Origin of the sequence: Flavobacterium erciyesense (assembly GCF_018069925.1) — a bacterium.
Classification (GTDB): Bacteria; Bacteroidota; Bacteroidia; order Flavobacteriales; family Flavobacteriaceae; genus Flavobacterium; species Flavobacterium erciyesense.
In genome coordinates this window covers 115344-173014 of record NZ_JAGPXB010000001.1, presented here as the reverse complement: position 1 = coordinate 173014, position 57671 = coordinate 115344, and the positions used below count along the sequence as shown (strand labels likewise).

The window sequence follows — 57671 nt, the reverse complement described above, 5'->3', positions numbered from 1 at the left end:
AAATTCAGGAAAAATTTATTTTAACTTAGGTGAAATTTCTGAGGATATTCTAAAGGACGGTCGTAAGCAATATGAGAACGGTTTAGGTACTGATCAACTTTTAGTAAACCCGAGACCAATTTGGGGAGACGTACCAGCATCACAATCTTTAATTTATGCTTTTGATACCAATACAGCCAATAGAAGGATTCAAGATATTGGTTTAGACGGTCTCTCAAATGATTTAGAAGCCCAAGTGTACACCAGTTTTGCCTCTGAGCTTGATCCTGCTGCTGATGATTATCGTTTTTATTTGAATGCTAACGGTGGCATTATTGATCGCTACAAACAATACAACGGTACTGATGGCAACTCTGCCGTAGATATCAACGATGCTAACCGTGGTGCTACAGCAGCTCCTGATGTTGAAGATATTAATCGAGACAATACAATGAATACCATAAATGCCTATTATGAGTACAGTATAGATGTACAACCGGGCATGCAGATTGGTCAAAATTACATTACAGATATTCGTAACACGCAAGAAACCTTACCAAACGGATCTACAACCGTGGCGCGATGGATACAGTTTAAAATTCCGGTTTCGCAGCCAGAAAATACAATTGGAAGTATTTCTGATTTTAGATCAATACGTTTTATGAGAATGTTCATGACGGGTTTTAATGAAGAAGTTACCGTTCGTTTTGGAGCGCTAGATTTAGTTCGAGGAGAATGGAGAAGGTACACTAATACACTTGATTTTAATGATACCAATCTTGCTGACGATAATACCATTTTAGACGTTTTGGCGGTAAATGTCCAAGAAAATAACGAGAGATGCCCAATTAATTATGTAGTTCCACCGGGAGTGCAAAGGGAGCAATTGTTTAATAACAATACCATAATCAATCAAAACGAACAATCGCTGGCATTAAGAGTTTCGGGGAATGGATTAGAGCCACAAGATTCAAGAGCGGTTTTTAAAAACGTAAGTATTGACATGCGTCAGTTTAATAAACTTAAAATGTTTTTACACGCTGAGTCTTTACCGGGTGAGATCAGTTTGCAAGATGGCCAAATGAGTGGTTTCATTCGTTTTGGAAATGATTTTAATCAGAACTTTTATCAAGTAGAGATCCCTTTAAAAGTTACACTTCCAAATGGGGTATCTAATTCTGATTGTACACCTTTAAATGCAGAGGCTGTTTGGCCTACAGAAAATGAAATCGACTTACCACTAGATTTATTGACTAAGTTGAAAATTCTGGCCATGAGTATTGATCCTACAACTTTACCACTTGATGGGGTTTATTATCCTGACTTAGATCCTTCAAAACCTGATGGTGATGGTAGCGCTAATTTGCGAATTGGTATTAAAGGGAATCCAAATTTTGGTTTAGTACGCACCTTAATGGTAGGGGTTAAAAACAATGATTTACGAAACGATATTCAAGGCGAAGTTTGGTTTAATGAATTGCGTCTGGCTGATATGGATAACAAAGGCGGTATGGCAGCGGTCCTTAATATAGATACTAATTTTGCTGATTTTGCAACTGTTTCGGCTAGCGGACGAAAAAGTACAATTGGCTTTGGTACTTTAGAGCAAGGACCTAACGAACGTAGTCGTGAAGATGTGCAGCAGTACAATATCGTTACTAATGTAAATATGGGTAAATTGCTTCCGCAAAAATGGGGAGTGAATTTACCATTTAATTATGCGGTTGGCGAAGAAACTATTACGCCAGAATACGATCCTTTTAACCAAGATATCAGATTAAAACAACTGATTGCCGAAACGCCAGAACAAAACAAAAAAGATAACATTCGCAACCGTGCAATTGATTATACCAAACGTACTAGTATCAATTTTATTGGAGTTCGAAAAGAGCGTCAAGCTGAGCAAAAACAACATGTATATGATATCGAAAATTTTACTTTTTCGCAATCGTATAATGAAGTAGAGCGTCATGATTTTGAAATAGAAGAGTATGTTGATCAGCAGGCTAATTCATCCATTGATTATTCTTATGCGTTCAAATCAAAACCTGTTGAGCCTTTCAAGAAAAATAAAATGATGCAAAAAAGCAATTATTGGAAAATGTTGAGTGATTTCAATTTCAATTACTTGCCTTCTACAATAAACTTTAATACTAATATAAACAGGCAATACAACCGTCAACAATTTAGACAAGTAGAAGTAGAGGGTATCGGTCTAGACCCATTGTACCGACGAAATTTTGCTTTCAATTATCAATACGGTTTTAATTATAATTTGACTAAGGCATTAAAACTAAACTACACCGCATCGTCAAGTAATATTGTCAAAAATTATCTTAATGAAAATAACGAACCTATTGACAGTTTCACGATCTGGGATAGTTATTGGGATATGGGTGATCCTAATCAGCACTTGCAACAGTTGGTTTTAAATTATGAAATACCAATTAACAAAATACCACTTTTTGGTTTTGTAAAAGCGAATTATACTTATACTGGTGATTACAGTTGGCAGCGTACCTCAAATGCATTGTCACAAATTAGTATTGACGGACAGGATTTCAATTTAGGAAACACGATTCAAAATGCAGCCTCTCATAATATCAACGGAACGTTCAATATGGAGACGCTTTATAAGTATTTGGGTTTATCTGAAACAGTCAAAAAACCAGTTGCTAAACCTAAAACTGCTATTCCTAAACCTGGAGAAAAAATAGTTAATACAGCTCCAAATGTTGCCGATAAAAAGAGTCCATTTGTAGATGGTTTACTAGGGATTTTAACCAGTGTGAAAAATATTCAAGTAAATTATACGCACAATAGCGGAACTGTTTTACCAGGGTACACACCAGGAGTTGGGTTTTTGGGTTCGTCTAGACCATCACTTGGGTTTATTTTTGGAAGCCAAGATGATGTTCGTTTTGAGGCAGCTAAGAATGGTTGGTTAACCACATACCAAGATTTTAATCAAAATTATAGCCAAGTTACTAATAAGGTTTTAAAGGCTACAGCCAATGTTGATTTGTTTCCAGATTTTAAAATTGATTTAACATTAGACAGGTCTTATTCGGATAATTTCTCGGAGCAATATGATGTTTCTAATGGAATATATAATGCAAGATCTCCATACAATACAGGAATTTTCTCAATTTCTACAGTATTAATAAAAACTTCTTTTGCAACTAGCGATCAAAATAATTCTAGTGCGTTTGATGATTTTAGAGCCAATAGGTTAACAGTCGCGAATCGTTTGGCTACGGAGCGAGGCATCGATATTAATAATCCAATTAATATTGATTCAGAAGGGTTTCCTAGAGGGTTTGGTAAAAATAATCAAGCAGTGTTATTGCCGGCATTCTTGGCAGCTTATAGTGGTGGCAATGCGACTGATGTTTCTTTGGGGATTTTTAGAAGTTTTCCAATACCAAACTGGGCTATTAAGTACAACGGATTGATGCGCTACGAAACATTCAAGAAAGCTTTTAAACGTTTTTCATTGCAACACAATTACCGCGCATCGTATACAATTAATGCTTTCCGTTCTAATTTTGAGTTTGATAAGGATCCTGCCGGTGTGGATGCTAGCGGTAACTTTTATAACAAAACCATCATGTCTAATATCAACTTGGTGGAGCAGTTTAATCCGTTAGTTCGTATGGATTTTGAGTTGAAAAGTTCGTTAAAAATTCTAACTGAAATTAAAAAAGATCGCGCTTTGTCAATGAGTTTTGACAACAATTTATTGACTGAAGTTAAAGGTGTAGAGTATGTAGTAGGGCTTGGATATCGTTTTAAAGATGTAATATTCTCATCACGCTTAGCTGATAATCCAACAGGAATCATCAAAAGCGATATCAATTTAACCGCCGATGTAACTTATAGAAACAATGAAACATTGGTGCGCTACTTGGATTACGACAACAATCAATTAGCAGGAGGGCAAAATATTTGGACAATCAAGCTTAAAGCGGATTATGCATTTAGTAAAAACCTAACAGCTATTTTCTATTACGATCACTCGTTTTCTAAAGCGGTAATTTCAACTGCATTTCCATTGACAAACATTAGATCTGGATTTACACTCCGATATAATTTTGGAAATTAATTTTTGAAATCTGAGCAAAATTTCTGTAGAAGATTGTTACATTTGTCTCATAAAAAATCAATTACTAATAACTATTTATCAATTACAAAGTAGATGAACATACCAGCAAATTTAAAGTATACAAAAGATCACGAGTGGATTAGTATCGAAGGCGATATCGCAACAGTAGGAATCACTGATTTTGCACAAAAAGAATTAGGAGATATTGTATACGTTGAGGTAGAAACTTTAGATCAAACACTTGAAAAAGACGAAGTTTTTGGAACTGTTGAGGCGGTAAAAACGGTATCGGATTTATTTTTACCTATAGCAGGTGAGATTATCGAATTTAACGATGCGCTTGAGAGTACTCCAGAAAGTGTAAATTCAGATCCTTACGGTGCAGGTTGGATGATTAAAGTGAAAATTGCAAACCTTGACGAAGTAGCTACTTTGCTTTCGGATGCAGATTACAAAGCATTAATTGGTGCTTAAAAACATTTATCTTTTCAGCACAATAATTTGGGCTGTAATTATATCTGTGTTTTGCTTAGTCCAGTTTAATAGTGTTCCATTAGGAACAGTATCGCATTTGGATAAAGTTGTTCATGCATTCTTTTATTTTGTACTTACATTTTTGCTGCAATTATATCTGAAAGAAGTCAAAGCTCATTGGTCAAAGAAGGCTTTGAAAAGATATTCTTTTGTAAGTGCTATTTTGTTTGGAATAGTGATTGAGTTAATTCAAGAGACTTGCACAGCAACAAGGCATGCCGATGTATTGGATGTATTGGCAAATACTACAGGAGCATTACTTTCCATAGGAGTATTTTCGATGTATGAACGTATCAAATTAAAACATAAGTACTAGTTACGAATTGAAATCCCGCTTCGGCGGGATTTTTTGTTTTGTGCTATTTTTTAAGTAAATAAAATTCATTGTTTTTTTATCCTTTGCATTGATTATTACAGCTCGACGCTAACCTTATGTAAAGATAAAATGTATTTTTGTAGAACTAAGCACTGCTTCCAAAAAACCAAAATAAATGGACATCAAGAATTATTTAGACAGCACCTATTTAAAAACTGCTTTGCAAGCAGGTGTATCCGAAGAGCAAAATGATCTTTTGATAGTAAACTGTATTCAAGAAGCAATCGATGAGCAATTCAAGCTCGTTATGATTCGTCCAGAAAAAGTTTCATTGGCATACCGCATGCGAGCAGACCAAGACTCTCAAATAAAAATAGGAACTGTAATTGATTTCCCAGAGGGTAAAGCAAGCATTGACGAAAAATTAGATGAAGCCAAAGAGGCTATTGCTGCAGGTGCTGATGATTTAGATTTTGTATGCAATTACCAAGAGTTTAAAAATGGACAAGTAGATCTTCTAAAACATGAAATACTCCTTGGTACACAATTGGGTTTAACGCATCACAAAGTTGTCAAATGGATTATTGAAGTAGCGGAACTCACAGACAAAGAGATTATTCAGATTTGTAGTTTGATTAAAAATGTAGTTGTAAAACATTTTAATCAAGAACAATTGGCAAGTGTTTTTGTTAAATCGTCAACAGGTTTTTTCAAAACACAAGATAATTTGCCAAATGGAGCAACTGTGGATACCATAAAAATGATGCTAGAAAATGCAGCACCTTTGCCTGTTAAAGCGGCAGGTGGCGTAAGGACTTATCAAGAAGCGGTAGCTATGATTGACCTTGGGGTGAAGCGTATAGGGACTTCGGGAGCTAAAGAAATTGCCTCAGGTCAAAGAACTAAAGATGAATATTAAAGATATAAATACCACCCGCATGAATAAAATTTTAGTAGTAATAGCTCTTTTGGGTACTATTTTCTTTGCTTCGGCACAAGAATCTAGCCGCGTAAATCCACAAGAAGATGCAACTGCAGACCGCTTTCCTGTTTTTATTAATTGTCAAAATTTACAGGGTGAACAATTAAAAAAATGTTTTTACGATCAAGTGCAAGATTTTGTGAATGCTAATTTTGTGATTCCACAAGACTTAATTCAAAACAATTTTAATGGTAATGTAAAAGTGTTGTTTGAAGTGAATTCTGATGGTGTTTTCAAAGTTATTTATACTGATGCTGCTAATGAGCAGTTATTACAAGAAACCAAGCGCGTGTTTTCGTCTATGCCAAAAGTCTCGCCTGCTACTTACAATGGTAAGCCTACTTATTCGAGGTTTACAATGACAATTCCGATTCCACTTCAATCTAGAACTGAAACAGTAGCAAGTACGAGAGCTGTGTTAGCTAATGTGGTAAAAAAAGATGTTGTGCTTACTGAATTGGATAGTATTGTCTATAAAAAATTCGATAGCCCTGAATTTGAAAGCAATCTTAATATTCCCTTTTCTCATAGTTATTACGCGCAGTTTGATGCAGCGATGAACCAAATGGGTAGTAATAATCACACTGCCTCTAAGCCATTTACCTATGCCCAAGTAGCTAAATATTATGATTTTAAATCGGTAAATCAATCTTTGCAAAAGAATACAAAAAGTTGGTGGGCAAAGAAATTGTGGAACGAAAATTTAGTAGAGATAAAAGGCGAAGATTACTGGTTTACGTTGAATCCGATACTAGATTTGCAAGTTGGTAGCGCTTCAGATAACAAGTCATCCTATACTTACACCAATACACGAGGAATCAATTTTAGAGGAGGTTTGGGAAAAAATCTTCATTTCACCACTACGGTTTTTGAAAGCCAAGGTCGTTTTGCTGATTATTACAACAATTACGCTATTTCTATTCGTCCTGACGGTGGAAATCCAGCAATCATTCCGGGAATAGGAATTGCTAAAGAATTCAAGACTGATGCTTTTGACTTCCCTTCGGCAGATGCTAATTTGACTTTTACGCCAAGTAAATACCTAGACATGCAGTTGGGCTATAGCAGAAATTTTATCGGTGATGGATATAGATCTTTGTTAGAAAGTGACGGCGCTAGTCCTTATCCTTATTTTAAATTAAATACTAATTTCTGGAAAATAAAATATACCAATACCTATATGTGGTTGAAAGACGTGCGACCTGAGGTGACTACTGAGAGGACTTACGCAACAAAATTCATGGCCAATCATTATTTAAGTTGGAATGTCTCCAACCGTCTGAATTTAGGTTTTTTCGAATCGGTAGTATGGACCAATACTAACGATCGTGGGTTTGATGTGAACTTTGTAAACCCAATAATTTTCTATCGTTCTGTTGAGTTTACTTCATCTGCGCGAAGCGGAAACGCGATTTTAGGGCTTACTTTTAAATACAAATGGAACAATGCCATTAATTTTTATGGGCAGTTTATCTTAGATGAATTCTCGCTTGGCGATGTGAAAGAAGGGAATAATAGCTGGAAAAATAAGTATGGCTACCAAATAGGAGCCAAATATTATAATGCTTTTGGGGTTAAAAATTTATTAGCTCAAGTTGAGTATAATCACGTAAGGCCTTATGTGTATTCGCATAGTGCTGTGATTACAAATTATGGTCACAACAATCAAAGTTTGGGTCATCAATGGGGCGGTAATTTTAGGGAGCTAATCGGAATTGCTCGTTACCATCAAGGTAGGCTGTTTGCTGATGCAAAAGTTATTTTAGGTACTCGTGGATTTGATTTTAATACACCATCTGACTCTTTTAATTACGGAGGAAATATTTATAAAAATTACGACAATCAAAGACCTTTTGATTCTGGTGTAAAAGTTGGTCAAGGAAACAAAACAACAGTTTTTATCGCTGACCTTCAAGCGGGCTATTTAATTAATCCCTCAACTAATTTAAAGCTATTTGGTAGTTTGATTTATCGAAGTTTTAATCCTGATGTTGATACTGTTACCACCTTCAAACAAAATACAACTTGGTTTAGTATGGGGGTTAGAGCGGATATTTTCAATTGGTATTTTGATTATTAATCGCTACCGTATTGATTTTTATACTTTTTTGTGAATTGTTTTTTGTCAAATCCCTTTTGTTAGTCTACTTTTGCAAAAGTTTTTAGAAACAAAATATTACTAGCTTTGAGCGCAACATCCAGTACACTTTCATTAAAATCTGTTTATATCGATTTCAGAGAAATCACTAAAGCTCGTCTAGCTGTAAGTGTGGTTTTTTCGTCAATAGCTGGTTTTATATTGGGTATTTACGATTGGAATTCACTTAGTTGGATGGTTTTGTTAAAGTTGGCTATTGGTGGCTACTGTATGGTAGGTGCTTCTAATGCATTTAATCAAGTTATAGAAAAAGATCTTGATGCTTTGATGGATAGGACAAAAGATCGTCCGGTTCCGGCAGGTAGAATGACTGTTACTTCAGCATTGATAATTGCTAGTTTACTAACTGTGATTGGTTTAGTTTTGTTGTATACCATCAACGAAAAAACCGCCATGTTTGGTGCGATTTCGATCTTTTTGTACACCAGTGTGTATACGCCTCTAAAAACAATGACCTCTTTATCAGTTTTTGTTGGTGCTTTTCCAGGTGCAATTCCGTTCATGTTAGGTTGGGTTGCTGCTACTGGTGAATTTGGTATCGAAGCAGGGACTTTATTTTTGATTCAATTTTTCTGGCAGTTCCCACATTTTTGGGCTATAGGTTGGTTCTTGTATGAAGATTACGAAAAGGCAGGATTTTTTATGTTGCCTACAGGTAAAAAAGATAAGGGAACTGCTCTACAAGTAATATTGTATACCGTTTGGCTAATTTTGGCCTCATTATTACCTGTTTTTGGTTATACTGGCCGTTTGTATATTACGCCTGTCACAGCAGTGATTGTCTTTTTATTAGGATTATGGATGTTGTTCTATGCTGTAAAATTGTATAAAGAGCGTACAGCAAAAGCAGCACGAACCTTAATGTTGGTAAGTGTTTCTTATATTACTTTGTTGCAATTAGTATATATTATTGATAAATTTTTAAGATAGATATGAATATGACAATGACCGCAGAGGAGCAAAAAGCACGTAGCAATAGATCGTACAAACTGATCTTATTGTTTGCTATGGTGAGTATGACCATGATGTTTGCTGGACTTACTAGTGCGTTTGTAGTGAGTAAATCAAGAGCAGATTGGTTGAAAGATTTTGAATTACCGAGTGCGTTTTATTACAGTACAGTTGTAATTATTGCTTGTAGTGTTACCTTTCATTTGGCTAAAAAAGCAATTCAACGAAACAATCAAAGTGCTACAACAGGTTTTCTTTGGGGAACCTTAGCATTGGGGCTTTTATTTGTATTTTTACAATTCGAAGGCTTTGATCAAATCGTACAAAGTGGCTATTATTTCACTGGTAGCGGAAGTTCAATTACAACAACATTTTTGTATGTTGTAACTGTTGTACACTTGTTACACCTTGCTGGTGGTGTGATTTCGCTGTTAATTATAATTTATAATCATTTTAAACAAAAATACAATTCATCTCAAACCCTTGGTATAGAACTCGGTGCAATGTATTGGCACTTTTTAGACTTATTGTGGGTTTATTTGTTTTTGTTTTTATATTTCTTTAAATAAGAAAAAAACGTAAATTTGGGAACTTTTTAACGAATAACTTTTATGGAAGCGACAGTTACTACTGCAAATAGTGAAGAAAAAACTTGGGGAGGCGGCAATGAGCCAATGGGAGCAAGTTATGGTAAATTAATGATGTGGTTTTTTATCGTATCAGATGCCTTAACGTTCTCTGGATTTCTAGCGGCTTACGGTTTTTCTAGATTTAAATTTATTGAAACTTGGCCAGTGGCTGATGAGGTGTTTACACACTTTCCGTTCTTACACGGAGTTTCAGCGCCTATGTATTATGTGGCGTTGATGACGTTTATTTTGATTTTCTCGTCTGTAACAATGGTATTGGCTGTTGATGCAGGTCATCAAATGAAAAAAGACAAAGTAGTTTTGTACATGTTCTTAACAATTATTGGTGGTTTAATTTTCGTAGGTTCTCAAGCTTGGGAGTGGAAAAACTTCATCAAAGGAGAATATGGCGCTGTTGAAACTAAAGGTGGTAGTTTACTGCAGTTTGTGGATAAAGACGGTAAAAGAGTTGCTTTAGCAGAATTTGCGGCTACTCTTCCTGAAGAGAGAGAACAACTAACTCGTAACAAAGCTAAGTGGTTCATGGATGAGCCTACTTTACCTTCTTATTCAGTTGCTGAAGTTCAAGCTGGTTTCAAATCGCATCCAGATGTCTTAATTCGTACTGAGGTATTGAATGAGAAAAAACAAAAGACAGTTCTTTCGAGAAAAGAGTCAGAGGCTAGATTAGCTGATGCACAATATGTTGTGGAAGGTGCTAACTTGATAAGAAACGAGTACGGAAGTAAATTGTTTGCTGACTTCTTTTTCTTTATTACAGGTTTCCACGGTTTCCACGTTTTCTCTGGAGTGATTATTAACATCATCATCTTCTTTAATGTGTTATTAGGAACTTACGAGAAAAGAAAAAGTTATGAAATGGTAGAAAAAGTTGGATTATATTGGCACTTTGTCGATTTAGTTTGGGTTTTCGTATTTACAGTTTTCTATCTAGTTTAATTTCAAAAATTAATTATCATGTCACACGATCACGTATCAAATACTGGTAGAATCTGGAAAGTTTTCGGAATCTTGTCCGCAGTAACCATTTTTGAAGTTATCTTGGGTATTTTGAAGCCCGAGTCTCTTTACATGAACAGTTTAATGGGTATGAACTTGCTAAACTGGATTTTTTACGCTCTTACTTTGTACAAAGCGTATTATATTGTTTGGGCATTTATGCACATGGAAGGCGAAAAAAGTTCTTTGAGAGCATCAGTAGTTTATCCAGTTATCTTTTTAGTATTATACCTTCTTTTTATTCTTTTAACAGAAGGCGATTATATTTATGAGGTTTTTAAAAATTCAACAATTAAATGGAATTTTTAACAAGATATTAATTCATGAAAAGGGTACGCATTGCGTACCTTTTTTTATTTTTGTACTCTAATAAAAGTATCTCATTCAATGAAAAAAAATATAGTTCTTTTTGTTCTTTTTATCCTTCCTATTGTAGCTTATTTGTTTTTCGCTTCGGGTGTAAACGGATACACGAAATTGCCGACAATAACTCCAAATACTGCTGATTTTGGAAAATGGGAGACTTTAGATGGTAAACCTATTACGCTAACTGGTAAAGTAACTATTTTAGGTTTCTCAGGTTTTGAATTGTTAAAAAACAGAGGAAATCTTTTTAATTTAAATCAGAAGATCTACCAACGTTATCATGAATTCAAAGATGTTCAGTTTGTTGTTTTGTGTCCGAAAGGAACAGAGCAAGATGCTAAAAAGGTGATTACTGCGCTGGGTGCATTTACTGATGTGGCACAATGGCGTTTTGTTTTTGCTACTCCAGAAGAGATTTCTAAATATTATGCTCAGTTAAACTTAGTTGAAAAACTTGATGATAAATTTGGCACACCAAAAGTATATATCGTTGACAAAAAACGAAATTTACGTGGTCGTAAATTGGTAAAAGATGAGATGGAAGGTTACAATACATTTCATCCAGCTGAATTGAGTAATGAAATGTTAGATGATTTTAAAGTCATTTTGTATGAATACAGAGCAGCTTTGAAAAAGAATAACAATGCGTCACGCAAAATTTAAAATTCTTCTTTTATGTTTAAAAATAAATCGTACATAGGTATTTCATTTATTGTTTTGATTTTTGGGATTTATGCTATTCCGAAAATTGTACAGCGTATTAAAACTGATAAGGTGGTTCAAGGTGATCGTTTAGATCGTGTAAATCCTGTTACTGCTGATGATGATAAGTTGATTAAAATAGGGCCGGCACCTCGATTTGAATTAACGAATCAAGATAATAAAAAGATAAACAATGACACGTATAAAGGGAAGGTCTATGTTTTAGAATTCTTTTTTGTGAGTTGTCCTACTATTTGCCCAAAGATGAATGAGAGTATGTTGCTCATTGAAAAAAAGTTTTTTGGAAATCCTAACTTTGGTATATCATCGATCACTATTGATCCCGATCATGATACTGCTGAAGTTTTAAAAGATCATTCTAAATTACTTGGTGTTCGCTCTTCAAATTGGCATTTTTTAACGGGTAAAAAAGACTATATTTTCAACTTAGCCAACAAAGGATTTAATTTATATGCTGGTCAGAATAACAAAGTAGCAGGCGGTTTTGAGCATTCTGGTCTTTTTGCTTTAATTGATAAAAACGGAAATATCCGTTGCAGAAATGATGAGTTCGGTAATCCCATATTGTATTACGATGGACTTGATAAAATGGGAGTAAGAAACATTCAGCAGGATATAAATATTTTATTAAAAGAGTAAAATGGAAAATAGAACTTTAGAACAAAAATACAATAAGTGGATTATCATAGTGTCAATTGTTATTCCTGTAGTGGTAGCAATTTTATTTGGCGTTAAATTGAAAGATTTTGGGTATAATGTGGAGCCTTTGTCTTTCTTGCCACCTATTTACGCTACAACTAATGGTTTAACGGCTATCTTGCTTGTTGCTGCTGTTATGGCTATAAAAAACGGAAATAGAAAATTGCACCAAAGTTTGATGACGGCAGCTATCGCATTATCTTTAGCTTTTTTGGTGATGTATGTTGCTTACCATATGACAGCAGATTCAACTAAATTCAGAGGCGAAGGGGTAATTAAAGCAATTTATTTCTTTATCCTAATTACGCATATTGTTTTATCTATTGCTATAATCCCAATGGTATTGATTACTTATGTACGTGCGTTATCTCAAAGATTTGATGCGCACAAAAAAATTGCGAAAATAACTTTTCCTATTTGGTTGTATGTAGCGGTTACAGGCGTAATTGTTTATTTAATGATCTCTCCTTATTATGCACATTAATTCTCAAAAAGCAGAAAATAGCGTAGCTGTAAAAGGGTGGCGCTCTAGTACACTATTAATAGCATTTCTACTCTTTTTGTCGTCTAATATTGTTTCTGCTCAATGCGCAATGTGTAGAGCCGCATTAACTAGTGATGATAATACTACTCAAGCAGCAGCCGTTAACGACGGTATTGTTTATTTAATGATAATACCTTATTTGTTAGTTGCTGTGATTGGATTTATGATTTACAAAATGAAAAAGAGAAAGGCGTAGTTAAATATAAGTTTTTTGGGGTACTTATTCAAATCCATCAACGGTTATTTGTACGTTACCATCTAATTTTAAGTAAGCCAAAATTGCTTGATTGGTAAGTGCTACCTTTTTAAAGTCTATGTCTTGCATTTTTCCGTTGATAAAAACTCCCGGCATTGGTGAATAATTCATCAAATAGTTTTTGATGTTTTGTTGCGCTTCGTCTAAATTCGGCTTTATTGAATACCTACAACTCTGCTCGATTTTTTTCAAAATCAATCCTTGAGCAAGCCAGTTGGCAGTGCGTGTAAGTTTGTTTTTAGTGTCTAGCGCGTAATCTAAATTTTCAAAATAAATTTCTTTTTTCTGTTCATTATAAGCGGGGATTCCGGCTAAATATAATGTACCATTTACAGTGCCTTGTACTTCTAGAGCAATAATCATTTTGCCGTTTTTGTGCCAAATATCTACCTTGTTTACTTTTACTTTTTTGTTACCAGATCCAAATTCTTGACCATTAAAATTTTTAGTCATTAATCGTGATGCTTCTTGGTATCCTGAAATGGCAACAATGTTAGCTGATAGTTGTTGAGGAATTTTCGGGACAGTTTTTAGTGCGATTCTGTTGGCATTGAATTTAGAATCGGGCTTTTTGCCAATTATTGTCTCCATATTGCATTTTAAACCCATATCTAGTAAAATGGTACCGTTTTTTAGTTTTGCGGTTGTTGTATATAATTCCAGTGGTGCAATTTGTAGCCAACTTTCATAAGTTTCACTCAACTGAAAAGGTTGGCAAATTTTCTCTAGGGCAGCTAAAACATTTGGTTTAAAATCAAGTGATTTAGCAATTGCATCATCAATTTTCTTTTCGATTTTTGATTTAAAAAGTTGAACTGTTGGGTTGATTAAATAGGTAACTGGCACGTTTTTACCTAAAATAACCATGCTCGGACTTTCGGTCCAATCTAATGATTTTAATGCAGTTTTGGTGTTTAGTTTCCAGTTTACTAGTTGGACATCACTTTCTAATGTTACGATTCCATTCAGGTTAAATTCACGCGTATCATAAAGTTCAATCCCCATTTTTTTAGTTCCAAGTCGGTACTTGATGTTTGCTTTTAGTGGTAAAATGGTTTTTATTTTTCCAAGTGCATCTGTAATTTGAATTGGAGCTTGTTTCCACACTTTCATTTCAATATCGTCATCATCGATTACATTGTCTTCATAGATCAGTCCATTTAAGCTTGAATTAGTTTGCTTTTCGATATCTCTCAGTTGTACCGAAATAGGTAAATTGATGTACGAAATTTGGCTTTCGTATTGCAATGGAGCCGCATCATCAGGTTCTGGTTTGAGTGTGTTTATTTTTGAAGTACTCGAGCAGGACGCAACAAAAAGAGCTGCTATTATAACGAAAAATGAGCTTGGAAATGTTTTCATAAATGGGAGTTATTGTAGCAAAATTAAGCAATCTATTCTTTTTTTAATTTTTTTTGTAACAAATGCTTACTTGCCAAGTCTAATTGAAGAATTACAGTTGTAGTGTTGCATATTGTTAAGCATTGATTTCGCACAAGAACTAAAATGTTAAATTTTTTTTGCAGTTGTCCTGCAATTTCATTCGAATTATATGAAAAATAAAAGTTGTATCGGTTTCATTTGTATGGCGTTACTCAGTTTGTCAGCTCATGCGCAAACTAAGAAATGGACCTTACAAGAATGTGTTAATTATGCCATTCAAAATAACATTTCTATCAAACAATCGGAGTTAGATGCTAAAACTGCTTTGATTGATAAGCGAGGTGCCATTGGCAGTTTTTTACCATCAATTAATGCAAGTACTTCGCACTCCTGGAATATTGGTTTGAACCAAGATATTACAACTGGTTTGCTTCAAAATCAGACCACACAATTTACTTCTGCGGGGGTGAATGTCGGAATTGATATTTACAAAGGTTTACAAAATCAAAACCGATTACGTAGATCCAATTTATCTCTTGTAGCTGCAAAGTATCAATTGGTCAAAATGCAAGAGGATATTGCTTTAAACGTAGCCAATGCTTTTTTACAAGTGCTTTTTAACAAAGAAAATTTGAAAGTGCAAAAAGAACAATTAGATATTAATGAAAAACAATTCTCTCGTTCAGAAGCTTTGGTAAAAGCTGGTTCGATACCAAGAGGTGATTTGTTAGATATTAAAGCTACTGTTGCTACTAACAATCAAAACATCATTGCAGCTGAAAATGCATTATTGATTTCTAAATTGAGTTTGTCTCAATTATTACAACTTAAGGAATTTGAAAGTTTTGATATTGTTGATGATACAGATGTAAAGGATGAAAATAATATCATGATGCAAAGTCCCAATGCAATTTACAGTAAAGCTCTTGAAGGTAGAACAGAATTAAAAATTGCAAAAACCAATTTAGAACTTGCGGAAAAGGACGTTGTTATTGCAAAAGGAGCCTACCAGCCAACTATTCAAGGTTTTTATAGCTTTAATTCTAGGGTTGCATATAGTGATAGAGTTGTAGGCGTGGTACCTAATTCATCAAATCCTACTTCGCAAATTGGTTTTGTTGAAGGAACAAATCAAAATGTTTTAGCTCCTAATTTTACAAGAGTTTTAGGAAAACCTGCTCCATTTTTTGATCAGTTTAGTGACAATAAAGGTCATTCTTTTGGAGTGCAATTGTCAATTCCAATCTTGAATGGATTATCTGTTAAAAATAATGTTGATCGTTCAAAAATTAATGTTGAGCGATCTAAGATTGCTGTTGAGCAACAAGATTTAGATTTGCAACGTAATGTTTATACCGCTTTCGCAGATGCAAAAGGAGCTTTAAAATCATACGAGTCTGCCATTACGGCTTTAGAGGCTAGACAAAATGCGGTTGATTTTGCCAAAGAGCGTTTCAATGTGGGTTTAATGAACTCTTTTGATTTTAATCAAGCTCAAACATTACTAGCCAATGCGCAATCAGAAGTATTGAGAACTAAATACGATTATATATTTAAAATTAAAATTTTAGAATTCTACTTTGGAATTCCTCTTATCAAAAACTAATTATTATGTCAAAGAAAACAGTTTATATTTTAATAGGTGGAGCAGTAGTTGTTATTGCTAGTTTGGTTATACTTTCTAAAACAGGTGTAATCGGTAAGAAAGATGTAGGGACCGAAGTGGAGATTGCACAAGTAAATCCGTTAACAATCACTGAAACCGTTTCGGCAACAGGTAAAATTCAGCCTGAAATTGAGGTAAAAATTTCTTCTGAAGTATCTGGAGAGATTATTGCACTTAATGTAAAAGAAGGTCAAGTTGTAAAAAAAGGAGATTTATTGGTTAAAATTAATCCTGATTTATATACTTCCGGATACAATAGGTCTGTTTCTAACTTATCAGGAACAAAAGCGAATTTGAACCAAGCTGATGCTTCTTACAAAGAGGCAAAAGCCAATTATGATCGTAATAAAACTTTATTCGACAAAGGAATTATTTCTAAATCAGATTGGGATAAAGCTATAGCTTCTTTCGAAGTGGCAAAAGCAAGCAAACAAAATGCGTATTACAATGTTCAAAGTGCCTCAGCAACTGTAAATGAAGCCAAAGACAATTTAGGTCGTACGACTATCTACGCGCCAGCAGATGGAACAATTTCGATGTTAAATGTTGAGCTAGGTGAGCGTGTATTAGGTACGCAGCAAATGACGGGTACTGAAATATTACGAGTAGCAAACTTGAATAATATGGAGGTTGAAGTTGATGTAAATGAAAATGATATTGTAAAAATAAAAGTAGGAGATGAGGCTAATGTTGAAGTTGATGCTTATTTGAAAAAACAGTTCAAAGGAATTGTAACTAGTATTTCTAATTCGGCAAGTTCAGCACTTACAGCAGATCAGGTTACTAATTTTAAAGTAAAAGTGCGTATCTTAAAAGAGTCTTACGAAGATTTATTAGAAGGTAAGCCTGATACCTATTCCCCTTTTAGACCAGGAATGACCGCTACAGTTGACATTATCACAGAGCGTAAAGCGAACGTACTTTCAGTGCCAATTAGCGCAGTAGTTGTAAAGTCAGATACAACAGCAGTAAAGGATATCGTGGTAGCTGACGTTGACGAGGAGCAAAATGAAAAAGCTCCTAAAAGTGATAAGAAGCTAGAATGCGTATTTGTAAAAGTAGGGGATAAGGCTAAAATTAGAATTGTTAAAACCGGAATTCAAGACGATACCAACATCGAAGTTATATCAGGTTTGAAAAAAGGTGACGTTGTAATTACGGGGCCTTACGCAACTGTTACCAAAGAATTAAATTCAGGTGACAAAGTTGCATTGATGACAGACAAAGAGAAAAAAGGCGATAGCAAAAAATAAAGCAGTTGTTTTAAACTAGCATTTTGAAATCACAATCATAAAATCTAATTTTGTGATTGTGATTTTTAATTTAATAAACACCCAACTTTGAGCTACATTCTAAATATTGAGACCGCTACTAAAAATTGTTCTGTTTCTCTTTCAAATAATGGGCAGACCATTGCATGCAGAGAGATCGCTGAAGAAGGATATTCACATGCTGAACGGTTACACGTTTTTATAGAGGAATTGATAGTTGAAGCTGGTATTCGTTTTAAAGATTTAGTGGCAGTGGCAGTAAGTCAAGGTCCGGGTTCTTATACCGGTTTACGAATTGGAGTTTCGGCAGCAAAAGGATTGTGTTTTTCTTTAAATATTCCCTTAATTGCGGTAGATACCTTGCAGATATTAGCCTCGCAAGTATCGCAAACTGATGGCTACATAATTCCTATGCTAGACGCGCGCAGAATGGAAGTGTACAGTGCGGTTTATAACACTAACAAACAATTAACGAGGGCTATAAAGGCCGAAATAATTGAGGAAACTTCTTTTGAAGAATTACAAGGAACCGTTTATTTCGTGGGCGATTGTGCGGAGAAATGCAAGACGGTTTTGACTAAAAGTAATTTCGTTTTTATAGACGAAGTAAAGTTTCCCTCTGCCAAAGACATGAGTGCCTTTAGTTTTGAAAAATTTCAAAAACACGATACCGTAGATGTAGCCTATTTTGAGCCTTACTATTTGAAAGATTTTATGGTTACTACGCCAAAAATTAAATAATTGATTAGCTTTACCTGGTTTAGTTTTGCAGCGAAGCCTCTTTAACATAAGGTTGAATTACAATACCTGCAGTGTCGAACTTTTCTTTACATTCTTGTAAAACTTCTGCAGTCATATCGCCAAAATCTTCATTTAATGCCCAAGGACGAACTGCCAATTGGATAGAGTTGTCTGTTAGGTTTTTGACGCTTACATTGGGAGCAGGATTTTTCAATACTTTTGAATTGTTTTGAAGTACTTTCTCGATAATTTCAATCGCAGTTTTAATATTCGTTTCGTACGAAATGGCAATTGTCAAATCGGCACGGCGTGTTTTTTCAATTGAATAGTTTATAATATTTCCGTTTGAAAGAGAACCGTTGGGTACAAAAATAGTTTGATTATTTGCCGTAATTAACTTAGTGACAAAAATCTGAATGTCGGTCACTGTACCGGTTACGCCCTGTGCCTCAATGGTATCATTTACTCGAAACGGCTTGAATAAAATAATAAGCATTCCGCCCGCAAAATTGGATAAACTTCCTTGTAATGAAAGACCAACAGCCAGACCCATGGCTCCTAGAATTGCCACAAATGAAGAAGTTTCAATACCTAATTTGGATATAAAAGAAACAAAAAGAATAACGCGCAAAACCCAAATTAAAATATCTGATAAAAATCGAGTCAGCGTAGGATCGAGTTCGCGACTTACCATGATTTTATTGATAAAGCGGTTGATCAATCGAATCAAATACAAACCCACAAAAAGGATGATAAACGCCGAAATCAATTTGGGAGAATAATCTACCAAGACGGTTATGAAATTTTCTAAATACGAACTAAGTTTATTGGTATCTACTATCATTATTAAGCTAAAAAAAACCTTCTCAATGTTGAGAAGGTAGGTTGTTTGCAAAAATACAAATTAATTTAGAGTATCAAAACAAGTCTTTCTTTGTGTAGCTGCACCGATTTCAGCATGGTTTGATTTTTTTTAACCAATTTACAGTTCTTCGGCTTTATCTTTTAGCGTTTCGGCTGTATCAATAATCTTGTTTTCCGCAGTATTGATTTTGTCCTCTGCTGCTTCTGCATTTTCTGCTACTGTTTCTTTAAGCTGTTCTGCAGTTTCGGTTGCTTTGTCTTCAATTGTTTCTAAAGTATCTGAAGTCGCTTCTACTGCTTTTTCTTTAACTTCTTCTAAAGTGGCAGTTGCTTCATCTGCTTTGTCACTGAATTTTTCTTTGATAGTGTCAATTCCATCGCTGATTTTTTCCTTTGCTACATCAGCGAATTCCTCTGCTTTTTCTACATAAGGTGCTGCTGATTCTTTTACTTTGTCTATAGTATCACCAACAACTTCTTCGGCTTTTTCTAGATATGGTTCAGCAGTTTCTTTTACATTTTCTATTGTTTCTGAAACAAAAGTTTCAGCTTTCTCCACATAAGGTGCGGCACTTTCTTTTACATTGGCGGCCGTTTCGGTAACAAAAGTTTCGGCTTTATCCAAGTAGGGCTCTGCAGCTGCGCTTACTTCTTCTAGTTTTGATTCTGCTTGCTCTACCAACTCAGTAGCACTCTCTTTGGCACTGCCAAATAAATTTTTAAAAAAGCTTGATAATCCCACGGTTTAAGTTTTTGATTAATAGCACAATAGTACACTTTTTTTTGGCAAATACGAAACTTCCTTGATTAATATATTGTTGGCAGAGTAATGATAACGTTATAAGGCTTAGTTGGGGGAAATGATGTTGGACTTTTTAAAATTGAAGTATGGAAGCTTTCTTTAGAAAACTTCCATACTTCAATTTTAAAACAAGTGAATTATTATGCGTTAATCGCTTCTACTTGAATAGCGTTATCGTTTAACATGCTTTTCAACATGTTTTCAATTCCACTTTTAAGGGTAAAAGTTGATGAAGGACAGCCGCTGCAAGCGCCTTGCAATATTACTTTTACTACTTTGTCACTTTCGTTATACGAGTCAAATGCAATATTTCCTCCATCGGCCTGAACGGCTGGTTTCACATATTCTTCGAGAATATTGATTATTTGTTGCGAAGTAGCATCCAAATGATCAAATTCTTGTTCTTTGATACTCTCGTTTGCAACTACAGCTGCCACATAATTTTCATCTAAAACTTGACCACCATTTTCAATAAATTGTTTTATGAATGATCTAAGTTCTAATGTGATTTCTTGCCAATCGTTAATATCATATTTGGTTACCGAAATATAATTTTCATCTATAAAAATTTCTTTTACATAAGGAAATTTAAACAATTCTTTTGCTAGAGGAGAAGAGGCTGTTTGATCGATATTTTTAAACTCAACTGCAGTTTTGGTAAGCATTTTGCTTACTACAAATTTCAAAGCAGCTGGATTTGGAGTTGATTCTCCATATACGTTTACTGGTTGTTTTTTGATACGATTTTCATCTTCAATGATGATTTTACCGCCATCGGCCACAAATTTCTCAATTTGCTCCGCAACAGCGTCTTGTACATCAGTCCATTCAACAATACTGAAACGTTCAATAGCAACAAAATTACCTGATATGTAAACTGTTTTCACAAATGGTAAATAAAACAATTGTTGTGCTAGTGGCGATGATTTTGCCTCATCGATGTTTTTGAATTCAAAATTTTCATTTTGTGTAATAAAATCTTGAAATTCAAATTTTAATATTGTTGGGTTTTGTGTTTCTTTTATGCTAACTTTGTTCATGAGTGTTCAATTTTATGCAAATTTACTAAAGTTATTTTCTACGAATACTTACTTTTGGTTTTTTAATGAATAAATTAACTTTAGTTTAAATCAGATAGATATAATGAATAGCTGTTGATAGCTAAAATTAGATCATCTTAAAGCAACAGTGATGCGCAAACAATTAATACCGTTTTTATTTCTACTATTTTTTACTCAAATATCTTTTTCGCAAGAAGGAATCCCTGTTTACTCTGATTATTTGTCTGATAACTATTATCTAATTCATCCTTCAATGGCAGGTGCCGCTAATTGTGCTAAAGTGAGACTTACAGGGCGCAAGCAATGGTTTGGTCAGCAGAATGCGCCGGAGTTACAAACTTTAAGTTTTAATGGTCGTGTAGGTGAGAAAGCAGGGGCTGGAGTTATCTTATTTAACGATGTTAATGGCTATCATTCGCAAAAAGGAGTAAAGTTTACTTATGCTTATCATTTGATGTTTTCTCGTGATGAAATCGATTTAAATCAATTGTCATTTGGAATGAGTGCTGGGTTTATACAAAGCCAATTAGATGAAACTTCTTTTTTACTCTCGGGCGATTTTGACCCAAACATTAATGGTACCATTGTTCAAAAAGATGCTTATTTTAATTTTGATATTGGTGCTTCGTACAATTATTTAGATTTTTATGCACATGCTACGGTAAAAAATGCAGTAGAAACTAGGCGATCAATTTACACCGAGTATGAAAGTGACAATTTGCGAAAGTACCTCTTAAGCGCAGGATATGTTTTTGGAGATAAAAATAAAATTTTATGGGAGCCGTCTTTGTTATTTCAAATGGTCGAAAAAACCCAAGAAAAATCCATAGATATTAATTTAAAGGCTTACAAAAATATGGATTTCGGCCGTTTGTGGGGTGGTTTGTCCTACAGACGCAGTTTTGATGGAGCAGAGTTCTTGAATAATGGTAGTGTTGCTTCTCAAAAATTACAGTACATAACGCCTATTGTTGGTGTTAATTTTGATTCGGTAATGGTGGCCTATACTTACTCTCAGTTGTCAGGTGCTGTGAAATTCGATAATGGAGGATATCACCAAATAACTTTAGGAATTGATTTATTTTGTAAGCCAGTCAAATACGAATGCAATTGCCCTGCGATTAACTAAATTATATGAAAGTTATAAAAGCTGTTAATGGTAAGTTTCCTGTAATTCCTGAGGACTGTTATGTTGCCGAAAACGCAACAATTGTTGGTGATGTTCGTTTTGGATCACAATGTAGTGTTTGGTTTAATACGGTGTTGCGTGGCGATGTCAATTCAATTCAAATAGGGAATAAAGTTAATATTCAAGATGGTGCCGTAGTGCATTGTACCTATCAAAAACATCCAACTGTGATTGGTAACAACGTTTCAATTGGTCATAATGCCATTGTACACGGTTGTGTTATTCACGATAATGTCCTTATTGGTATGGGTTCCATTGTAATGGACAACTGCGTGGTAGAAAGTAATGCGATAGTTGCTGCAGGTGCTGTGGTGACTCAAAATACAGTGGTCGCTTCGGGAACTATTTGGGCAGGTGTTCCAGCCAAAAAAGTAAAAGATATTGATCAGTCTGATTTTGCAGGCGAAATTGAACGAATATCTAATAATTACGTTTTGTATTCCAGCTGGTTTAAATCGGAAGAATAATTTAGAAATCTTTTGCACTAACCTTAAACCGTGCGCCTATAATTTCCTGTAAAACTCTTGGATTGGTATTGGTATAAAATATTGGCTCAGGTTTGTGTAGGGCAGATAATCCCACTTTTTCTTGAAGCACGAACTGAGTCTGACGCGCTACAGCTTGACCAGAATCAATAATTTGTATGTGCGCTGGTAAAATCTTTTTTATTTGCGGAATTAAGTACGGGTAATGACTGCAACCCAATACAAGATAATCTATGTTAGCAGCAATCATCGGGGTGAGATACGATAATAAAAGTGCTGTCATCTCCGGCGAATTCATAGCGCCATTTTCAATCAAAGGGACTAATCCGTGGCCCACCTGTTCGATAATTTTAGTGTTTTGGTATTTCGCTACCGTACTGTGAAATAATTCGCTATTTAGGGTGCCTTGCGTTGCTAGTATTCCTATGATTTGTGTTTTAGAGTGCGTTACGGCTGGTTTAATAGCTGGCTCAATCCCTATAAAAGGAACGGTGTATCGCTGGCGTAATTCTTGGATAGCATTTGTAGTTGCGGTATTGCAGGCGACAACAATCAGTTTGGCATTAAGATCTAAAAGATACTCGGTGTTTTTTATACTTAAAGCAATAATTTCCTCCTTCGTTTTTTGTCCGTAGGGCGCATTTTTACTATCTGCAAGGTAGATAGTTTGTTCGTTGGGTAATAACTCATGTACGGCAGACCATATAGAAGTTCCACCTACTCCTGAATCAAATATTCCGATCGGTTGATTGTTGCTATTCATAAAAGCAAAGTTACTCTTTGTAGTAACATTTGCAATATTGATATAAAAAAAAACTGCTCTTATCTCATAGAGAAAGAGCAGTTTTTATTCATATTATTAGATTATTAAAAACCTAAATCTTTTTTAACGTCAGCAGTCAAGTTTGGTCCGTCTGCAAGTAAAAGTGAAGATCCGTCTAGGATGTATTGGAAACCTTTAGCTTTTCCTACCTTTTGAATAGAAGCTCTCACTTTTTCCATTAATGGCTTCATGATGTCTGATTCTTTTTGCTGCAATTCTTTTTGTGCATTGTCTCTGTATGCTACAATTCTAGATTGCATTTCTTGAACTTCTTTAGAACGCTCACCATTTACAGCTTCAGTAACAGTAGCAGCTTCAGCTTCGTATTTTTTTAATTTACCTTGGTATTCATCTACCATTTTTTTGTAATCAGCGTCGTATGTAGTCGTCAATTTTTCTAATTGTTTTTGACCATCCAAAACTGCAGGCATTTTTGTCATGATCTCACTAACATCAACGTGAGCTGTTTTTGCTTGCGCATTAATTGTCTGGTTTGCTCCCATCATTAAAACTGCAGCAATTAATAGAGTTTTGATTTGTTTCATCGTTTTTAAAATATTAAGTAAGTAATTAATTATTGGTTGATTTTTCTTTTAATTGTTCTTCTTTTGCTTTTTTCGCTGCTTCGCGATCTTCTAGTACTTTCTTTCTTTTTGCTTCAAAAGCTTGCTTGCGATCTTCGATTACCTTTTTTCTTTCTTCGATCAATTTGGCGCGATCTGTTGCAGCTTTTTGTTTTGCCTCTTCGGCTGCTTGCTTCGCACTATCGACTTTAAAATTCGTGTCAGTTGCTGTTGTACTTGCCTCTTTTGCTACATTTGCAGAAACCGTGCCATTTTTTTTGGCAGCTCTTGCTTCTAGCATTTGCTTGCGTTTGTCATCGAACTCTTTTTTCTTTTGTTCTTGTAAGGCCTTGCGATCTTCAATAAGTTTGTCTCTCGCTGCTTTCTTCTCTTCTAGTGCTTTTTGTCTCTCCGCTAATACCGGATTCTCGTCAATTGCGTCTTCTTTACTTTCTCGAGCCTCGGCTTCTTTTTGTTGCTTTTTTGTGAGTTGCTCTCTTTTTTCTGATCGTGTTAAAGAACGTAAAACTTGGTCACTAATGTCAAATCTCTTCGCTGAGAAAAGCATGGTCAAATCAGATGTTTTGTCAAATATAAAGTCATACTTCAAGCGTTCTGCAATGTCTTGTACTGCTGTAAAAACTTGATCTTGTATTGGCTTAGCCAAAACTAATTTTTGATTAATTAAATCTCCATTTGCTCCAAAGCGCTGTTGCTGGTAGTCAGAGTTTTCTTTTTCTAAAAATCGAATTTCAGTTTCTCTTTCTTCAATTAATTCCTTTGTTAATAAAGCTTTTTCAGCTTTCAAAGCCTCTTTTAATTTGTTGATTTCATTGGTTTTTGAATCAATTTCTGATTTCCATTTTTGAGCTTTTATTTCCAATTGGTTTTTTGCTTCGGTGTAGTCAGGTACATTTTGCAAAATATACTCCATATCAATATAACCAATCTTTGTACCTCTTGTTTGTGCAGAGGCTGTTTGCGCTAGTACAAAGGCTAAAAAAAGTAACAAAAATTGTTTTTTCATATCAATATGTTATTAAATGATGGGTGTTATCAGTTCTAAAACTGTTGTCCAATGATAAAGTGCGTTTCCCATCCGTTTGCTTTTGCTTGTCCTGGTAATGCATCAAATCCGTGTCCGAAATCAATACCTAATAAACCAAAGGCAGGCATGAACACGCGTAGACCAATGCCTGCTGAACGGTTTAACGCAAATGGATTATAGGTTTTAAAATCACTAAATGCTGCTCCACCTTCTAAAAACGCTAAAGCATAAATAGATGCAGAAGATTTCAATGTAATAGGATAACGTAACTCTAAAGAGAATTTGTTGTACACCGTTCCTCCAATTTGTTCTCCTCTCTCATTAGTAGGAGTAAGGGAGTTGTTAGGATAACCTCTTAATTGAATGTTTTCACGACCGTCCATTGCAAAGTTAGCTAAACCATCACCTCCTAAATAGTATCTTTCAAAAGGTACAGCTCCTCGTGCTTGGTCATAAGCACCTAAGAAACCAAACTCAGACAATACACGTAAAACGATTTTACCATACAGTTTAGTATAGGTATCTGCTTTGAATTTTACTTTATAATATTCTAACCAATTGAATCGTTTTTGATCTACTTTACTTTGGTCAGCTGCAGCCAAACGGAAGTCTTTTTCTTCTACTTTGTTCCCATTTGCATCTACATAATCCCCAATTGCCACAATATTTCCATTAGCATCGGGAACATTTTGTCTATCAGTTGTATTTCTTAATTTGTATTCCTTTTGATCACCTAGTGTAGCATAATCCACTCCATTAAACAAAGAGTATGGTGGTGTAACTTTTGCCGAAATGCTAAATTCTGAACCATAGGTTGGAAATATCGGGTTAAATCCTTTACTATTTCTAGTTAAAGCTACTGTGTATGCTAAATTACGAGATGTTCCGTTACCAAAGGTAAAAAGACCTGTGTTGTAATTATTTAATGAGTAGTGTTGGTAACTCACAGATTGTGATAATACAAAGAAATCATCTGGAACTGTAAGCCTTTTTGCTAATCCTACAGATAAAGTAAGAATGTCAAAACTTCTGGTTCTATCAGCTCTTTGAGTGATAAAGTTATTCAAAAATTGTTTACTGTAAGACAATGAAGTACTGAAAGAAACAGGTTTTTTACCTCCAAACCATGGCTCCGAAAATGATAAACTGTAGGTTTGGAAAAAGGTACTTGCTTGCAAACGCAGCGATACTTTTTGTCCGTCTCCCATAGGTAATGGTTTGTAGGCTTCCTTATTAAACATATTTCTCGCTGAGAAGTTGTTGAATGATAGTCCTAGTGTTCCAATAAATCCGCCGCCACCGTAACCACCTTGTAGTTCGATTTGGCTAGATCCTTTTTCAACTAAGTTGTATTCAATGTCTACTGTTCCTGCGCCAGAATCTACATTTTTAAATTTAGGATCAATCGCTTCTGGATCAAAGAAACCCAATTGTCCGATCTCACGAATGGTACGAACCAATTCTTCCTTACTATATTTTTCTCCAGGTTTGGTTTTTAATTCGCGGTAAATTACGCGGTCATTTGTTTTATCGTTACCTACAGCTGTAATTTTATTGAAATAAGCAATCGGTCCTTCGGTAATTCTAATTTCAAAATCGATAGTGTCATTTGCCGTTTTTACCTCCACAGCATTTACATTAGAGAATAAATAACCACTGTTTTGGTATAGGTTGGTAATGTCTTCTCCGTCTGGTTTTGTTTTGTCAGCAATTCGTTTTTCAAGTAATACACCGTTATAGGTATCACCTTTTTTGATTCCAATTAGTCTTGATAAACCTTGATCTGTATAAATTGTATTACCCAGAAATTTAATATCTCCAAAATAGTATTTGTTTCCTTCTTCTAATTTGATTTTGATATCTAAAGCATTTTTTTGTTCGTTGTAAACAACAGAATCAGATACAATTCTGGCATCACGAAAACCTCTTTCTTTGTAAGAAGCAATTACTTTCTCAAGATCGGTTTTGTATTTGTCTTTAATGAATTTTGAAGCTTTTAAAAATCGAATCGGATTTTTTTGCTTCGTATCTTTCATGGCTTTACGAAGTTTTTTATCAGAGATTTTGTTGTTGCCTACAAAATCAATAGAGCTGATTTTAATTTTTGCACCTTTATCGATACGAACTAGCATGTTTACTTGGTTTGTCGTGCTAGTATCTTTTGTGGTGTTGATGGTTACTTTTGTATTGAAAAAACCATCTTTACGGTATTTGTTTTCGATGTAATTTTTAGTAGTAGTAATTAAATTTTCGTTTACTACTTTTCCTTTATTCAAAGAGTTGTCTTTGATAAGGCCTTCTATCTTACTTTTTTTAACACCAACAATTTTAACTTGGTTTAATTTAGGCAGTTCAACAATATTTAAGTCTAAATAGATACTGTCGTTTTGTACTTTATTTACGTAAAAAGAGATTTCGTCAAATAATCCTAGTTTGCCTAATTTTTTAATTGCTGCACTAATTTGCTCGCCCGGAATTGTTATTTCCTGACCTTTTTGCAAACCGGTAAATGTTACTACCGTTTGGCTATTAAAACTTATGTCACCTACTACAGCTACATCTGCTAAAATGTATTTTTTTCCTTGATCAAACGGAACACGATCTTGTGCTTGAGATTGAAAAAAACTGATAAAAAATAAAACGCTAAGTACGGTTTTGATGCTCTTATTTAACACTAAAAAATTATTTAATTTGTTCACTTGTTTTTCCAAATCTACGTTCTCTTTTTTGATAACTAATGATAGCCTCATATAAATCCTGTTCTTTAAAGTCTGGCCACAATATATCAGTAAAATACAACTCTGAGTAGGCTATTTGCCACAGCAAGAAATTACTTATTCTATGTTCTCCACTTGTTCGTATTAATAAATCTACGTCGGGTAAATTTTGCGTGTAAAGATGCTCATTAATAATTGAATCGTCAATACTGTCTATTGAAATTATATTATTTTTAACTTTACTACAAATCTTCTTCATTGCAGATACGAGCTCTTCTCTGGAACCATAACTAAGGGCCAAAGTTAAGGTCATTTGGGTGTTGTTTTTTGTTTTTTCCATAACATCCAACAACTCTTTTTGCGCAGATTTTGGTAGCATTTCTAAATTACCAATGGCATTGAGTTTGATGTTATTTTTTTGTAGGGTAGTCAATTCTTTCTTTAATGAATTGATTAAAACTTTCATCAATGTTTCTACCTCAAGTTTGGGTCTGTTCCAGTTTTCTGTCGAAAATGCATATAACGTTAAAAATGGAATGCCCAATTTTGCAGTTGCTTCAATAATCACTTTAACAGATTTTGTTCCGCTCTGGTGTCCTAGAGCTCGTAAAAGCCCTTGCTGTTTTGCCCAACGTCCATTGCCGTCCATAATGATGGCAAGATGTTGTGGTAATCTTTCTTTATTGATCGTTTCTACTAAATTCATTTTTTATTCTGCACAATAACAGGGTGACTTACCAAAGGTGTAGGTAAGTGTTAGTCCTGAAAAAACGTACCAATCATTATTATTTATATTCCCAAATTTTTCATTAAAACTTCCGTCCATGTTATCGCTCTGGCTGTATCTTGCTCCTGCCTCTATCGCCAAGATAAATTGGGGCATTACGGTAGCTTTAAGTCCAACAATCATCGGAATCGCAATTGATTTTTTTCGTCGGCTTCTTCCCGTTATTTTTACATCCGCAAAGTCATTTGTCAAGGTAAAACTATCAAAAAAGTAACTTAAACCTGATGCAACATAAGGAGTAAGTTTTGGCTGTCCTTCATGCAAATTAAAGTCGAAAAAATTAAATTCAAGACCTAAAGACAATTCTTTTACATCATTTTCTAAGTTGAAGCCGCGTTCATACCTACTTACTTCCTTTGAGTCAAAGTCTCTAGAGGTAATTTGCGACTGTACATATGAAATTCGATACGAGTGTCTCGGACTTTTATTCCACTTATACAAAATTCCAATTGCAGGTTCATTGGGATTGATGTAAGTCGTTGGTCCAATGTCTCCTATGTAATTACTCCCGCCAAGAAAAACGCCAATCTCATGAATTTGAGCTTGTAGGTTTGTCAAGGAAAACAGACTTAGAAAAATAATAAAAATCTTCTTCATTAAATCAAAAATTGCGTGCAAATATAATAATAATCACTTCGATACAATGCCCAATCTGTTAAATGTGCGTTTTTTTAATAATTAGTACTTTAAGCGCTTTTAAATAAAGGGATTGTTTTGTTAAAACGTCAAAGATTGAGAAAATTGTATCTGCGCAGGTTATTTCGACTTAATTGCGTTTGTCTTGTCCCCAAAGTAATTTGTTTCTAAGGGTTTTTAGGAATGTTTCGCCGGGAATTTCGACCATGTTTATGTAGAAAGGTGTTTTCTTTAAAGTCAGTATAGATTCGTTTTTTATTGAGGTAACTCTCGAATCTAATGAAACTAAATAGTTCTCCTCGCGACCAGATACTTTTAGTTTTATTTCTGTTTCGTCTGGAACTACTAGTGGTCTTGCGGTTAAATTGTGTGGTGCAATTGGCGTAATAACAAGGCTTTTTACATCAGGTGTTAAAATTGGTCCGCCACAACTTAAGGAATAGCCTGTGGAGCCAGTAGGTGTAGATATAATTAAACCGTCGGCCCAATACGAATTTAAGAATTCACCGTTTAAATACGTATCTATGGTAATCATAGAGGTAGTGTCTTTGCGGCTTACCGTAATTTCGTTCATGGCAAAATTCATTTCTTCGATTGCTTCATTGCTTGGTGTGCAGTGCAAACTTAGTAAAGCGCGTTTAGAGAGCGTATATTTTTTATCAATTACAAATTGCATGAAAGAGGCAATATTTTCTTTTTGAACCGTAGCCAAAAAGCCGAGTCTTCCTGCATTTATACCTAAAATTGGGATTCCAGAGTCGCGAACCAAAGTAGCGGCTCTTAATATGGTACCATCGCCACCAATACTAATTAGCATATCAAAACTACTATCTAATTCGTGGTGATTTGAAAAAGTTTTGTACCCGGCAGCTACTAATTTCTTTTCATCAAGTATTTGCATAAACTTTTCTTCAATAATCAACTCGACATTATTCTTGTTGAAAAAATCAAAAATGTCGTTTATGATAGGTTCTGTGCTGTTTTGATAATATTGACCGTAGATTGCTACTTTCATGATTTTAGATGTCGGGTTTAAAGCTGCGCTTGTTGTTTTTAAGGTACTCCTTAAATATTTAAATACTTATCTAAATAATCAGAGCGTTCCTTTAAGTTGTTAATGTAATTGTCTTCTTGGTGGTCTGATAAAATCTCGTAATTGTATCGTCTAAAGGTTTGAATGATTTCGTTCATGGCGCCCAAAGAAATTTTTAAAGTAACCACAACACTATCTACTGCCGATTCCGAAACGAATAAGCCAAGCAGTTTACCATTATTACTTTCTACAATTTGAGTGATCTGGCTCATCGAGTATTCTAAAATTGGTTTTTGAACCACAATAATTCCACCCGGTTCCTTCAAAAATGGGGTTTCGTGAAAAAATCGCATGACATCTTCCATTTCGTAATATCCAACATAGCTATTACTTTGGTCTAAAACCGGTACCAAATTACTATGGTTTTTGGCAAAAACTTCTAAAACATCCAGCCAAATAGTCGTGGTTCGAACAAAAAAGCCTTCAAGAGTAAAGCGGTAATCAATGATTTTTTTATCACTGTCAAAGGTCTCGCTATCCTCGGCAGCAATACAGCCCAAGTACACGCCATCTTCTACCACCGGAAAGTGAGAGAACGATATATCACTAAAAAAGTCCTGAACCTCCGCAATAGTTTCTTGGCTGTCAAGGGCTTTATAGTCGTTGTTGATAAATTGGAGTAGTTCTGTCATAAGTTTGCGAGCAATATTTCATGCAAAATAATCAAAAAATAGCAAAATCTCCTAAGTTTTACTTTGTATTTTTGCTTTCAATTAAACACTAGTAAATCAAACTAAACCTGTATTCATGACAAAGTTAAGTGTAAACATCAATAAAATAGCAACTTTACGAAATGCTCGCGGCGGCAATGTGCCTGATTTGTTAAAAGTCGCTACCGATATTCAGCGATTTGGAGGTCAAGGAATCACCATTCACCCAAGGCCTGACGAACGACACATAAGGTATCAAGATGCGCGCGATTTAAAACCGATTGTTTATACCGAGTTTAATATCGAGGGTAACCCGCAGCATAATTTTATCGATTTGGTTTTAGAGTGTCAGCCTACACAAGTTACTTTAGTGCCTGATGCCATTGGAGCTATCACTTCTTCGGCTGGCTGGGATACGGTTAAAAACCAAGCTTACTTGACCGAGATGATTCAGGAATTTCAACGCCACAACATTCGAACTTCTATTTTTGTAGATCCACGACTCGACATGATCGAAGGCGCCAAAAAAACAGGTACTGATCGCATCGAACTCTACACCGAAGCTTTTGCACACCAATACAGCTTGGGCAATAGGTCAGCCATCGAACCTTATATCGCTGCGGCGGAATTGGCCAATGAATTGCAGTTGGGTATCAATGCCGGACATGATTTAAGTCTGGATAACATTCAATTTTTCAAACAAAATATCTCGGGACTTTTAGAGGTTTCCATCGGTCACGCCTTGATTTCTGAGTCTTTGTATCTAGGTCTCGAGAATGTCGTTAATATGTATCTACAAAAATTAAAATAAAATAATTGGGGCGTGACCCTGCTTCCACTAGCGTTGCAGCAGGGTCGGGCTATCCGCTACAAGTCCTCACAAAACTACATTGCATTCCGTTTTGTTCCGGGCTTTCTGCTACTATCCCTCACGCGAGCCCAACAAAATTAAGACGATTATGGTATCAACACCTATTTTGCATAGCGTTATTTTAAATCCTACCGCAAGTCCAGTACTTCTTATTCTACACGGATTTTTAGGCATGTCAGACAATTGGAAAACCCTAGGAGCCCAATTTGCTGAGCAGTATCAAGTACATTTACTCGATTTACGCAATCACGGCCGTAGTTTACACACAACTGAATTTAGTTATGATTTGATGGCACAAGATGTAGTGGCTTATTGCCAAGCGCACAATATACAAAACGCTACTATTTTAGGACATTCCATGGGAGGAAAAGTAGCTATGCTACTCGCTTGTTCGCAGCCTGATTTGGTTAATAAATTAATTGTTGCTGATATCGGACCTAAATTTTACCCACAACACCACCAAGATATTTTGGCAGGACTCAATGCGGTCGATTTTTCAACGCAGCCGAGTCGTGCAGCTGTAGAGGCTATTCTAGAAACGTATATTCCTGATTTCGGGACGCGCCAATTTTTAATGAAAAGTTTGTACTGGCAGCAACCTGGGCAGCTCGCCTTTCGATTTAATTTGGCTGCTTTCAATGCCAATCTCGAAGCGGTTGGTGTGCCATTATCTGAGTCTGCTCGCTTTGAAAAACCTACATTGTTCATTCGCGGCGGCAATTCAAAATACATTTTAGATAGTGATATCGAAAACATTCAAGAACATTTTCCGCAGTCCATAATCGAAACGATTCCTAATGCCGGTCATTGGTTGCATGCTGAAAACCCTGCTATGTTTTACCAACTCGTTATTTATTTTTTATCGTAATCAAATATCAATTAACCCAACCTCTTAAAAACAAACAAAATGAATTTACTTATAAAAATTATCGTTACTGCACTTCTTGTTTTAGTTTTAGCTCACTTTATGCCAGGTGTTCGTATTGCCGGTTTTACAACGGCGCTTATTGTTGCTGTGGTGTTAGGATTGTTAAACATCTTTATCAAACCTATCATTGTGTTCTTTACACTTCCGGTTACCGTATTTACTTTAGGTTTGTTTCTTTTGGTAATTAATGCCTTAATGGTATTGCTTTGTACAAAAATTGTTGGCGGTTTTGAGGTTGATGGTTTTATTACAGCCTTTATATTTAGTGTTGTTTTATCGGTTTTGCAATCAGTTATGAACCTTATACTGGGTGTTAAAAAATAATTCAAGGCCATAATCAAAAGCTTCTATTTGCTAATAAGGCGTTAGTATACCTATAATTTGAATCTCGATGCGTGGCTGTTAACGACAGTTCAGGCATCGAGATTTTTTTTAACTGCATTTTTAACAGCTATTTAGCAGTTAATTGCTTGTTTGCATTTGTCTTTTTAATACTTTTGTACTGTTGAATTTGTAGCATGACGAAAAGAATTTACATTTTACTCTTCCTAGTTTTTGGCTTCTTGATGATGCCGAGCGAAGCTATGGCTTGTAGTCAAAAAGTAGAAATGTCTTGTTGCAAAACGAAATCAGCAACATCGTCAACTGACAAAAAGTGCTGTAAAAAACAATCCTCTTCTTCAAAAGATTCTTCTAAAAAGTGCAATGGTGCTTGTAAAGATTTATCTTGTGGTAGTTCAAGTTTGGTTCTAGGCTTAACTAACACTGTTGATGTTGATTTTAAAACGCTTCTATTTGGTTTTTCAACAAAATCAACTCCTAATTATTACACTAAAGTGTTTATTTCAAATGATTTTAGTGCTATTTGGCTTCCGCCTAAAATAAGCTAAATTCTTTTGGCAACAGCCAAAAGTGTATTTTCTTCGTATATTCCTAAAAGGAATCAATTATTTTCAAAAAAGAATTAATGGATTTATAACTGTTTGGCTGTCGCCTTATTTTGTTATTTCCTTATTCTAAATTTTCAATTATTTAAAATCAAAACAATGAAATCAATTCAAAGAATATTGATGGCAATAACTTTATTGTTATCTGTAGTAGGTGCTAGTGCGCAAATTAAAAATTCAGTTACTGAGAAGGTAAAAATCAACGGAAATTGCGGTATGTGTAAAAGCAATATCGAAAAAGCGGGTTCTGTTAAAAAGATAGCAACCGTAGTGTGGGACAAAGACACAAAAATGGCAACCCTTACTTATGACAGTAAAGTAACATCTCAAGATGAAATTTTAAAACGAGTAGCGGCTGCTGGTTATGATAGCGCCCGTTTTAAAGCTGTAGATGAAGTGTACAATAATTTGCATGGTTGTTGCCAGTACGATCGTGAAACAAGTTTAGATACTGCGCCAGCCGTAAAAAAGGAGTCTGAAAACTAAATAGCAACTGCATAACTACAAAAGTTAAGTTGTGGTAAGCTTGTTGAAACTATTCAATAATCTGAAAAATTAAAATAAATAATTATGAAAAAAATAGTGATGATGTTGTTTGTAATACTAGGTATGACAACAACGAATGCGCAATTAAAAATAGGAGATGCAATGCCAAGTTTTCAACTTTTGAACCAAAAGGGAGTAAATGTATCGGGTGCATCTTTTAAAGGAAAGGTAATTTTGGTTGATTTTTGGGCATCATGGTGTGCACCATGTAGAATTGCTAACAAAAAATTAGGGCCTTTTTACACTGCTAATAAATCAAAAAATTTTGAGATGATCGGAATTTCGATTGATACCAAAAAAGACAAGTGGTTAGCCGCAATCGCAAAAGACAAGTTGTCAAACGTACAATTAATTGATCCGAATGGTTTTGAGGCAAAGGTTGCGGCGCTTTTTGGCGTAGAGCAATTACCAAGTGCTTATTTGTTTGATAAAAACGGAAAATTAGTGGCAATTAACCCGAGCTTAGATCAAATTTCAGATCAATTAAAAAAATAAAAACATGAAAAATAGTAAAATAAAAATCGTTTTAACCGCTGTCCTATTTGTTTTGGTCGTGGTTCAAGGAAACGCGCAAATTTCAAAAGCAGAGATTGTAGCAACAGGACTAACCTGCTCAATGTGTTCGAATGCCATCAACAAGCAATTGAAATCAATGCCAGAAGTAGAAAGTGTGTCAACTGATTTGAATACCAATACATTTACGGTACAGTTAAAAGCAAATAATACTTTAACGCCAAAAGCGTTGAAAAACAGTATTGAGAAAACAGGTTTTTTTATTGGTTCGTTAGTGTTAACTATTGATCTGGGAGTTGTAAATGGACAAGAAAATGAAAAAGTACAAAATCAATCAGGGACTTATGTTTTTGCGGAAAAAGCCAAAAAATCAAGTGGGCCTATGCAAGTGCAGTTGCTGAGCGAAGGTTTTGTAACTAAAAAAGAACTCAAAAAGTCAGCTAAAATGCTTGCCAAATATGCTGATGTTTTGGGTCAAGATAATACGTATTTGGTAAAATCAATTTAAATGAAGTATTCTATTTTATTGGTGCTAGCCTTTTTCACGATACAAATCAATGCGCAAGAATTATTTGTAATGACAGAGCCGGCCAGCAACATGCCAACAGGAGCAATAGGTGTGCGTCAAGCCTCAATGCTAACTTGGAATAAGCAAGGAGAGACTAATTTCCATGCCATGCCTGAGGTCATGTGGGGAGTTAACAAAAACTGGATGGTTCACGCTACCGCTTTTTTAAATAATACTCAGGATCAATTCAAATTACAAGGTGGAAGCGTGTATGCTAAATACCGATTTTTTTCGAGTGATGATTTGCACAGCCATTTTCGTTTGGCGGCATACGGGAGATTGAGCACTAATAGCGCACCAATTTTTCAAGAAGAAATTGAAACTATGGGAATGAACTCGGGCTACGAAACTGGTTTGGTTGCAACGCAATTGGTAAACAAAACAGCAATTAGTGCGACAGTTAGTTATGAGCGCGCCTTGAATAATGGTGACTTTATTTTTCCTGCTTTACAATCTAACAGTGGTTTGAATTATTCGTTGTCAATAGGGCAATTGTTGCATCCCAGAAAATATACTAGTTTTGAGCAGACTAATATCAATGCAATGGTGGAGTTTTTGGGTCAGCGCCTAAATGAGAATGGTAAATCTTATCTGGATGTAGTACCGTCAATTCAATTTATTGTGAATAGTCAGGCTCGAATAGATTTGGCGTACCGTCATCAGCTTTATAGTGAGATGAGCCGAATGGCAACCAATAGTGTACTGTTAAAATTAGAGTATACTTTTTTTAACACCACTAAGTAATTAAGTAAAAACACGAAGTTTGAAAAAAATAAAAGCAAATGAAAAATACCATTATAGCATTCTTGCTAGGGGCAATTGTTACTGTTTCCTGCAATTCTAAAAACAATTCGGCAACAGAAAGCAAGGAAGTTGCAAAACAAACAACTGCGGAGTTATACGCGTGTCCGATGCATGCGAATGTAAAGGGCGAGAACGGTGCCGAGTGTCCGGAATGTGGCATGGAGCTTACGGAGAAAGTAGAAGTGACGGCTACCTCAGATAGCACCGTCATTACAAGGGACACGTTGGAAGATGAAGTTTCGTTGCGAAAAATTAAGACTCGCGGTGAAAAACAACAAGCTTTCCCAACGGATCAAATAGTGGCGGATTATTTTAAAGTGAAAAATGCATTAACAAAAGACGATTCTGGAAATGCAGCTGTATTAGCAAAAAGTATGAAGGCTAATTTAGACAAAGCAAAGTCGAGCTCTATTGATAAAAGAGCATCGGCTGAATACGCTAAGTTGGTAAAAGAAATGAGAGAAAACACTAGTAATGTGGTAGGTTCTTCAGGAGGCTTAAAGGAGCAGCGGGAGTATTTTGCAAAACTAAGCAAGAATATGTTCGATTTTATTAAAGCTTACGGGACTACGCAGGTTTTGTATCAAGATTATTGCCCAATGTACGAGAATGGTAAAAGCGGTTATTGGGTAAGTGAAACGAAAGATGTGGTCAATCCGTATTTTGGTGCAGAGATGTTGCATTGTGGTCGAAGAATTGGCGCTGTGCAGTAATAAATTAGTAATGCTACTACAGGAAGCTGGTTTAATCATAAAGCCAGCTTCTTGAATTAGCTAAAGAATATTTTTTTAGTTTCAAAAAATACATTAGCTAGCTTATTTACAGCGAATTGAATTTTTTGGATAAAAAAAATTAGATTTTTTTTTAAAATGGTGTTGCAACATTCAAAAAAAGTTCTAATTTTGCACCCGCAATACAAAACAAGGCCCGTTCGTCTATCGGTTAGGACGCATGGTTTTCATCCATGTAAGAGCGGTTCGATTCCGCTACGGGCTACAAAAAACGCAAGTATTAAAGAAAGATTATCTGTATTATTTTGCAACTGTACGCAATTAGTTAAAGCCTCAAGAAGTAATTCTTGAGGCTTTTTTTTATTGGTGTTAATTCAATTTTGTGGTGTTTTAGAAAATTTTGTGAATAATTTTTCTTGATTTTGGCAAAGTTATTTTTGAGAGTTGTGCCGCGTGAAGGATGGCAGTGGAGCTCTTTGGGGTTTTGTCCCGCAGGGCAAAACCCCAAAAGCGGGAACGAACAGCCTGACGCACCATAGAGAAACGGCGGTGCGGCACGCCCATATAAGCCGAATTATAAGGGGTTTTGGTAGTGAAAAGATGTTGAATTTCAAGGCAAAAGGTTCGCCTATGAAAAACTTGGTTAGCGTGTAAAAATTTTATAATTTTGCCAACCGAATTTCTAATGTAAAGTAAAGAACAAGATGGATATCAAAAGAGTAGCAATAGACGCAGTAAACGAGAAAATTGTAATGACCGTTGTACACATGGATTACAAAGGTCAAGTAGCAAAAAGAATCAACGAAAAAATGCCTTTGGCTACTGTAAAAGGGTTTAGAAAAGGGCAAGTTCCTAAAGATCTTGTTGAAAAACAATACGGAAAAAAAATCAAACAAGAAGAAGTACAAAAAGTAGTTGACTTGGCGCTAGAGCGTTTTGTGCAGTCTGAAAGATTGAACCTTCTTGGAACTCCACTACCAATCGCTAACGAAAACTTTGATTGGGATGCTGAAGAATTAACTTTTGAGTACGAAATTGGTTTAGTGCCAAATTTCACTTTAGACTTAGAGGCTAAAAACGAAATCGTAAAATATGTGGTTACTGCTGACGATAAATTAATTGATGGTCAAGTAGCTAGAATTCAAAAACAATTTGGTACTGCTATTCCTCAAGAGGTTGTAGCGGCTAACAGCGATGTTACAGGTACTTTTGTAAATGAAGAAAAAGGAATCAATAACAGTACTACAATTGCAGCAGATCTTTTTAAAGATGCAGCTACATTTGAACTGTTTATTGGTAAAAAAGTAGGTGATGTAGTAACTGTAAACACAAGCGGTTTATTTGAAGACGATCACCAATTGATGGATGTAATGAAAGTGGCTCATGACGATGTTCACGGTTTAGCAGTTGATGTTCAATTCACTATTGAGGCGATCAACACGGCTGAATTGGCTGAATTAAACCAAGAGCTTTTTGATAAATTATTTGGTGCAGGTGTAATTTCTACTCTTGAGGAGTTGAAAACTAAAATCAAAGAAGATGCTGAAAGCCAATTCGCGCAGCAAGCAGATCAAAAATTATTAGGCGATGTTACAGAGTGGTTAATCGAAAATACAAAATTCGATTTGCCAGCTGAATTCCTAAAAAGATGGTTGCAAACTGTAGGTGAGAAAAAATTAACTCCAGAAGAAGCTGAAGTTGAATATGCACGTTCTGAAAAAGGATTGCGTTTTCAATTGATCGAAGGTAGAGCTATGGCACAATCTGACATCAAAATTACTTTTGAAGACTTGAAAGATTTCACTACAAGAAACATTCGTTTGCAAATGGCTCAGTTCGGACAAACAAATCCAACTGACGAAGAAGTGCAAGGTATTGTAGCTCGTGTTTTATCAAACCAAGACGAAGTAAAAAGACTTTCAGACCAAGTTGTTGCTGAAAAATTATTAGAATTATTCAAAGAAAAAGCAAACCCAACTACTAAAGAGGTTACTTACGAAGAGTTTATTGCTGCTTCATACGGAGAATAAATTCTTGCCGTAAAGGCAAATGTTATAAAGTCAAAAGTTGAAAAATCGGAAAACAATTTCGTTTTTTGTTTCAAATTTTAAGATTTTATTACAAATGCAAAACGATAAAAAATAGTTATATTTGAGCGTCAGAAAATTTTTTTTGGCGCTCTTTTGTTTGAAATGAATAGCTCATTTTTACAGGAGCCAATCCGGCTTTACGTTCTAAGTTTTTTCTTCCGTTTCTGTTTTTTTAAATTCCTGCAAGAGCTTCCTTTGGTCGCTTTGCATGAATAAAAAGAACTAAAAAACGGAATTCAAAAAGCTTTCCACTTCAATCTGGGCTAAAAACAAGACATATTGGCACCAATTCGAAAGAGGTACAACCTTTGCGTTGTTAATAATTCAAACATTAGACTTACAAACTTTTAAACCTATACAAATGAATTACGGTAAAGAATTTAAAAAATTTGCTACAAAGCACCAAGGGGTAAATGCTATGTATTACGATAAAATCGTTGCTGCAATGAACCCAACTAATATGACACCTTATATTATTGAAGAGCGTCAATTAAACATTTCGCAATTAGATGTTTTCTCTAGATTGATGATGGACAGAATTATCTTTTTAGGAACTGGAATTGACGATCAAATTGCAAATATTGTTCAAGCACAATTGTTGTTCTTAGAAAGCGCCGATGCTTCAAAAGACATTCAAATTTACTTGAATTCTCCTGGAGGTAGCGTTTATGCTGGTTTAGGAATTTATGATACTATGCAGTACATTAAGCCTGATGTAGCTACAATTTGTACAGGTATGGCAGCATCTATGGGAGCAGTATTATTATGCGCTGGTGCCGAAGGAAAACGTTCAGCATTGCCACATTCTCGTGTTATGATTCACCAACCATCAGGTGGAGCACAAGGAGTTGCTACTGATATGGAAATCAATTTAAGAGAAATGTTAAAACTAAAAGAAGAGTTATACAACATTATCTCGCACCATTCTGGACAATCATTCGAAAAAGTACACGCTGATAGCGAGCGCGATTATTGGATGAAAGCAGATGAAGCAAAAGAATACGGAATGATCGACGAAGTGTTGAGAAGAGGATAAAAAAATGGTTTCAGGTTTCAAGTTTAAAGTTATTGTGAGAACTTTAAACTTGGAACTTTAAACTTGAAACAAAAAATATGGCGAAAGAAAAATTAGAATGTTCGTTTTGTGGAAGAAAAAAGCCAGAAACTAAATTATTAATTGCAGGTATCGAAGCGCATATTTGCGACAAATGTATTGAGCAAGCGCATGGTATTGTTCTTGAGGAATTAAGAACTTCAAGTAGCAGCGCGCTAGCAAGCGATTTGGTTTTGCAAAAGCCGAAAGAAATAAGAGCGTTCTTAGATCAATATGTAATTGGTCAAGATCAAACCAAAAAAGTAATGTCGGTGGCCGTTTACAACCACTACAAACGATTGATGCAACAGCAGCAAGACGATGAGGTTGAAATTGAAAAAAGCAACATCATTATGGTAGGGCAAACTGGAACCGGAAAAACATTGGTGGCCAAAACCATCGCAAAAATGTTAGATGTTCCTTTGGCTATTGTAGATGCTACTGTGCTAACCGAAGCAGGATATGTAGGTGAAGATGTAGAGAGTATTTTAACGCGTTTGCTACAAGCTGCTGATTATGATGTGGCGAAAGCGGAACGTGGTATTGTATTTATTGACGAAATAGATAAAATTGCACGTAAAAGTGACAACCCATCTATTACACGTGATGTATCTGGCGAAGGAGTACAGCAAGCGTTACTGAAATTATTAGAAGGAACGGTTGTGAATGTGCCACCAAAGGGCGGACGCAAGCACCCGGATCAAAAATTTGTTGAGGTAAACACACAAAATATCTTGTTTATTGCAGGAGGTGCTTTTGATGGTATCGAAAGAATTATTTCGAAACGATTGAACCGTCAGGCTGTAGGATATTCTACTTCAAAAACAGCAGATGCTATTGATAAAGACAATTTATTGCAATACATAATCCCAAAAGACATTAAAGATTTTGGATTAATTCCAGAAATCATTGGTCGTTTGCCGGTACTTACACACATGGATCCTTTGGATAGAGCAACGTTACGTTCAATTTTGACAGAACCTAAAAATGCCTTGATCAAGCAATATGAAAAGTTGTTTTTAATGGATGATGTAACTTTTACCATTACCAACGAAGCCTTAGATTTTATTGTTGATAAGGCCCTAGAATACAAATTAGGTGCTCGTGGTTTGCGTTCGTTATGCGAAGCGATTCTAACGGATGCTATGTATGAATTACCAAGTTCAGATGATAAAGTACTCGAGATCAATCAAGAATACGCAGAGGAAGCTTTGAGTAAAAATTTGCTGAAACGTTTAGAGATTGCTTCTTAACAAATCAATTTCTCAGTAACATATAAAAACCTGTTCATTCATTTGAGCAGGTTTTTTTTTATTGATTTTAAAAATGAGAACTGATTTTAATTATTTTGTATTTTTATAATTAATAAAAGCAACTTCAAATGATAACAGTACAAAACACTATAAACGCTTCAATAGAACAAGTATGGGAAAAATGGACAACACCACAACACATCATGAAATGGAACAATGCCTCTGATGATTGGTATACTCCTTTTGCAGAAAATGACTTGAAAGTGGGCGGGAAATTCAAATACACAATGGCTTCTAAAGACGATACCATGCGCTTTGATTTTGAAGGAGTCTATACTACTGTTTTAGATTTTTCGGTAATAGAATACGAATTAGGCGATGGTAGAAAAGTAAAAATTACTTTTGAGCAAAATGAAGCAGGTACCAAAGTGACTGAACGTTTTGATCCCGAAAGAGAGAATTCTGAAGAATTACAAGAACAAGGCTGGCAGGCTATTTTAGATAATTTTAAAAAGTATGTTGAAGAGGCAAATCTTTAATTTTTTTACAATGCATTACCTTGAAATTGATCATCTCCAACGGTAGAAAAACTTAGATTACATTTTTTGATTTACGCTATAAATTGCGATTTTCGTAAAAACAGCAAGCTGTTCATTCGTTTGAACAGGTTTTTTTGTACTTAAATTATCGGATTTGTTTTTGTGTGCAAAAAGGAATTTTATTTTTTTTTATCCCCTTTCAATTGTCGATTTTTGTTTGGTATTTTAAAGCCAATCGCATGCAAGTAGCAGATAAAGAAGTCATTTTATTAAAAGTTTCAGGTCAAGACAAACCTGGAGTTACCGCTGGTTTAACTTCTATTTTAGCAAATTATGACGCTATTATTCTAGATATTGGTCAAGCCGATATTCATGATACACTTTCACTTGGAATTCTGTTCGAAATCAAAGCAGGCTCTACATCGGGACCTGTTTTAAAAGATTTGTTGTTTAAAGCGTATGAATTGGGTGTAAAGGTGAAGTTCATTCCCATTTCTATCGAAGATTATGAAATTTGGGTCAAAGGACAACGCAAGCAACGCTACACAATTAATGTTTTGGGCGAAAGCCTGACTGCGGTACAAATCGCTGCTGTGACTCGTATTTTATCCAATCAAAACTTGAATATTGATGCTATTAAACGCCTTACGGGCAGAGTATCTATTATTGAAAAAGAAGAATTTCCTCGTGCTTGCATTCAGCTTTCGGTAACAGGAACTATCGTCGACAAGTCGTTTATGACGGCTAGTTTTATGGAAATTTCTCGAACTTTAGATGTAGATATTTCGTTTCAAGAAGACAATATGTACCGACGAAACCGCCGTTTGGTTTGTTTTGATATGGATTCGACGCTCATACAAACAGAAGTAATTGATGAATTAGCAGAGCTTGCTGGAGTAGGCGAGCAAGTGCGTGCCATAACCGAGTCAGCTATGAATGGCGAAATTGATTTTAGCGAAAGCTTCAAACAACGTATGGCTTTGCTTGAAGGTTTGAGTGAAGCCGTGTTACAAAGCGTTGCCGAAAATTTACCCATTACCAAAGGTGCGCATCGCTTAATGAAAGCCTTGAAATATTACGGATACAAAACGGCTATTCTATCAGGAGGTTTTACCTTTTTTGGGAAGTATTTACAGAAAGAATTGGGTATTGATTACGTACACGCTAATGAGCTGGAAATCATCGACGGAAAATTAACGGGTAATTATTTGGGCGAAATTGTTGATGGTAAAAAGAAAGCCGAATACCTGCAAGCTATTGCAGACAAAGAAGGCATTCACATCAATCAGACTATTGCAGTGGGCGATGGTGCTAATGATTTACCCATGTTGAATTTAGCAGGTTTAGGCATCGCTTTTCATGCCAAACCAACCGTTAAGGAAAAAGCCGAAAGTTCTATTTCTAGCTTAGGTTTAGATGGTGTTTTGTATTTGTTAGGTTACCATGATCGACATATTGATATGATGGAGTAGGTGTGCAATTTTTTTAGGAAAATAATCTTTTTACAAGTTTTTGAGCTGCTCCAAGTAATCCCTTTGATTCGATAATCTTGGTATTTTGTGTTGCCCACCAAGCTTGCTATTGTCTTTGAGCCAATCATAAAACAAATTTTTACGGGCTACATTGATTACCAATGGATTTAAAGTCATGTTGTTGTAGCGTTTGGCCTCGTAGTCAGAGTTGAGTGCTTGTATAGATTCGTCTAAAATTTTCTGAAATTGAGCCAAATCAGCAGGTGGGTTTTTAAACTCAATCATCCACTCGTGAGCGCCTTTTTCTTTGCCTTCCATAAAAATGGGTGCCACGGTGTAATCCACCACTTCGGTGTGGGTAATTTTACAGGCTTGTGCAATGGCTTGATCCGTGTTTTCAACCATTAATTCTTCGCCAAAAACGTTGATATGATGTTTCGTTCTGCCTGTAACTCGAATTCTATAAGGATTTAAAGAGGTAAAACGCACCGTGTCACCTATCATATAGCGCCACAAACCTGAGTTGGTAGTAATCACGATGGCGTAGTTTTTAAACAATTCTACATCTGCCAGTCGAATAATTTTTTGATTCGGCGTACCAAAAGTATCCATCGGAATGAACTCATAAAAAATCCCGTAGTCCAACATCAACAACAAATCACTAGAATAATTCAAGTCTTGAATGGCAAAAAAACCTTCAGAGGCATTGTATATTTCGTAGTATTTAAAATCCTTTTTAGGAAGTATTTTTTGATACTGCTCGCGGTACGGTTCAAAATTAACACCGCCATGAAAATAGACTTCTAAGTTAGGCCAAAGCTCCAGTAAATTGCCTTTACCGGTTTCTTCGAGCATTTTATTCATTAATACCAGCATCCAGGAAGGAACGCCAGCAAAACTGGTCACATTTTCGTTTTTAGTTTCGTTAATAATAGCTGCAATTTTGGTTTCCCACTCGCTCATTAACGATGTTTTGTTACTTGGCGTGCTGCTAAACTCCGCCCAAATAGGCATGTTTTCTATCAAAATAGCCGACAAATCACCAAAAAAAGTATTTTTGTCCTCGTAAATTTGAGAACTTCCACCTAAGCGTAAACTCTTGCCTATAAACAACTCCGAATCCTCGTTATTGTTCAAATACAAACACAGCAAATCTTTACTGCCTTTGTAATGACAATCTTCTAAGGCTTCGTTGCTTACGGGTATAAATTTACTCTTGGCATTGGTAGTACCGCTCGATTTGGCAAACCATTTTATGGGAGTTTCCCAAAAAACATTTTGTTCTCCTTGTCGCGTTCGTTCAATAAGGGGTTGCAATTCTTCGTAGGTAGAAATAGGTATGCGTGATGTAAAAGTAGCATACGATTTTATAGATGCAAAATCGTAATCCTTGCCCAAAACCGTATTTTTCGAGGCTTGTATCAAGTTCATAAGCAATTCCTCCTGAACCTCGTTCGGGTACTTTAGGAACAATTCTATCTGATGAATTCTTTGCTTTAAAACCCAAGAGGCAAACGAATTAATAATGGTTAATGGCATTTTTTTTATTTACGATTTCTAAAAGTCATACGCAGTTTTATAGTTTCCCATTTGAATATCGATACACAAATACTAACTTTACAACTTTACCAAAAATAACAAAATTTGTTTAACCTAAAAATTTAAACAACAAACTTTACGAATAATGACATACGAAGGTGTACTAGCCAAAATGCAAACCGAAATGGGTGCTCCCATTCAATACTATATCGTTTTTGAAAATAGTTTTTTAAACGTCAATCAGTTTTTAAATAAAAATTTTTCGATACAATTTGTAGGCTACCAATGTCTCAATTGCAACAAAAAGAAAAAGATTTTTCGTCAAGGTTTTTGTTACGACTGCTTTTATTCGAGTCCGGCTGTGGGCGATTGGATCATGAAACCCGAACTCAGCACCGCGCATCTTGGTATCGCTGATCGTGATTTGGCCTACGAGCAAAAAGTACAATTGCAGCCGCACATTGTCTACTTGGCTTTGTCGAGTGAAGTCAAAGTAGGAGTTACACGCAAAACACAAGTCCCAACCCGATGGATTGATCAAGGTGCCAACCAAGCCATTTCAATCGTTGAGGTTCCCAATCGCTATCTTGCCGGAATCACCGAGGTCGCTTTAAAGAAACATTATGCAGACAAAACCAATTGGCGCAAAATGTTAACCAACACGATTGAACCAGTCGATTTGGTGGCAGAACGCTTGAAATTGGAACACTTAATTCCAACCGAAGTTCAGGAATATTTTTACAATCAAAACAACGATTTGTACGAAATGAATTACCCTGTTTTGCAGTATCCCGCGAAGGTAAATAGCTTGAATCTTGATAAAACACCGCAGTTCGAAGGCAAATTAACAGGCGTAAAAGGGCAATATTTACTTTTTGATGATGGAACCGTTTTTAATGTTCGCGGCTCCGAAGGCTATATGGTTTCCATCACCGTGTAAAACAGTTGGGCGTAGCCTTTTTTAAAATAGAAAAAATTTTAAAAAAGGTCAGGCTGTTCGCTGTATCTTTTATTCCGCTGCGCTGCATAAAAGGATGCCGCTTCCATCCTTTACGCAACACAACATACAATACGCGTTTTAGTTTTCAATGACAAAACAGCACTATATTTCATAAAAAAAGAGGAATTTCAAACCTATTGAAATTCCTCTTTTTTATTGTACTTCTACCTAGTTTACTTTTGTGGTATCAGCTGGTTTCTTTTTCTTTTTAAACAGACCATTCAATAAATCAGCAGCTTTGGCTTTTACTTCTTCTTTGGTAGCTGGTTTGGCAGGTGCAGCTGTTTTTGTAGTGTCACCTGGTTTTTTGTTTTTATTGATATAATTCGTTATCGCTGAGGTTCCTTTTTTTACCAAACGGTCTTTTTGTTGTTTCACCAACTGATTTGTCAATTGTGTCAGCGCCGTTTTGATATCGGTTGTTATTTTCGGATTGGTAAAATTACCGCCCAAAACCGCATTGATAGGCACGTTTTCTATTTTAGCAGCTTCGGCAGGAGTTAATTTCGCTAGTAAGGCATTCGCTTCGGCACCCAAATATTTAGCCGGAACATCAAATTTCAGGTTGTAACTCATACTTTGATCAAAACCGTGTGTTCCGCCAATTGTAGCTTTAATGTCTTTGTATTTAATGTCAAATGGTTTGATATTTACTTTACCATCTTTGAACGTGATTGCTGCTTTAATGTCATTCAAATTAATTTTTTTTACATCTATAAACTTAATATTCGACCCAATAGCTTTCAACAAAGTCGAGTTTTTTTCATTGACAGTAGTTGATAACAGTTGGCCCAATAAATCACCGGTCAAAGTTTTTAAGTCAGGCGTAAATTCGGTGGCATCTAAATTACCGTTCAGTTTAATATTCGAATTCAAACGGCCGTTAATAATTCCCGCAATTGGAGCAATTTTCTTCAGCATGTCTAATTGTGTAAATGACTGTGCAATATCAACTTGGTTTAACTTTAAATCCATATTAAATACAGGCACTTTGCCTTTTGTTGAAACCGCTCCGTTCACTCCAATCGACCCACCAAAAATAGAGGTCTTCACATTTTCTAGAGTTACCTTTTGGTCTCTCACAATTAATTTCCCGGCTACGTTTTTTAGTTTTAGGTTGTCATACAATACCGTATTGGCTTTTGCGCTAAGCGTACAATTTAAAAAAGCAGGGATTTTCATAGCCTCGGCTTTTTTTCCAGCGGTGCTTTCTTTTGCCGGTTCTTCAGTCGTCATAAAATCGTCAACCGCCAATTGATTTGACGACATGAAAAAGTTCCCTTTCAACTCCTGATTTCTAAAAATAAAACCATAAAAGTTTTCCAGAATTCCACTTACGCTAATATCACTTCTTCCAGTTGTGGCATTTAATTGTTTCAAATTAACTTGGCTTGGGTTAAACTGTACTACCGCCGTACTAATGTTCATGGTTTTACCATTTTCATCAGCATATTTGAATCCAGATAGGCTCATACTACCCGCATTGTTGATCTTTTCATATTCACTTTTTTCAACACTTTGCATATCAAATTTTGTGGTAACATCAGCTTTTAAAATCCCAGATAAAGGTTTGTCAAGCTTGATAGGGTAGGCTTTTGATAGGTTTGCTAAATTGATAGTTCCTTTTAATGCGGCATCAACTATTGCGTTTTGGGTGATGTTTTTGATGTTTGCTTTGGCATTAAATACATCTTGATCAATTTGAAACGAGAGTTTATCTAAGTTTACATAAGTGTCATTAAGAATTCCGGTTTCATTGATAATTTTAGTGTCAATAACGATTTTTTCAACCGTTTTAGGCAAGTTCGGGTATTTAAAAGAAGCATTGTGGGAGGCAATGGCAATATTGAATTTGGGTACGCTGGTATCAGAGTACAATCCTTTTGCAAAACCAACAATGGTAAAATCACCTGTAGTTTGAACATTATCTAAACTAGCTGCATAGGCGGCTGGTATCACGCCCAAAAAGTTTTTAAATGACGAGGTTGGCGTTTTAAATTTCAAGTCATATTCTTGTCCTGCATCAGCAATTTGTATAAATCCATCAAATTCTAACGGGAGTTGATTAATTAAGGCCTTGTTTTCTTTAAAGCTGTATTTGCTGTTTTTTAAATCGATTCCTAAAACGGCATCAAGTGTTAATGCTACTTGATTCATGTAATTGACTTTATCCATATTCAAGCTCACTTTAGCTGTGGTCTTGGTTGTTAAGTCTAATTTTTCAGCGGCAAAATCACCTGAACCTTCGTGATTCAAGCTGTCAATAACCATTTTAATTTTTGAACTTTCGTCAAAATAGCGAAACTGAAAATTTTCAATTTTGTATTCTTGAATTTTTAAAGCCAGCGGACTACTGGTTGAAGCTTCTTCTTTTTTGGCGTCTTTAAGTGCAATATCAAAGTTTCCAATGCCATCTTTGTTGAAAATAATGTTGATCAACCCATCTTTTGAACTCACTCCATCAATAGCAATCGCTTCTTTTTTGTCTTTAAAAAGTTCTTTAATTGACATTTTAAGGTTGACTTCGCCTAGTGAAACCAAAGTGTCTCCTGCGAAAGGCGCTTTATTGATGATAACTAGTTTTTCTAGCGTTACATTAGCATTCGGAAAGTTTTTAAATAAACTTAAATCGGCATCGGAAAAGGATACCGTGGCGTCAACTTTTGCATTAATGGCATCGGTAATTTTTGCTTTTATTTGATCTTTAAATAAAAAGGGTGCTGCAAATAATGTTGCTACTAGCAACAAAAGGACTATACCTACTATTTTTAAAATTTTCTTTCCCATGTGATGATGCTTGTTTTATATTGCTAATCAACTACTTTATTGTACAAAAATACTTGATTTAGGCTTTCTATATTTCTAATGTTTTCATAAAAGCTTATATGATTTAAAGAAAAACCCGCTAAAGTAATGACAATAGCGGGTTTAAAAGTATTTTCAATTTTTTTTATTTATTTCATTTTGATTGCAAAAGGCAGCATGGCTTGCACGCCTTGTCTGGCTTGAAGTTTTTTAATTTCGTTCAACATGCGATAGTTTTCTTCTCCTATTTCCTCTTTAATAAAACGCTCTTTTGATTGTGCAAAAGGGAAACCTGCTAGTAAATCATCGAAGTTTTTGTCGTATTCAGGGTAATTTTGAGTTCGGTACTCTTTTACTTTTGCTAACGAAGCCGCTTTTGCAATAGCATCATCCAAACCACCAATTTTGTCTACAAGACCAATTTTTAGTGCTTCAGCTCCAGTCCAAACGCGTCCTTGTGCAATGCTGTCTACTTGCGCGAACGACATTTTTCTGCCCTGAGCTACTCGAGTTACAAAAGTTTTGTAAATGTGCTCCACACCTTCAAGCGTTACTGCTTTGAAATTTTCATCCAATGGTACAAACGGACTATAATCAGCAGCGTTAGAATGGGTTTTTACTTGTTCTGTATGAATGCCAATTTTGGTAGCTAGAGTTGTAAAGTTAGGTAACACACCAAATACACCAATTGATCCTGTGATGGTACTTTCTTCAGCAAAAATAGTGTTTGCATTACAAGCAATGTAATATCCGCCTGATGCTGCATAATTACCCATAGATACTACAATTGGTTTTACTTTTTTAGTCAACTCAATTTCTCTCCAAATCAAATCAGAAGTTAAGGCGCTTCCACCCGGACTGTCAATACGCAAAACAATCGCTTTTACGTCTTTATTAGTTCTAGCTTCTTGCAAAGATCGGCGCATAGAACCTTCTCCAATTACAGTTACATCTCCTTCGCCGCCCATAATTTCGCCTTGCGCATAAATGATGGCAATTTCGTTAGTAGCGCTGTTTACACTTGCAGTTGTTGCTGTTTTTTGAGCATAATCAAGTATTGAAACACTGTTGTAATCCTCGTCTTTATCGACTTTTAATGCTTTTTTAATGGCATCATGGTATACATCTTCGTAAGCAATTACGTCAATAAGTTTTTGAGCCTTTGCCATTTCAGGCGTACGGCCTAAGAGACCAGTAGCAATTTCATTCAATTTTGTTACACTAAGATTTCTGCTTTTTGCGATGTCTTTTATCATTGAGTTCCAAACAGAGGTCAATAATGCAGTAGTTTGCTCTCTATTAGCCTCGCTCATTTGGTTTTCTAAGAAAGGTTCAACGGCACTTTTGTATTTTCCATGACGAATAACCTCCATTTTCAAACCTGATTTTTCTTGAAAATCTTTAAAAAACATAACTTCTGACGACAATCCCTTAAAATCCATTTCGCCTACTGGATTCAAATAAACAGTATTAGCAACCGAGTTCAAGTAATATTCTTTTTGTGAATAGGTATTGCCGTAGGCCATTACAAATTTACCTGATTGTTTGAAGCTTTCTAAGGCATCTCGTAAGGCTTTGGTCTGAGCCATTCCTAAATACGAATTGTTGTTTAAAATAGAAATACCCTTGATATCATCATCCGTTTTTGCAGCTTCGATAGAATTTATAATGTCAATAACACCTATTTTTTCATTTTCTGAAAAAGCAGTAACCCATGGATCATTGTATTTACCAGCATAATCATTTTGAACGTTTTCCAGATTCAATTCAATAACTGAATTATTATCTACCACAACGCCATCAGATTCACCACCAAAAATGGTTCCTATCAAAACGATTCCAAAAAAGAATAACATAAAAAAGACAAATATCCCAATGACAGTTGCCAGTACATTTCCTAAAAATCTCATATAATTTATTTTTTGTATCAGTCGCAAAATTCTTGAAATGTTACAGCACAGTTGTATAGGATTTCACAAATTAAGCAAATAAAAGTGGGCGCAAATATATTCCTAATTCTAAAATTCTTTTAGTTAATTTGCATCAATTATGAAATCACAGCATCAAGTTATTCTATCTATAGGCAGCAATCAAGGCGATCGTTTGGCTACGATTGAGCAGAGTCTTCAATTGATTCATCAACAAGTAGGCACTATTTTGCGTGTTTCTAATTTGTATCAAACGCCTGCGTGGGGTTTTGAGAGCGATGATTTTTATAATTGTGCTGTAGTGATTCATACCTACAGTAGTGCGCACAAAGTTTTGACTCAGGTTTTAAAAATTGAGAAACAATTAGGTAGGTCACGAAAGAGCACAACTGGATACGCTGCCCGAACAATTGATATCGATATTATTGCTTTTGATAATGATGTAATCCAGTCTGAAAAATTACAAGTTCCGCATCCTTTAATGCAAGATCGTAATTTTGTTTTGTTGCCTTTACAAGATTTAAATTTAGATTGGGAGCATCCTGTTTTGGGCAAGACGATAACCCAAATGGTATCGTTGTCAACAGATGTCAGTCCTTGTACTATTGTGCAAAATATGACACAACCTTTGCAAAGTATTCCGCTTGAACGCTACAATTATGTTGCTTTCGAAGGAAATATTGGAGCTGGTAAAACTACGTTGGCAACCAAAATTGCTGAAGATTTTAACGCGAAAACAGTTTTGGAGCGTTTTGCTGATAATCCATTTTTACCAAAATTTTATAAAGATCAAAATCGATACGCGTTTCCGCTAGAGATGTCATTCCTTGCTGATAGGTACCAACAATTATCCGATGACTTGGCGCAATTCGATTTGTTTAAAGATTTTTTAGTAGCCGATTATCATATTTTTAAATCCTTGATTTTTGCAAAAATCACTTTAGCAGAAGACGAATACCGCTTGTATCGCAATCTTTTTGATATCATTTACAAAGAAATGCCAAGGCCAGATTTGTATGTGTACTTATATCAAAATTCAGAACGTTTGTTGCAAAACATCAAAAAAAGAGGCCGTAGCTATGAGCAGAAAATTCCAGCTGATTATTTAGATAAAATCAACAGCGGTTATTTGGATTATATCAAGTCGCAAACCAATTTAAATGTACTAATTATCGATGTTTCTGATCGTGATTTTGTAAAAAATCAAGAAGACTATCTGTACATTTTGGAGGAAATCAAGAAAAAAATGCTCTCCCAAATTTTTTAACTCCTTTCTTGGCTCTTATCTTTTAAGTGAAAAGTGCCCTCTTTTTTCTGGTGATGTAGCGTCTAGCTTGAGAACAAACCAATAATCATCAGCCGGTAAAGGAATTTTATTAAAAGTGCCATCCCAAAATGTTTTGGATTGGTTGAGAACTACAATTAATTTTCCGTAACGATCAAAAATAGAGACTTTTGCTTGTGGATAATTGAAAAGACCTTTGATTTCCCAAATATCATTGTATGAATCGTTATTTGGGGTGAAGAATTTAGGAGCAAGAACCACTACGAAAGGTTTTGAATCAATTCCGCAACCATTTTTTTCTCGTATATAAGCAGTTTGTAAACCACTTGGAACATTAAAAAACACATTCGAATTTTGATAAGTACTACCATCTACAGAGTATTCGTAATAATTCTGTTCCGTTTCGGGATAAATTACAACTCTATTTTCGTTTACATCAATTCGATCTATTGTAGGCGCTAAATATTCTACTACATTAATTTTTTTAACGGCGCTGCATCCTTGGCTATTGGTTACTTTTACAGTATATGTGCCGCCCGAGGAAACTTGAATAGTTTGAGTTTGTGCACCGGTTGACCACTCATAACTGGAATTGGTGATGCCTGCATCAAGAGTTAGGTTATCGTTTTGGCACAGAATTAAATCTTGATCTGTAACTGATGGAGGTGTATTGATTTCTACAGTAACTGCTGTTCTAATGCCATCAGTACAGCTATTGTTAAAAGCTTGGGCATAATAAGTAGTATTTTGTGTTACGTTGGTAATTGTTACACTAGTTCCTGAAGCAATAATTTGAGTTGAAGTAGCGCTTTCGTACCAGTTGATGATTCCTGTGCTTGTAGTTGCTTGTAGAGTTACGCTGCCAGCGCCACAGCGCGTAACGGGTGAATTAGTACTTGTAATACTAGGAATTTGTTGTACGGTAGCAATTACAGCTATACGATTCGTTGGACAGCCTACTGAAACATAATAGGTTTTAGAATTTGTTAAAAACTCAGTAGTAAAGGAAGGACCACTAAAAAGTATATTCCCGCCAGTTGGTGTGTCGAACCAGTCTATTGTACTTGTAGTGGCGGTTGCTTGAAGGCTTAGGGTTCCAGAGCCACAACGGCTATCAGGTGTAGTGGTGGTGATTTTAGCAATAGTCATGGTGGTGCTTGTTGCAATTTCAAGTACGGGATCGCCTGGCATACCACCATATTCAACAATATATCCTTTGGGTTGATAATCTCCGCTAGTATCTCCGGTATTAGATAAATCATTCCATGAACCTGGAATTCCAACACCAGACGCTGTGATATGTGCAAAATCTTCGTTACCTGAATTGTTTGGTTCATCCCTGTTCCAGAACGCAAATTGATTAGCGGGTGCCGATCCATTGGCGAGTCCATTCCAAAATATAGTTCCGTTTTCAGGACCAGTTACCCACTTCCAAACACCTTCGGTTTCTGCATCACTTCCTCCAATCCATCCTGTTCCTTGGGCTTGCTCTCCAGATATTTGTGCCTCATCTGCAGCTGTTAATGTGGCCAAATAGCCTCGTAATCCAAAATAAGTGCTATTTTCTGCTGCTATTTTTGCATCCTGCCAAGGTATATTTATTGCTGAAATAAATCGGTAATAATGTCCATTTCGCGGTAAGTAGTTGGCTTGTCCTAAAGTTATAGAAAAAGTGCGGGTTGTTCCCGCTGGATTCAGGCTTGAGTTACTAAAGACAACATCCTTTACAGCGCGTACAAAATCTTGATACAATACTTTTGCACCACTTATTGGGCTTGACAGTTGTAGCTTACCTTCAGCGGAACTCCACGTAGCAATTATAGTGGGGTGCATAGCGATGTTAGTTAGTGTAAGTAGATCTTGTCCGTTAGCGTAATCGCCAGTGATTTGTATGTAAACTGCTTCTGTTCCTATGTCAGTTGCATCGGCGCCAGTAATGGTAATATCAGTAACTACATTTAAGGGACTTCCTGGGCAAAATATTTGATTCCCACTTGCTGCTATTCGAGGGGAGTTAACGATAAGAGTTGTTTTTGTATTTTTAGAAATTGAGTCACTTTCTTTTTTAAAAATGGAACCAGTAATCGCTGCGTTTGCTATCAGTGGAGTAAATACTAGGAAAGTTATTGCTATTTTTAAGAAAGTTTTTAATTTCATGTGACGTAATTTACTTTATAGAGCCGTTTGGTTAACCGGCCAATGTAGTTTTTGAAATAAATCCCAAATCACAATTCCTGCACTTACTGCAATGTTCAAGGAATGTTTGGTGCCCAATTGCGGAATTTCTATTGAGCCATCGCACAGAGCTACTGCTTCTTGTGAAACCCCGTGAACTTCGTTTCCAAACACAATTGCATAGCGTTTTTGTGGTTCTATTTTAAAATTTTGTAACAAAATTGCACTTTCTACTTGTTCAATTGCAAGTGTTGTAATATTGTCATCTTTTAGTTTAGTGATTACGTTAATAACGCTTTCACAATGCTCCCAAGCTACTGTTTCGGTAGCGCCAAGAGCTGTTTTATGAATTTCTTTGTTAGGAGGTGTGGCTGTGATACCGCAGAGGTAAATTTTTTCGATCAAAAAGGCATCCGAAGTACGAAAAACAGAGCCAATATTGTGTAGGCTTCTTACATCATCAAGAACTACGATGAGTGGTGTTTTTTCTGATTGTTTGAAATCAGCAATCGATTTTCGGTCTAACTCGCTATTTTCTAGCTTTCTCATATTTTGTATTTTATCAAAAAAAAAGCTTCCAGTTGGTTATGGAAGCTTTTCTAGTATGTTTGGAGTTCCTTAGCTTTTCGCTGCCTCAAGAGGTAATACGTTTCCTTTGATAGTTAATGTTTTACTTGGAGTTACTGCATTTGTAGTCAAAGTAACTGTTTTTGTAAACGGTTGTCCCGCTCTTGAAGTATCATATTTCACACCAATAACACCTTTTGCACCTGGAGCGATAGGTTGTTTTGGGTATGTTGGTACTGTACATCCGCAAGAACCTTGAGCGTTTGTAATAATTAACGGCTTGTTTCCGTTATTAGTAAATACAAATTCTCTTCTTCCGTCAGAGTTAGCGGCAATCGTCCCGTAATCAATAGTTTCTGTAACAAAAACCATCCCAGCGCCATTTACTTTAGCGCTAGCAATTTTCGTGTTTTTAGCTTTTAATTTCTTTGAAGTCTCTTGCGCATTCGAAGTAGTAACTCCCAAAGTAACTAGCAAGGCTAGAGCAATTATCTTTTTCATTTCTTTTAATTTTTATATGTTAGACAAATTTATGTAATTTTTCGTTTTATAGGCCTAATTTTTTCTTAAATAACTTGTTTAATTTTTTTGAATCTCCTCATTTTTGGCCAAAAAACTATAAATTCGCCCTGAAATTAAATTTAAAAAACAAAACACATTGGCCTCTAAAGATAAAGCAGTTAAGGAAACACCGTTGATGAAACAATACAATGAAATCAAAAGGAAGTATCCTGATGCTTGCTTATTGTTTCGTGTTGGGGATTTTTACGAAACCTTTGGTGAAGATGCCGTTCGAGCTTCGAAAATTTTAGGAATTGTTTTAACTAAACGAGGTGCAGGATCTGAGGGAGAAACTGCATTGGCCGGATTTCCGCATCATTCCTTAAATACTTATTTGCCTAAATTGGTCAAAGCGGGACTCCGAGTAGCTATTTGCGATCAGCTCGAAGATCCTAAAATGACCAAAACGATTGTGAAACGTGGCGTAACCGAATTGGTAACACCAGGAGTTTCGCTTAATGATGAGGTGCTTCAATCTAAAACTAATAACTTTTTGGCAGCCATTTATTTTGCCAATAAATCGATTGGTATTGCATTTTTAGATGTTTCAACAGGCGAGTTTTTAACCGCTCAGGGCAATGCGGAATATATTGATAAATTATTGCAGAACTTCAACCCAAGTGAGGTTTTGATTCCGAAAAATAAAAAAGTAGAATTTAAAGAAACTTTTGGCGAAGATTTTCACTGTTTTTATCTCGAAGATTGGATTTACAAACAGGACTACGCATTTGAAACTTTAACCAAGCATTTCCAAACGGTTTCCTTGAAAGGATTCGGGGTAGAGGAGTTGGCGGATGGAATTATCGCATCGGGAGCTATTTTGTATTATCTTTCAGAAACGCAACATAATAGAGTACAGCATATTACGTCAATTCAGCGTATTGCTGAAGATGCTTATGTTTGGATGGATCGTTTTACCATTCGTAACCTAGAATTATACCATAGTTACAATCCAAATGCGGTCACATTACTTGATGTGATTGATAAAACGCTTTCGCCAATGGGTGGACGTTTGCTCAAAAGGTGGCTGGCTTTGCCTTTAAAAGACAGTCATAAAATAAAAGGTCGACATGAAGTGGTGACTTATTTAAAAAATAATCAAGAAGTGCTCAAAGATATTCAAAATCAAATCAAGCAAATTTCTGATTTGGAGCGATTGATTTCAAAAATTGCTGCTGGAAAGGTGTCGCCGCGTGAGGTAGTGTACCTGAAGGAATCGTTAGATGCGATAGTTCCTGTTAAAAAGTTGGCTTTGGCTAGCCCGCAGGAAGCGGTAAAAATCATTGGTGATAGTTTGCATGGTTGCGATTTACTTCGCGAAAAAATAAATACGGTATTAAATCAAGATGCGCCAGTGGCTATTGCCAAAGGAAACGCGATTGCTACCGGAGTGCATACAGAGCTAGATGAGTTAAGAGCAATTTCAACTTCGGGTAAAGAATTTCTGGAGGGTATTGAAAAACGCGAATCACAAGCAACGGGGATTTCGTCATTAAAAATATCTTTTAATAATGTTTTTGGTTACTACATCGAAGTGCGAAACATGCATAAAGATAAAGTTCCTACCGAATGGATTCGAAAACAAACCTTGGTAAATGCAGAACGTTATATAACAGAAGAATTAAAAGAATACGAAACTAAAATTTTAGGCGCTGAGGAAAAGATTCACAAAATAGAAGTGGAATTGTTTGAGCAATTGGTAGCATGGATTGCAACTTACATCAAGCCTGTACAAATGAATGCTAATTTGATAGCGCAATTGGACTGTTTGTGTTCATTTACGCAACTTGCCATCGAAAATCAATATGTTTGTCCTGATTTAGACGAGAGTTTTGAGTTGGATATTAAAAACGGTAGGCATCCTGTTATCGAAAAGCAATTACCGGTAGGTACACCATATATAGCTAATGATGTTTTTTTAGATCGCGATACGCAGCAAGTTATCATGATTACAGGTCCTAATATGTCTGGTAAGTCGGCTATTTTGCGTCAAACTGCTTTAATTGTATTGCTGGCGCAAATGGGAAGCTTTGTTCCTGCAGAGAGTGTTCGAATGGGCGTTGTAGATAAAATTTTTACGCGAGTAGGAGCAAGTGATAATATTTCGATGGGAGAATCTACTTTCATGGTTGAAATGAATGAAACGGCATCTATCTTGAATAACATCTCAGATCGAAGTTTAGTTTTATTAGACGAAATTGGTCGTGGAACGAGTACCTATGACGGAATTTCGATTGCTTGGGCCATAGCTGAGTTTTTGCATGAGCATCCGGCGCAACCTAAAACTTTGTTCGCTACGCATTATCATGAGTTGAATGAAATGAGTGAATCGCTGACTCGAATTCAAAACTATAATGTGGCTGTAAAAGAATTAAAAGACACTGTTCTTTTTGTTCGAAAATTGGTAAAAGGAGG

The 57671-nt window shown here is 35.6% G+C and carries 52 protein-coding genes and 1 tRNA gene (2 of these 53 cut by a window edge); 35 read left to right on the top strand and 18 right to left on the bottom strand.

What is annotated here, in order from left to right:
• From sov to KBJ98_RS00755, 12 genes are all read left to right on the top strand, one after another.
• Positions 1-4084, top strand: partial view of a T9SS outer membrane translocon Sov/SprA gene (sov, locus tag KBJ98_RS00810; RefSeq protein ID WP_210787880.1) — the 3' portion only. It extends 3062 nt beyond the left edge of the window; the window shows 4084 of its 7146 coding nt (coding positions 3063-7146); the start codon falls outside the window, past its left edge; the stop codon is at positions 4082-4084.
• A 93-nt stretch (positions 4085-4177) separates the two neighbouring features.
• Positions 4178-4558 carry a glycine cleavage system protein GcvH gene (gcvH, locus tag KBJ98_RS00805; protein ID WP_210787879.1) on the top strand — a complete coding sequence of 127 codons (381 nt, stop codon included), beginning with the start codon at positions 4178-4180 and terminating at the stop codon, positions 4556-4558.
• Positions 4551-4934, top strand: a complete 384-nt coding sequence (locus KBJ98_RS00800) for a VanZ family protein (protein ID WP_210787878.1) — start codon at positions 4551-4553, stop codon at positions 4932-4934. The genes gcvH and KBJ98_RS00800 overlap by 8 nt, the downstream gene beginning before the upstream one ends.
• 175 nt (positions 4935-5109) lie before the next feature.
• Positions 5110-5853 (top strand): deoxyribose-phosphate aldolase, encoded by a 744-nt coding sequence (deoC, locus tag KBJ98_RS00795; protein WP_210787877.1) that lies wholly within the window; start codon positions 5110-5112, stop codon positions 5851-5853.
• A gap of 19 nt (positions 5854-5872) precedes the next feature.
• Positions 5873-7996, top strand: coding sequence for a gliding motility protein RemB (locus KBJ98_RS00790; RefSeq protein WP_210787876.1), 2124 nt, complete (start codon positions 5873-5875; stop codon positions 7994-7996).
• A gap of 105 nt (positions 7997-8101) precedes the next feature.
• Positions 8102-9004, top strand: a complete 903-nt coding sequence (cyoE, locus tag KBJ98_RS00785; protein ID WP_210787875.1) for a heme o synthase — start codon at positions 8102-8104, stop codon at positions 9002-9004.
• Between the two features lie 2 nt (positions 9005-9006).
• Positions 9007-9594 (top strand): cytochrome c oxidase subunit 3, encoded by a 588-nt coding sequence (locus KBJ98_RS00780; RefSeq protein ID WP_210787874.1) that lies wholly within the window; start codon positions 9007-9009, stop codon positions 9592-9594.
• A gap of 42 nt (positions 9595-9636) precedes the next feature.
• Positions 9637-10614, top strand: a complete 978-nt coding sequence (locus KBJ98_RS00775) for a cytochrome c oxidase subunit 3 (protein ID WP_210787873.1) — start codon at positions 9637-9639, stop codon at positions 10612-10614.
• An 18-nt stretch (positions 10615-10632) separates the two neighbouring features.
• Entirely contained in the window at positions 10633-10983 is a 351-nt protein-coding gene (locus KBJ98_RS00770) for a cytochrome C oxidase subunit IV family protein (RefSeq protein WP_210787872.1), read from the top strand.
• Between the two features lie 78 nt (positions 10984-11061).
• Positions 11062-11703, top strand: a complete 642-nt coding sequence (locus KBJ98_RS00765; protein WP_210787871.1) for a hypothetical protein — start codon at positions 11062-11064, stop codon at positions 11701-11703.
• 12 nt (positions 11704-11715) lie between these two features.
• Positions 11716-12402, top strand: coding sequence for an SCO family protein (locus tag KBJ98_RS00760; protein WP_210787870.1), 687 nt, complete (start codon positions 11716-11718; stop codon positions 12400-12402).
• Position 12403: 1 nt separating this feature from the next.
• Entirely contained in the window at positions 12404-12946 is a 543-nt protein-coding gene (locus KBJ98_RS00755) for a DUF420 domain-containing protein (protein ID WP_210787869.1), read from the top strand.
• A gap of 280 nt (positions 12947-13226) precedes the next feature.
• Here KBJ98_RS00755 and KBJ98_RS00750 read toward each other — a convergent pair whose 3' ends face one another.
• Entirely contained in the window at positions 13227-14624 is a 1398-nt protein-coding gene (locus tag KBJ98_RS00750) for a DUF4403 family protein (protein WP_210787868.1), read from the bottom strand.
• A 190-nt stretch (positions 14625-14814) separates the two neighbouring features.
• On the opposite strand from KBJ98_RS00750, the gene KBJ98_RS00745 reads away from it, so the two are divergent.
• The 3 genes from KBJ98_RS00745 (at position 14815) to tsaB (ending at position 18323) form a co-directional block, all read left to right on the top strand.
• Entirely contained in the window at positions 14815-16251 is a 1437-nt protein-coding gene (locus KBJ98_RS00745) for a TolC family protein (RefSeq protein ID WP_210787867.1), read from the top strand.
• Between the two features lie 5 nt (positions 16252-16256).
• On the top strand, positions 16257-17564 hold the full coding sequence (locus KBJ98_RS00740) for an efflux RND transporter periplasmic adaptor subunit (protein ID WP_210787866.1): 1308 nt from the start codon (positions 16257-16259) through the stop codon (positions 17562-17564).
• A gap of 87 nt (positions 17565-17651) precedes the next feature.
• Entirely contained in the window at positions 17652-18323 is a 672-nt protein-coding gene (tsaB, locus tag KBJ98_RS00735; protein WP_210787865.1) for a tRNA (adenosine(37)-N6)-threonylcarbamoyltransferase complex dimerization subunit type 1 TsaB, read from the top strand.
• 19 nt (positions 18324-18342) lie between these two features.
• Here tsaB and KBJ98_RS00730 read toward each other — a convergent pair whose 3' ends face one another.
• The 3 genes from KBJ98_RS00730 to KBJ98_RS00720 form a co-directional block, all read right to left on the bottom strand.
• A complete protein-coding gene (locus KBJ98_RS00730; RefSeq protein WP_210787864.1) occupies positions 18343-19167 on the bottom strand; it encodes a mechanosensitive ion channel family protein in 825 nt (274 codons plus the stop codon).
• 138 nt (positions 19168-19305) lie between these two features.
• A complete protein-coding gene (locus tag KBJ98_RS00725) occupies positions 19306-19929 on the bottom strand; it encodes an apolipoprotein A1/A4/E family protein (RefSeq protein ID WP_210787863.1) in 624 nt (207 codons plus the stop codon).
• Positions 19930-20129: 200 nt separating this feature from the next.
• Positions 20130-21029, bottom strand: a complete 900-nt coding sequence (locus KBJ98_RS00720) for a NifU family protein (protein WP_210787862.1) — start codon at positions 21027-21029, stop codon at positions 20130-20132.
• Between the two features lie 151 nt (positions 21030-21180).
• On the opposite strand from KBJ98_RS00720, the gene KBJ98_RS00715 reads away from it, so the two are divergent.
• Both KBJ98_RS00715 and KBJ98_RS00710 read left to right on the top strand, forming a co-directional pair.
• Positions 21181-22179, top strand: coding sequence for a PorP/SprF family type IX secretion system membrane protein (locus KBJ98_RS00715; protein ID WP_210787861.1), 999 nt, complete (start codon positions 21181-21183; stop codon positions 22177-22179).
• Between the two features lie 5 nt (positions 22180-22184).
• Positions 22185-22706: a gamma carbonic anhydrase family protein gene (locus KBJ98_RS00710; RefSeq protein ID WP_210787860.1), complete on the top strand. Its 522-nt coding sequence runs from the start codon at positions 22185-22187 to the stop codon at positions 22704-22706.
• A 1-nt stretch (position 22707) separates the two neighbouring features.
• Here the strand turns inward: KBJ98_RS00710 and murI are convergent, their stop codons facing one another.
• The 8 genes from murI to KBJ98_RS00670 all read right to left on the bottom strand — a co-directional run bounded on the left by murI (position 22708) and on the right by KBJ98_RS00670 (position 31023).
• Positions 22708-23487, bottom strand: a complete 780-nt coding sequence (murI, locus tag KBJ98_RS00705) for a glutamate racemase (RefSeq protein ID WP_210787859.1) — start codon at positions 23485-23487, stop codon at positions 22708-22710.
• A 104-nt stretch (positions 23488-23591) separates the two neighbouring features.
• Entirely contained in the window at positions 23592-24092 is a 501-nt protein-coding gene (locus KBJ98_RS00700; RefSeq protein ID WP_210787858.1) for an OmpH family outer membrane protein, read from the bottom strand.
• A 25-nt stretch (positions 24093-24117) separates the two neighbouring features.
• Positions 24118-25137, bottom strand: a complete 1020-nt coding sequence (locus KBJ98_RS00695; RefSeq protein ID WP_210787857.1) for an OmpH family outer membrane protein — start codon at positions 25135-25137, stop codon at positions 24118-24120.
• Positions 25138-25172: 35 nt separating this feature from the next.
• A complete protein-coding gene (locus KBJ98_RS00690) occupies positions 25173-27908 on the bottom strand; it encodes a BamA/OMP85 family outer membrane protein (protein WP_210787856.1) in 2736 nt (911 codons plus the stop codon).
• Complete coding sequence (locus KBJ98_RS00685; protein WP_166133143.1) at positions 27841-28581, bottom strand: isoprenyl transferase; 741 nt, start codon at positions 28579-28581, stop codon at positions 27841-27843. The genes KBJ98_RS00690 and KBJ98_RS00685 overlap by 68 nt, the downstream gene beginning before the upstream one ends.
• 3 nt (positions 28582-28584) lie before the next feature.
• Positions 28585-29259: a type IX secretion system protein PorG gene (gene porG / locus KBJ98_RS00680; protein WP_210787855.1), complete on the bottom strand. Its 675-nt coding sequence runs from the start codon at positions 29257-29259 to the stop codon at positions 28585-28587.
• A 169-nt stretch (positions 29260-29428) separates the two neighbouring features.
• Positions 29429-30313 (bottom strand): NAD kinase, encoded by an 885-nt coding sequence (locus KBJ98_RS00675; protein ID WP_210787854.1) that lies wholly within the window; start codon positions 30311-30313, stop codon positions 29429-29431.
• Between the two features lie 50 nt (positions 30314-30363).
• On the bottom strand, positions 30364-31023 hold the full coding sequence (locus KBJ98_RS00670) for a CBS domain-containing protein (protein ID WP_210787853.1): 660 nt from the start codon (positions 31021-31023) through the stop codon (positions 30364-30366).
• A gap of 115 nt (positions 31024-31138) precedes the next feature.
• Between KBJ98_RS00670 and KBJ98_RS00665 the strand changes: the two genes are divergently transcribed.
• From KBJ98_RS00665 to serB, 15 genes are all read left to right on the top strand, one after another.
• Complete coding sequence (locus tag KBJ98_RS00665; RefSeq protein WP_210787852.1) at positions 31139-31852, top strand: pyridoxine 5'-phosphate synthase; 714 nt, start codon at positions 31139-31141, stop codon at positions 31850-31852.
• Positions 31853-32000: 148 nt separating this feature from the next.
• Positions 32001-32780 (top strand): alpha/beta fold hydrolase, encoded by a 780-nt coding sequence (locus KBJ98_RS00660; protein WP_210787851.1) that lies wholly within the window; start codon positions 32001-32003, stop codon positions 32778-32780.
• A 39-nt stretch (positions 32781-32819) separates the two neighbouring features.
• The gene (locus KBJ98_RS00655; protein WP_210787850.1) at positions 32820-33164 is read left to right on the top strand and encodes a phage holin family protein; all 345 of its coding nucleotides are present in this window, start codon (positions 32820-32822) and stop codon (positions 33162-33164) included.
• A 194-nt stretch (positions 33165-33358) separates the two neighbouring features.
• Positions 33359-33730 carry a hypothetical protein gene (locus KBJ98_RS00650; protein WP_210787849.1) on the top strand — a complete coding sequence of 124 codons (372 nt, stop codon included), beginning with the start codon at positions 33359-33361 and terminating at the stop codon, positions 33728-33730.
• Between the two features lie 156 nt (positions 33731-33886).
• Positions 33887-34273 carry a heavy-metal-associated domain-containing protein gene (locus KBJ98_RS00645; RefSeq protein ID WP_210787848.1) on the top strand — a complete coding sequence of 129 codons (387 nt, stop codon included), beginning with the start codon at positions 33887-33889 and terminating at the stop codon, positions 34271-34273.
• A gap of 84 nt (positions 34274-34357) precedes the next feature.
• A complete protein-coding gene (locus KBJ98_RS00640) occupies positions 34358-34828 on the top strand; it encodes a TlpA family protein disulfide reductase (RefSeq protein WP_210787847.1) in 471 nt (156 codons plus the stop codon).
• A 4-nt stretch (positions 34829-34832) separates the two neighbouring features.
• On the top strand, positions 34833-35354 hold the full coding sequence (locus KBJ98_RS00635) for a heavy-metal-associated domain-containing protein (RefSeq protein WP_210787846.1): 522 nt from the start codon (positions 34833-34835) through the stop codon (positions 35352-35354).
• Complete coding sequence (locus KBJ98_RS00630) at positions 35355-36158, top strand: hypothetical protein (RefSeq protein WP_210787845.1); 804 nt, start codon at positions 35355-35357, stop codon at positions 36156-36158.
• 38 nt (positions 36159-36196) lie between these two features.
• On the top strand, positions 36197-36931 hold the full coding sequence (locus KBJ98_RS00625; protein ID WP_210787844.1) for a DUF3347 domain-containing protein: 735 nt from the start codon (positions 36197-36199) through the stop codon (positions 36929-36931).
• Positions 36932-37142: 211 nt separating this feature from the next.
• Positions 37143-37214, top strand: a tRNA-Glu gene (locus KBJ98_RS00620).
• Between the two features lie 439 nt (positions 37215-37653).
• Entirely contained in the window at positions 37654-38979 is a 1326-nt protein-coding gene (locus tag KBJ98_RS00615) for a trigger factor (RefSeq protein ID WP_210787843.1), read from the top strand.
• 421 nt (positions 38980-39400) lie between these two features.
• Positions 39401-40075: an ATP-dependent Clp endopeptidase proteolytic subunit ClpP gene (clpP, locus tag KBJ98_RS00610; RefSeq protein ID WP_166133171.1), complete on the top strand. Its 675-nt coding sequence runs from the start codon at positions 39401-39403 to the stop codon at positions 40073-40075.
• A 77-nt stretch (positions 40076-40152) separates the two neighbouring features.
• Positions 40153-41385, top strand: a complete 1233-nt coding sequence (gene clpX / locus KBJ98_RS00605; RefSeq protein WP_166133173.1) for an ATP-dependent Clp protease ATP-binding subunit ClpX — start codon at positions 40153-40155, stop codon at positions 41383-41385.
• Between the two features lie 128 nt (positions 41386-41513).
• Complete coding sequence (locus KBJ98_RS00600) at positions 41514-41924, top strand: SRPBCC domain-containing protein (protein ID WP_210787842.1); 411 nt, start codon at positions 41514-41516, stop codon at positions 41922-41924.
• Positions 41925-42163: 239 nt separating this feature from the next.
• The gene (serB, locus tag KBJ98_RS00595) at positions 42164-43396 is read left to right on the top strand and encodes a phosphoserine phosphatase SerB (protein WP_210787841.1); all 1233 of its coding nucleotides are present in this window, start codon (positions 42164-42166) and stop codon (positions 43394-43396) included.
• Positions 43397-43426: 30 nt separating this feature from the next.
• Here the strand turns inward: serB and KBJ98_RS00590 are convergent, their stop codons facing one another.
• Entirely contained in the window at positions 43427-44935 is a 1509-nt protein-coding gene (locus tag KBJ98_RS00590) for a GH3 auxin-responsive promoter family protein (RefSeq protein WP_210787840.1), read from the bottom strand.
• Positions 44936-45080: 145 nt separating this feature from the next.
• Between KBJ98_RS00590 and KBJ98_RS00585 the strand changes: the two genes are divergently transcribed.
• Entirely contained in the window at positions 45081-45875 is a 795-nt protein-coding gene (locus KBJ98_RS00585; protein WP_210787839.1) for a DUF2797 domain-containing protein, read from the top strand.
• Positions 45876-46103: 228 nt separating this feature from the next.
• Here the strand turns inward: KBJ98_RS00585 and KBJ98_RS00580 are convergent, their stop codons facing one another.
• Positions 46104-48722, bottom strand: coding sequence for an AsmA-like C-terminal region-containing protein (locus tag KBJ98_RS00580; protein WP_210787838.1), 2619 nt, complete (start codon positions 48720-48722; stop codon positions 46104-46106).
• A gap of 167 nt (positions 48723-48889) precedes the next feature.
• Complete coding sequence (gene sppA, locus KBJ98_RS00575) at positions 48890-50650, bottom strand: signal peptide peptidase SppA (protein WP_210787837.1); 1761 nt, start codon at positions 50648-50650, stop codon at positions 48890-48892.
• A 139-nt stretch (positions 50651-50789) separates the two neighbouring features.
• Here sppA and folK point away from each other — a divergent pair, with 139 nt between their 5' ends.
• Positions 50790-51935, top strand: a complete 1146-nt coding sequence (folK, locus tag KBJ98_RS00570) for a 2-amino-4-hydroxy-6-hydroxymethyldihydropteridine diphosphokinase (RefSeq protein WP_210787836.1) — start codon at positions 50790-50792, stop codon at positions 51933-51935.
• Positions 51936-51950: 15 nt separating this feature from the next.
• Here the strand turns inward: folK and KBJ98_RS00565 are convergent, their stop codons facing one another.
• The 3 genes from KBJ98_RS00565 to KBJ98_RS00555 all read right to left on the bottom strand — a co-directional run bounded on the left by KBJ98_RS00565 (position 51951) and on the right by KBJ98_RS00555 (position 55196).
• Entirely contained in the window at positions 51951-54110 is a 2160-nt protein-coding gene (locus tag KBJ98_RS00565; protein WP_210787835.1) for a T9SS type B sorting domain-containing protein, read from the bottom strand.
• 15 nt (positions 54111-54125) lie between these two features.
• Positions 54126-54677: an RNA methyltransferase gene (locus tag KBJ98_RS00560; RefSeq protein ID WP_210787834.1), complete on the bottom strand. Its 552-nt coding sequence runs from the start codon at positions 54675-54677 to the stop codon at positions 54126-54128.
• Between the two features lie 69 nt (positions 54678-54746).
• Complete coding sequence (locus KBJ98_RS00555) at positions 54747-55196, bottom strand: DUF1573 domain-containing protein (protein ID WP_210787833.1); 450 nt, start codon at positions 55194-55196, stop codon at positions 54747-54749.
• 157 nt (positions 55197-55353) lie between these two features.
• On the opposite strand from KBJ98_RS00555, the gene mutS reads away from it, so the two are divergent.
• Positions 55354-57671, top strand: partial view of a DNA mismatch repair protein MutS gene (mutS, locus tag KBJ98_RS00550; RefSeq protein ID WP_210787832.1) — the 5' portion only. The gene runs 319 nt beyond the window's last position; the window shows 2318 of its 2637 coding nt (coding positions 1-2318); it begins with the start codon at positions 55354-55356; the stop codon falls past the right edge of the window.

Coding starts and splice junctions, on each gene's coding strand:
- clpX (WP_166133173.1), top strand. CDS start 40,153: ATGGCGAAAGAAAAATTAGAATGTTCGTTTTGTGGAAGAAAAAAGCCA.
- KBJ98_RS00585 (WP_210787839.1), top strand. CDS start 45,081: ATGACATACGAAGGTGTACTAGCCAAAATGCAAACCGAAATGGGTGCT.
- KBJ98_RS00665 (WP_210787852.1), top strand. CDS start 31,139: ATGACAAAGTTAAGTGTAAACATCAATAAAATAGCAACTTTACGAAAT.
- KBJ98_RS00640 (WP_210787847.1), top strand. CDS start 34,358: ATGAAAAAAATAGTGATGATGTTGTTTGTAATACTAGGTATGACAACA.
- KBJ98_RS00790 (WP_210787876.1), top strand. CDS start 5,873: ATGAATAAAATTTTAGTAGTAATAGCTCTTTTGGGTACTATTTTCTTT.
- sppA (WP_210787837.1), bottom strand. CDS start 50,650: ATGAGATTTTTAGGAAATGTACTGGCAACTGTCATTGGGATATTTGTC.
- KBJ98_RS00720 (WP_210787862.1), bottom strand. CDS start 21,029: ATGAACAAAGTTAGCATAAAAGAAACACAAAACCCAACAATATTAAAA.
- KBJ98_RS00755 (WP_210787869.1), top strand. CDS start 12,404: ATGGAAAATAGAACTTTAGAACAAAAATACAATAAGTGGATTATCATA.
- KBJ98_RS00715 (WP_210787861.1), top strand. CDS start 21,181: ATGCGCAAACAATTAATACCGTTTTTATTTCTACTATTTTTTACTCAA.
- KBJ98_RS00710 (WP_210787860.1), top strand. CDS start 22,185: ATGAAAGTTATAAAAGCTGTTAATGGTAAGTTTCCTGTAATTCCTGAG.
- KBJ98_RS00760 (WP_210787870.1), top strand. CDS start 11,716: ATGTTTAAAAATAAATCGTACATAGGTATTTCATTTATTGTTTTGATT.
- murI (WP_210787859.1), bottom strand. CDS start 23,487: ATGAATAGCAACAATCAACCGATCGGAATATTTGATTCAGGAGTAGGT.
- KBJ98_RS00675 (WP_210787854.1), bottom strand. CDS start 30,313: ATGAAAGTAGCAATCTACGGTCAATATTATCAAAACAGCACAGAACCT.
- gcvH (WP_210787879.1), top strand. CDS start 4,178: ATGAACATACCAGCAAATTTAAAGTATACAAAAGATCACGAGTGGATT.
- KBJ98_RS00600 (WP_210787842.1), top strand. CDS start 41,514: ATGATAACAGTACAAAACACTATAAACGCTTCAATAGAACAAGTATGG.
- KBJ98_RS00780 (WP_210787874.1), top strand. CDS start 9,007: ATGAATATGACAATGACCGCAGAGGAGCAAAAAGCACGTAGCAATAGA.
- KBJ98_RS00730 (WP_210787864.1), bottom strand. CDS start 19,167: ATGATAGTAGATACCAATAAACTTAGTTCGTATTTAGAAAATTTCATA.
- folK (WP_210787836.1), top strand. CDS start 50,790: ATGAAATCACAGCATCAAGTTATTCTATCTATAGGCAGCAATCAAGGC.
- serB (WP_210787841.1), top strand. CDS start 42,164: ATGCAAGTAGCAGATAAAGAAGTCATTTTATTAAAAGTTTCAGGTCAA.
- KBJ98_RS00560 (WP_210787834.1), bottom strand. CDS start 54,677: ATGAGAAAGCTAGAAAATAGCGAGTTAGACCGAAAATCGATTGCTGAT.
- KBJ98_RS00615 (WP_210787843.1), top strand. CDS start 37,654: ATGGATATCAAAAGAGTAGCAATAGACGCAGTAAACGAGAAAATTGTA.
- KBJ98_RS00580 (WP_210787838.1), bottom strand. CDS start 48,722: ATGGGAAAGAAAATTTTAAAAATAGTAGGTATAGTCCTTTTGTTGCTA.
- KBJ98_RS00660 (WP_210787851.1), top strand. CDS start 32,001: ATGGTATCAACACCTATTTTGCATAGCGTTATTTTAAATCCTACCGCA.
- deoC (WP_210787877.1), top strand. CDS start 5,110: ATGGACATCAAGAATTATTTAGACAGCACCTATTTAAAAACTGCTTTG.
- KBJ98_RS00775 (WP_210787873.1), top strand. CDS start 9,637: ATGGAAGCGACAGTTACTACTGCAAATAGTGAAGAAAAAACTTGGGGA.
- KBJ98_RS00670 (WP_210787853.1), bottom strand. CDS start 31,023: ATGACAGAACTACTCCAATTTATCAACAACGACTATAAAGCCCTTGAC.
- KBJ98_RS00745 (WP_210787867.1), top strand. CDS start 14,815: ATGAAAAATAAAAGTTGTATCGGTTTCATTTGTATGGCGTTACTCAGT.
- KBJ98_RS00630 (WP_210787845.1), top strand. CDS start 35,355: ATGAAGTATTCTATTTTATTGGTGCTAGCCTTTTTCACGATACAAATC.
- KBJ98_RS00770 (WP_210787872.1), top strand. CDS start 10,633: ATGTCACACGATCACGTATCAAATACTGGTAGAATCTGGAAAGTTTTC.
- KBJ98_RS00685 (WP_166133143.1), bottom strand. CDS start 28,581: ATGAATTTAGTAGAAACGATCAATAAAGAAAGATTACCACAACATCTT.
- porG (WP_210787855.1), bottom strand. CDS start 29,259: ATGAAGAAGATTTTTATTATTTTTCTAAGTCTGTTTTCCTTGACAAAC.
- KBJ98_RS00765 (WP_210787871.1), top strand. CDS start 11,062: ATGAAAAAAAATATAGTTCTTTTTGTTCTTTTTATCCTTCCTATTGTA.
- KBJ98_RS00555 (WP_210787833.1), bottom strand. CDS start 55,196: ATGAAAAAGATAATTGCTCTAGCCTTGCTAGTTACTTTGGGAGTTACT.
- KBJ98_RS00750 (WP_210787868.1), bottom strand. CDS start 14,624: ATGAAAACATTTCCAAGCTCATTTTTCGTTATAATAGCAGCTCTTTTT.
- KBJ98_RS00690 (WP_210787856.1), bottom strand. CDS start 27,908: ATGAGGCTATCATTAGTTATCAAAAAAGAGAACGTAGATTTGGAAAAA.
- KBJ98_RS00645 (WP_210787848.1), top strand. CDS start 33,887: ATGAAATCAATTCAAAGAATATTGATGGCAATAACTTTATTGTTATCT.
- KBJ98_RS00565 (WP_210787835.1), bottom strand. CDS start 54,110: ATGAAATTAAAAACTTTCTTAAAAATAGCAATAACTTTCCTAGTATTT.
- clpP (WP_166133171.1), top strand. CDS start 39,401: ATGAATTACGGTAAAGAATTTAAAAAATTTGCTACAAAGCACCAAGGG.
- KBJ98_RS00700 (WP_210787858.1), bottom strand. CDS start 24,092: ATGAAACAAATCAAAACTCTATTAATTGCTGCAGTTTTAATGATGGGA.
- KBJ98_RS00655 (WP_210787850.1), top strand. CDS start 32,820: ATGAATTTACTTATAAAAATTATCGTTACTGCACTTCTTGTTTTAGTT.
- KBJ98_RS00590 (WP_210787840.1), bottom strand. CDS start 44,935: ATGCCATTAACCATTATTAATTCGTTTGCCTCTTGGGTTTTAAAGCAA.
- KBJ98_RS00695 (WP_210787857.1), bottom strand. CDS start 25,137: ATGAAAAAACAATTTTTGTTACTTTTTTTAGCCTTTGTACTAGCGCAA.
- KBJ98_RS00635 (WP_210787846.1), top strand. CDS start 34,833: ATGAAAAATAGTAAAATAAAAATCGTTTTAACCGCTGTCCTATTTGTT.
- KBJ98_RS00650 (WP_210787849.1), top strand. CDS start 33,359: ATGACGAAAAGAATTTACATTTTACTCTTCCTAGTTTTTGGCTTCTTG.
- KBJ98_RS00625 (WP_210787844.1), top strand. CDS start 36,197: ATGAAAAATACCATTATAGCATTCTTGCTAGGGGCAATTGTTACTGTT.
- KBJ98_RS00740 (WP_210787866.1), top strand. CDS start 16,257: ATGTCAAAGAAAACAGTTTATATTTTAATAGGTGGAGCAGTAGTTGTT.